Annotated in this window: 55 protein-coding genes (2 of these 55 cut by a window edge); 23 read left to right on the top strand and 32 right to left on the bottom strand. The window is 72.8% G+C overall.

Going from position 1 to position 55,185, the window contains the following annotated elements; translation table 11 throughout:
* Positions 1-1,367, top strand: partial view of a VWA domain-containing protein gene (locus IH25_RS0115805; protein WP_457852766.1) — the 3' portion only. The gene continues 526 nt to the left of window position 1, outside the view; the window shows 1,367 of its 1,893 coding nt (coding positions 527-1,893); its start codon lies beyond the left edge, outside the window; the stop codon is at positions 1,365-1,367.
* A 133-nt stretch (positions 1,368-1,500) separates the two neighbouring features.
* Positions 1,501-3,216 carry a methionine--tRNA ligase gene (gene metG, locus IH25_RS0115800; protein WP_030609540.1) on the top strand — a complete coding sequence of 572 codons (1,716 nt, stop codon included), beginning with the start codon at positions 1,501-1,503 and terminating at the stop codon, positions 3,214-3,216.
* A gap of 72 nt (positions 3,217-3,288) precedes the next feature.
* Here metG and IH25_RS0115795 read toward each other — a convergent pair whose 3' ends face one another.
* Positions 3,289-4,632: a pectate lyase family protein gene (locus IH25_RS0115795; protein WP_030609538.1), complete on the bottom strand. Its 1,344-nt coding sequence runs from the start codon at positions 4,630-4,632 to the stop codon at positions 3,289-3,291.
* A gap of 146 nt (positions 4,633-4,778) precedes the next feature.
* On the opposite strand from IH25_RS0115795, the gene IH25_RS0115790 reads away from it, so the two are divergent.
* Positions 4,779-5,471 carry a nucleotidyl transferase AbiEii/AbiGii toxin family protein gene (locus IH25_RS0115790; RefSeq protein WP_030609537.1) on the top strand — a complete coding sequence of 231 codons (693 nt, stop codon included), beginning with the start codon at positions 4,779-4,781 and terminating at the stop codon, positions 5,469-5,471.
* Positions 5,472-5,488: 17 nt separating this feature from the next.
* Here the strand turns inward: IH25_RS0115790 and aspS are convergent, their stop codons facing one another.
* Positions 5,489-7,252, bottom strand: a complete 1,764-nt coding sequence (gene aspS, locus IH25_RS0115785) for an aspartate--tRNA ligase (protein ID WP_030609535.1) — start codon at positions 7,250-7,252, stop codon at positions 5,489-5,491.
* Positions 7,253-7,405: 153 nt separating this feature from the next.
* On the opposite strand from aspS, the gene IH25_RS0115780 reads away from it, so the two are divergent.
* A complete protein-coding gene (locus tag IH25_RS0115780) occupies positions 7,406-9,583 on the top strand; it encodes a SpoIIE family protein phosphatase (RefSeq protein ID WP_030609533.1) in 2,178 nt (725 codons plus the stop codon).
* A 6-nt stretch (positions 9,584-9,589) separates the two neighbouring features.
* Here the strand turns inward: IH25_RS0115780 and IH25_RS0115775 are convergent, their stop codons facing one another.
* From IH25_RS0115775 to IH25_RS0115765, 3 genes are all read right to left on the bottom strand, one after another.
* Positions 9,590-10,633 (bottom strand): AI-2E family transporter, encoded by a 1,044-nt coding sequence (locus tag IH25_RS0115775; RefSeq protein ID WP_030609532.1) that lies wholly within the window; start codon positions 10,631-10,633, stop codon positions 9,590-9,592.
* A 139-nt stretch (positions 10,634-10,772) separates the two neighbouring features.
* On the bottom strand, positions 10,773-11,432 hold the full coding sequence (locus tag IH25_RS0115770) for a hypothetical protein (RefSeq protein WP_051753947.1): 660 nt from the start codon (positions 11,430-11,432) through the stop codon (positions 10,773-10,775).
* A complete protein-coding gene (locus IH25_RS0115765; protein ID WP_051753946.1) occupies positions 11,423-12,013 on the bottom strand; it encodes an RNA polymerase sigma factor in 591 nt (196 codons plus the stop codon). Before IH25_RS0115765 ends, IH25_RS0115770 begins: the two co-directional genes overlap by 10 nt.
* A 159-nt stretch (positions 12,014-12,172) precedes the next feature.
* Between IH25_RS0115765 and IH25_RS0115760 the strand changes: the two genes are divergently transcribed.
* The 6 genes from IH25_RS0115760 to IH25_RS41640 all read left to right on the top strand — a co-directional run bounded on the left by IH25_RS0115760 (position 12,173) and on the right by IH25_RS41640 (position 14,877).
* Positions 12,173-12,658, top strand: coding sequence for an Asp23/Gls24 family envelope stress response protein (locus tag IH25_RS0115760; protein ID WP_030609525.1), 486 nt, complete (start codon positions 12,173-12,175; stop codon positions 12,656-12,658).
* Between the two features lie 7 nt (positions 12,659-12,665).
* Complete coding sequence (locus IH25_RS41645) at positions 12,666-12,833, top strand: hypothetical protein (RefSeq protein ID WP_030609522.1); 168 nt, start codon at positions 12,666-12,668, stop codon at positions 12,831-12,833.
* Positions 12,830-13,234, top strand: coding sequence for an Asp23/Gls24 family envelope stress response protein (locus IH25_RS0115750; RefSeq protein WP_030609519.1), 405 nt, complete (start codon positions 12,830-12,832; stop codon positions 13,232-13,234). Before IH25_RS41645 ends, IH25_RS0115750 begins: the two co-directional genes overlap by 4 nt.
* 55 nt (positions 13,235-13,289) lie before the next feature.
* Positions 13,290-13,952 (top strand): DUF6286 domain-containing protein, encoded by a 663-nt coding sequence (locus IH25_RS0115745; RefSeq protein WP_063755151.1) that lies wholly within the window; start codon positions 13,290-13,292, stop codon positions 13,950-13,952.
* Between the two features lie 26 nt (positions 13,953-13,978).
* On the top strand, positions 13,979-14,587 hold the full coding sequence (locus IH25_RS0115740) for a hypothetical protein (protein WP_030609513.1): 609 nt from the start codon (positions 13,979-13,981) through the stop codon (positions 14,585-14,587).
* Positions 14,588-14,721: 134 nt separating this feature from the next.
* Positions 14,722-14,877, top strand: a complete 156-nt coding sequence (locus tag IH25_RS41640; protein ID WP_167345733.1) for a DUF6131 family protein — start codon at positions 14,722-14,724, stop codon at positions 14,875-14,877.
* Here IH25_RS41640 and IH25_RS0115730 read toward each other — a convergent pair.
* The 7 genes from IH25_RS0115730 to IH25_RS0115700 all read right to left on the bottom strand — a co-directional run bounded on the left by IH25_RS0115730 (position 14,868) and on the right by IH25_RS0115700 (position 18,685).
* Complete coding sequence (locus IH25_RS0115730; protein ID WP_051753945.1) at positions 14,868-15,419, bottom strand: DUF5994 family protein; 552 nt, start codon at positions 15,417-15,419, stop codon at positions 14,868-14,870. The genes IH25_RS41640 and IH25_RS0115730 overlap by 10 nt on opposite strands.
* Positions 15,416-15,715, bottom strand: coding sequence for a hypothetical protein (locus tag IH25_RS0115725; RefSeq protein ID WP_387878431.1), 300 nt, complete (start codon positions 15,713-15,715; stop codon positions 15,416-15,418). The genes IH25_RS0115730 and IH25_RS0115725 overlap by 4 nt, the downstream gene beginning before the upstream one ends.
* Positions 15,712-15,966 (bottom strand): hypothetical protein, encoded by a 255-nt coding sequence (locus IH25_RS37555; RefSeq protein ID WP_037655006.1) that lies wholly within the window; start codon positions 15,964-15,966, stop codon positions 15,712-15,714. Before IH25_RS37555 ends, IH25_RS0115725 begins: the two co-directional genes overlap by 4 nt.
* Entirely contained in the window at positions 15,963-16,499 is a 537-nt protein-coding gene (locus IH25_RS0115715) for a DUF5994 family protein (protein WP_342447359.1), read from the bottom strand. Before IH25_RS0115715 ends, IH25_RS37555 begins: the two co-directional genes overlap by 4 nt.
* A 280-nt stretch (positions 16,500-16,779) precedes the next feature.
* Positions 16,780-17,751, bottom strand: a complete 972-nt coding sequence (locus tag IH25_RS0115710; RefSeq protein WP_030609499.1) for a pirin family protein — start codon at positions 17,749-17,751, stop codon at positions 16,780-16,782.
* A gap of 112 nt (positions 17,752-17,863) precedes the next feature.
* Positions 17,864-18,343 (bottom strand): SseB family protein, encoded by a 480-nt coding sequence (locus IH25_RS0115705; protein ID WP_030609496.1) that lies wholly within the window; start codon positions 18,341-18,343, stop codon positions 17,864-17,866.
* 39 nt (positions 18,344-18,382) lie between these two features.
* A complete protein-coding gene (locus IH25_RS0115700; RefSeq protein ID WP_078844265.1) occupies positions 18,383-18,685 on the bottom strand; it encodes a BP74-related protein in 303 nt (100 codons plus the stop codon).
* 165 nt (positions 18,686-18,850) lie between these two features.
* Here IH25_RS0115700 and IH25_RS0115695 point away from each other — a divergent pair, with 165 nt between their 5' ends.
* From IH25_RS0115695 to IH25_RS0115685, 3 genes are all read left to right on the top strand, one after another.
* Positions 18,851-20,677, top strand: a complete 1,827-nt coding sequence (locus IH25_RS0115695) for an acyl-CoA dehydrogenase (RefSeq protein WP_030609490.1) — start codon at positions 18,851-18,853, stop codon at positions 20,675-20,677.
* Positions 20,678-20,792: 115 nt separating this feature from the next.
* On the top strand, positions 20,793-22,142 hold the full coding sequence (locus IH25_RS0115690) for a M18 family aminopeptidase (protein WP_078844264.1): 1,350 nt from the start codon (positions 20,793-20,795) through the stop codon (positions 22,140-22,142).
* A 118-nt stretch (positions 22,143-22,260) separates the two neighbouring features.
* Positions 22,261-22,515 carry a hypothetical protein gene (locus IH25_RS0115685; protein WP_030609484.1) on the top strand — a complete coding sequence of 85 codons (255 nt, stop codon included), beginning with the start codon at positions 22,261-22,263 and terminating at the stop codon, positions 22,513-22,515.
* 12 nt (positions 22,516-22,527) lie between these two features.
* On the opposite strand, the gene IH25_RS0115680 is transcribed toward IH25_RS0115685, so the two are convergent.
* The 3 genes from IH25_RS0115680 to IH25_RS0115670 form a co-directional block, all read right to left on the bottom strand.
* Positions 22,528-24,348: a thioredoxin-like domain-containing protein gene (locus tag IH25_RS0115680; protein WP_030609481.1), complete on the bottom strand. Its 1,821-nt coding sequence runs from the start codon at positions 24,346-24,348 to the stop codon at positions 22,528-22,530.
* Between the two features lie 93 nt (positions 24,349-24,441).
* On the bottom strand, positions 24,442-25,302 hold the full coding sequence (locus IH25_RS0115675) for a calcium-binding protein (RefSeq protein WP_030609477.1): 861 nt from the start codon (positions 25,300-25,302) through the stop codon (positions 24,442-24,444).
* Positions 25,303-25,447: 145 nt separating this feature from the next.
* On the bottom strand, positions 25,448-25,852 hold the full coding sequence (locus IH25_RS0115670; protein WP_030609475.1) for a cupin domain-containing protein: 405 nt from the start codon (positions 25,850-25,852) through the stop codon (positions 25,448-25,450).
* 51 nt (positions 25,853-25,903) lie between these two features.
* On the opposite strand from IH25_RS0115670, the gene IH25_RS0115665 reads away from it, so the two are divergent.
* Complete coding sequence (locus IH25_RS0115665; protein ID WP_051753943.1) at positions 25,904-26,920, top strand: helix-turn-helix domain-containing protein; 1,017 nt, start codon at positions 25,904-25,906, stop codon at positions 26,918-26,920.
* 43 nt (positions 26,921-26,963) lie between these two features.
* Complete coding sequence (locus IH25_RS0115660) at positions 26,964-27,458, top strand: LURP-one-related/scramblase family protein (protein ID WP_030609468.1); 495 nt, start codon at positions 26,964-26,966, stop codon at positions 27,456-27,458.
* Positions 27,459-27,478: 20 nt separating this feature from the next.
* Here IH25_RS0115660 and IH25_RS0115655 read toward each other — a convergent pair whose 3' ends face one another.
* Positions 27,479-28,279: a carbon-nitrogen family hydrolase gene (locus tag IH25_RS0115655; RefSeq protein WP_030609466.1), complete on the bottom strand. Its 801-nt coding sequence runs from the start codon at positions 28,277-28,279 to the stop codon at positions 27,479-27,481.
* 184 nt (positions 28,280-28,463) lie between these two features.
* Between IH25_RS0115655 and IH25_RS0115650 the strand changes: the two genes are divergently transcribed.
* The gene (locus tag IH25_RS0115650) at positions 28,464-29,288 is read left to right on the top strand and encodes a maleylpyruvate isomerase family mycothiol-dependent enzyme (protein WP_030609465.1); all 825 of its coding nucleotides are present in this window, start codon (positions 28,464-28,466) and stop codon (positions 29,286-29,288) included.
* Positions 29,289-29,323: 35 nt separating this feature from the next.
* On the opposite strand, the gene IH25_RS0115645 is transcribed toward IH25_RS0115650, so the two are convergent.
* Positions 29,324-30,631, bottom strand: coding sequence for an MFS transporter (locus tag IH25_RS0115645; protein ID WP_030609463.1), 1,308 nt, complete (start codon positions 30,629-30,631; stop codon positions 29,324-29,326).
* Positions 30,628-31,302 carry a GntR family transcriptional regulator gene (locus IH25_RS0115640; RefSeq protein WP_030609461.1) on the bottom strand — a complete coding sequence of 225 codons (675 nt, stop codon included), beginning with the start codon at positions 31,300-31,302 and terminating at the stop codon, positions 30,628-30,630. Before IH25_RS0115640 ends, IH25_RS0115645 begins: the two co-directional genes overlap by 4 nt.
* Positions 31,303-31,514: 212 nt before the next feature.
* On the opposite strand from IH25_RS0115640, the gene IH25_RS0115635 reads away from it, so the two are divergent.
* The 3 genes from IH25_RS0115635 to IH25_RS0115625 all read left to right on the top strand — a co-directional run bounded on the left by IH25_RS0115635 (position 31,515) and on the right by IH25_RS0115625 (position 33,855).
* Positions 31,515-32,402, top strand: coding sequence for a D-alanyl-D-alanine carboxypeptidase family protein (locus IH25_RS0115635; RefSeq protein ID WP_394298433.1), 888 nt, complete (start codon positions 31,515-31,517; stop codon positions 32,400-32,402).
* 131 nt (positions 32,403-32,533) lie between these two features.
* The gene (locus IH25_RS0115630; RefSeq protein ID WP_030609456.1) at positions 32,534-32,881 is read left to right on the top strand and encodes a GntR family transcriptional regulator; all 348 of its coding nucleotides are present in this window, start codon (positions 32,534-32,536) and stop codon (positions 32,879-32,881) included.
* A gap of 56 nt (positions 32,882-32,937) precedes the next feature.
* Positions 32,938-33,855, top strand: a complete 918-nt coding sequence (locus tag IH25_RS0115625; protein WP_051753942.1) for an SdpI family protein — start codon at positions 32,938-32,940, stop codon at positions 33,853-33,855.
* Between the two features lie 99 nt (positions 33,856-33,954).
* Here the strand turns inward: IH25_RS0115625 and IH25_RS0115620 are convergent, their stop codons facing one another.
* Genes IH25_RS0115620 through pdhA (IH25_RS0115610) form a run of 3 tightly spaced genes read right to left on the bottom strand, consistent with a single transcriptional unit; the run spans position 33,955 to position 37,586 of the window.
* Complete coding sequence (locus IH25_RS0115620; RefSeq protein ID WP_030609452.1) at positions 33,955-35,379, bottom strand: dihydrolipoamide acetyltransferase family protein; 1,425 nt, start codon at positions 35,377-35,379, stop codon at positions 33,955-33,957.
* 10 nt (positions 35,380-35,389) lie between these two features.
* A complete protein-coding gene (locus IH25_RS0115615; protein WP_030609450.1) occupies positions 35,390-36,367 on the bottom strand; it encodes an alpha-ketoacid dehydrogenase subunit beta in 978 nt (325 codons plus the stop codon).
* 1 nt (position 36,368) lies between these two features.
* Positions 36,369-37,586, bottom strand: coding sequence for a pyruvate dehydrogenase (acetyl-transferring) E1 component subunit alpha (gene pdhA, locus IH25_RS0115610; RefSeq protein ID WP_030609447.1), 1,218 nt, complete (start codon positions 37,584-37,586; stop codon positions 36,369-36,371).
* A 542-nt stretch (positions 37,587-38,128) separates the two neighbouring features.
* Here pdhA (IH25_RS0115610) and IH25_RS0115605 point away from each other — a divergent pair.
* A complete protein-coding gene (locus IH25_RS0115605) occupies positions 38,129-39,145 on the top strand; it encodes a phosphotransferase (protein WP_030609445.1) in 1,017 nt (338 codons plus the stop codon).
* A gap of 136 nt (positions 39,146-39,281) precedes the next feature.
* On the opposite strand, the gene IH25_RS0115600 is transcribed toward IH25_RS0115605, so the two are convergent.
* Complete coding sequence (locus tag IH25_RS0115600; protein ID WP_030609443.1) at positions 39,282-40,928, bottom strand: protein kinase domain-containing protein; 1,647 nt, start codon at positions 40,926-40,928, stop codon at positions 39,282-39,284.
* A 343-nt stretch (positions 40,929-41,271) separates the two neighbouring features.
* Here IH25_RS0115600 and IH25_RS0115595 point away from each other — a divergent pair, with 343 nt between their 5' ends.
* Positions 41,272-42,918, top strand: a complete 1,647-nt coding sequence (locus IH25_RS0115595) for a protein kinase domain-containing protein (RefSeq protein ID WP_030609441.1) — start codon at positions 41,272-41,274, stop codon at positions 42,916-42,918.
* 258 nt (positions 42,919-43,176) lie between these two features.
* Here the strand turns inward: IH25_RS0115595 and IH25_RS0115590 are convergent, their stop codons facing one another.
* Positions 43,177-43,716, bottom strand: coding sequence for a bacterial proteasome activator family protein (locus IH25_RS0115590; protein ID WP_030609438.1), 540 nt, complete (start codon positions 43,714-43,716; stop codon positions 43,177-43,179).
* A 174-nt stretch (positions 43,717-43,890) separates the two neighbouring features.
* Here IH25_RS0115590 and IH25_RS0115585 point away from each other — a divergent pair, with 174 nt between their 5' ends.
* Positions 43,891-44,766 (top strand): hypothetical protein, encoded by an 876-nt coding sequence (locus IH25_RS0115585; RefSeq protein ID WP_030609435.1) that lies wholly within the window; start codon positions 43,891-43,893, stop codon positions 44,764-44,766.
* 70 nt (positions 44,767-44,836) lie between these two features.
* On the opposite strand, the gene IH25_RS0115580 is transcribed toward IH25_RS0115585, so the two are convergent.
* The 7 genes from IH25_RS0115580 to pdhA (IH25_RS0115550) form a co-directional block, all read right to left on the bottom strand.
* Positions 44,837-45,817 (bottom strand): NAD(P)H-quinone oxidoreductase, encoded by a 981-nt coding sequence (locus IH25_RS0115580; protein ID WP_030609432.1) that lies wholly within the window; start codon positions 45,815-45,817, stop codon positions 44,837-44,839.
* A 29-nt stretch (positions 45,818-45,846) separates the two neighbouring features.
* The gene (locus IH25_RS0115575) at positions 45,847-46,944 is read right to left on the bottom strand and encodes a potassium channel family protein (RefSeq protein ID WP_030609428.1); all 1,098 of its coding nucleotides are present in this window, start codon (positions 46,942-46,944) and stop codon (positions 45,847-45,849) included.
* The gene (locus IH25_RS0115570) at positions 46,941-48,368 is read right to left on the bottom strand and encodes a molybdopterin molybdotransferase MoeA (RefSeq protein ID WP_030609425.1); all 1,428 of its coding nucleotides are present in this window, start codon (positions 48,366-48,368) and stop codon (positions 46,941-46,943) included. Before IH25_RS0115570 ends, IH25_RS0115575 begins: the two co-directional genes overlap by 4 nt.
* The gene (locus IH25_RS0115565; RefSeq protein WP_030609421.1) at positions 48,365-49,279 is read right to left on the bottom strand and encodes an NTP transferase domain-containing protein; all 915 of its coding nucleotides are present in this window, start codon (positions 49,277-49,279) and stop codon (positions 48,365-48,367) included. The genes IH25_RS0115570 and IH25_RS0115565 overlap by 4 nt, the downstream gene beginning before the upstream one ends.
* 126 nt (positions 49,280-49,405) lie before the next feature.
* Positions 49,406-50,776, bottom strand: coding sequence for a dihydrolipoamide acetyltransferase family protein (locus IH25_RS0115560; protein WP_030609418.1), 1,371 nt, complete (start codon positions 50,774-50,776; stop codon positions 49,406-49,408).
* Positions 50,776-51,780, bottom strand: a complete 1,005-nt coding sequence (locus IH25_RS0115555) for an alpha-ketoacid dehydrogenase subunit beta (RefSeq protein ID WP_030609415.1) — start codon at positions 51,778-51,780, stop codon at positions 50,776-50,778. The genes IH25_RS0115560 and IH25_RS0115555 overlap by 1 nt, the downstream gene beginning before the upstream one ends.
* Entirely contained in the window at positions 51,777-52,952 is a 1,176-nt protein-coding gene (gene pdhA, locus IH25_RS0115550; RefSeq protein ID WP_030609412.1) for a pyruvate dehydrogenase (acetyl-transferring) E1 component subunit alpha, read from the bottom strand. The genes IH25_RS0115555 and pdhA (IH25_RS0115550) overlap by 4 nt, the downstream gene beginning before the upstream one ends.
* A 174-nt stretch (positions 52,953-53,126) precedes the next feature.
* Here pdhA (IH25_RS0115550) and IH25_RS0115545 point away from each other — a divergent pair, with 174 nt between their 5' ends.
* Complete coding sequence (locus tag IH25_RS0115545) at positions 53,127-53,627, top strand: Lrp/AsnC family transcriptional regulator (protein WP_245172800.1); 501 nt, start codon at positions 53,127-53,129, stop codon at positions 53,625-53,627.
* A 2-nt stretch (positions 53,628-53,629) separates the two neighbouring features.
* Here the strand turns inward: IH25_RS0115545 and IH25_RS0115540 are convergent, their stop codons facing one another.
* Positions 53,630-54,217, bottom strand: a complete 588-nt coding sequence (locus IH25_RS0115540) for a TetR/AcrR family transcriptional regulator (protein WP_030609407.1) — start codon at positions 54,215-54,217, stop codon at positions 53,630-53,632.
* Positions 54,214-55,185, bottom strand: the 3' portion of a protein-coding gene (locus IH25_RS0115535; protein ID WP_030609404.1) for a 3-hydroxyacyl-CoA dehydrogenase. The gene runs 543 nt beyond the window's last position; 972 of the gene's 1,515 nt are visible here — the last part of the coding sequence; its start codon lies off the right edge, out of view; it ends in the stop codon at positions 54,214-54,216. Before IH25_RS0115535 ends, IH25_RS0115540 begins: the two co-directional genes overlap by 4 nt.

Genomic DNA, 55,185 nt, shown 5'->3' with positions numbered 1-55,185 from the left:
CGGAGCCGGAGGCGACGGCCGAGCCGGGGGTCGACGAGCCGAGGGCGACTGCCGAGACGGCCCCGCATCCGGAAGAGGCACCGGAGAAGGCGCCGGAGGCAACGGCCCCGACCGAACCGGCGCCGGAATCCGTGACGGAGACCGGCCGCGAGCCGGAAGCAGCAGCGGAGACGGCAGCCGCAGCCGAACCGGAGCCGAGGGCGACAGCCGAGTCAGAGTCCGTGCCGGAAGCAACGGCCGAACCCGAGCCGGAGCCGAAGGCGACCGCCGAGCCGGAGCCGAAGGCGACCGCCGAGACGGAACCCGTGGCGGCAGCAGCAGCCGGGTCCGAGCCCGAACCGGAGCCGGAAGCCGACCCCACGCCGAAGCCGGAGGCGGCGGCCCCCGCGGACCCGGAGCCCGAACCGCCGGCGGAGACGGACCCGCAGGCCGCCGACGGCGGGGACGCCCCGCAGGGGCCACCCGCACCCGACGACGAAACCCGCACGGGTGGTGCGGGTGGGAACACGACCGCCGAAGGCGAAGCCGAGGCGCCGGCGCACACCACCCCGCAGGCCGCCGACGGCGGGGACGCCCCGCAGGGGCCACCCGCACCCGACGACGAAACCCGCACGGGCGGTGCGGGTGGGAACACGACCACGACCGCCGAAGGCGAAACCCACACCCCACCCAAGCCCAAACCCGCCACCCCCCTCGCCAAGGTCAAGTCCCGCACCCCCGCCCTCACCACCGCCTACAAGGCCGCCACCACCACCCTCCGCAAAACGAACCTCACCGGCACCCGAGCGAAGCTCTACCTCGTGCTGGACCGCTCCGCGAGCATGCGCCCGTACTACAAGGACGGTTCCGCCCAGTCCCTCGCCGACCAGACCCTCGCCCTCGCCGCCCACCTCGACCCCGCCCCCGACCCCTCGGTCCACGTCGTCTTCTTCTCCACGGAGGTCGACGGCACCACCGACCTCACCCTCACTCCCGATCACGACACGAAGATCGACGACACGCACGCCGGCCTCGGCCGCATGGGCCGCACCAGCTACCACGCCGCCGTGGCCGCCGTACTCGACCACTACGACAGGCACGTCGACAAGGACGTCGACAAGGACCCGGTCCCCGCCCTCGTCGTCTTCCAGACCGACGGCGCCCCCGACGCCAAGACCCCCGCCACCCAGGCCCTCACCGAGGCCGCGGAGACCCACCCGGGCGTCTTCTTCTCCTTCGTCGCCTTCGGTGACCACGACAACAAGGCCTTCGACTACCTCCGCAGGCTGAAGACCCCCAACGCGTCCTTCTTCCACGCGGGCCCCACCCCCCGCGAGCTGACGGACACCGAGCTGTACGAGGGCGTCCTCACCGACTGGCGCCCGTAACGCTTCGTAACGCTGGGTAGCGCCCTGGCCGCCCCTTCCCGGTCCGCGAAACGGGAAGCGGGCGGCCCACCCGTGTCGGCTACGATTTGAAGGTTCGAAACCGCAGAAAAGCAGCGACCTGGGAGCAGCCACGATGGCTCGACACCTCATCACCAGCGCCCTTCCGTACATCAACGGGATCAAGCACCTGGGCAACATGGTGGGGTCCATGCTCCCGGCGGACGTCTACTCCCGCTATCTGCGCCAGCGCGGCCACGACGTCCTCTACATCTGCGCGACCGACGAGCACGGCACCCCCGCCGAGCTGGCCGCCAAGGAGCAGGGCCTGCCCGTGGCGGACTTCTGCGCCCGCGCGCACGACGCGCAGAAGGCGGTCTACGACGGCTTCGCGCTCGCCTTCGACTACTTCGGCCGCAGCTCCAGCCCGGAGAACGTCGAGATCACCCAGCACTTCGCCCGCAAGCTGAACGAGAACGGCTTCATCGAGGAGCGGGCGATCCGCCAGGTCTACAGCCCGGCCGACGGCCGCTTCCTGCCGGACCGCTACGTCGAGGGCACCTGCCCGCACTGCGGCTACGACAAGGCCCGCGGCGACCAGTGCGAGAACTGCACCCGCGTGCTGGACCCGACCGACCTGATCGACCCGCGCTCGGCGATCTCCGGCTCCACCGAGCTGGAGGTCCGCGAGACCAAGCACCTCTTCCTGCTCCAGTCCAAGCTCCAGCACGAGGTCGAGGCGTGGGTCGCCCGGCACGAGGACGACTGGCCGCAGCTCGCCTCCTCCATCGCCCGCAAGTGGCTGAACGAGGGCCTGCACGACCGCGCGATCACCCGCGACCTGGACTGGGGCGTCCCGGTCCCGGCGGACACCTGGCCGGAGCTGGCGGCCGAGGGCAAGGTCTTCTACGTCTGGTTCGACGCCCCGATCGAGTACATCGGCGCGACGAAGGAGTGGGCGGACCAGGACCCGGAGAACCGGGACTGGAAGGCGTGGTGGTACGAGGCCGACGACACCGTCCGCTACACCGAGTTCATGGCCAAGGACAACGTCCCCTTCCACACGGTGATGTTCCCGGCCACCGAGCTGGGCGTGCGCGAGCCGTGGAAGAAGGTCGACTACGTCAAGGCGTTCAACTGGCTGACGTACTACGGCGGCAAGTTCTCCACCTCGCAGAAGCGCGGCGTCTTCACCGACCAGGCCCTGGACATCCTGCCCGCCGACTACTGGCGCTACTTCCTGATCGCCAACGCCCCGGAGTCGGACGACTCGTCGTTCACCTGGGAGCACTTCACCGCCACGGTGAACAAGGACCTGGCCGACACCCTCGGCAACTTCGTCAACCGCGTGCTGTCCTTCAGCAAGAAGCGGTTCGGCGAGGAGGTCCCGGCCGGCGGCGAGCCCGGCGAGGCGGAGGCGCGGCTCGGCGAGGAGATCGCCCGGCTGCTCGCCGAGTACGAGGAGCAGATGGAGGCCCTCCAGTTCCGCAAGGCCGCCGCCGCGCTGCGCGCCCTGTGGTCGGCCGGCAACTCCTACCTGGAGGAGAAGGCCCCCTGGCTGGAGATCAAGACCGACAAGGAGGGCGCGGCCCTCACCCTGCGTACGGCGATGAACCTGATCCACCTGTACGCGGTGGTCTCCGAGCCGCTGATCCCGGCCACCTCGGCGGCGATGCGCGGCGCCTTCGCCCTGCCGGACGACACCGCCACCTGGGTCGGCGCCGAGGAGGCCAGGGCGCTGGCCGCCGTCCCGGCCGGCACCCCGTTCACGGTGCCGCCGGTGCTGTTCGCCAAGCTGACGGACGACGACCTGGCCGCGTACAAGGAGCGCTTCGGCGGCGAGGAGGGCTGATCCCCCCGCTCCCGTCCGCGTGAGGAGGGCGCCGGGCCGTCGCGGCCCGGCGCCCTTTCGCGTACGGCGGGGTTACTTCAGCACGCCCGCGCCGGTGGTGTCCGCCAGCTCCGCCGGCAGGTTCTTCGCCGAGGTCTGGAGGCCCGCGGTGAGCGCCGGGGTCCAGTTCACGGCCGTCTTGATCTTCTTGGAGCTCGCGGCGTTGTACGCGGCGACCAGGTCGGTGACGGTGCCGTTGACCAGGTTGCCGCTGCCCGCGACCGAGCCGGTGCCGTCACCGCTGAGCAGCTTGGCGACCTTGCCGCCGCTCGGCACCGTCCAGTAGTTGGCCTGCGCGACGACCTGGGCCTTGGCGCGCGAGTTGATGCTGTACTGGGGCGCGTAGCCGTTGACGGTCGTCGTGTCGTACAGGTTGTTGTAGAGGTGGATCTGGCCGAGGCGGGCCAGCGGGGCCCGCTGCACGATGCCCTTCCACACGTTGTGGTGAATCGTCACGCGCAGCTTGCCGGTGCTGTCCTTGTCGCTGGAGCCGATCAGCATCGTCTTGTCGTGGTCGGTGAACCGGTTGCGCTCGACGGTCACCAGGTCGGAGCCCTTGGTGATGTCCAGGGCCCCGTCGTGGATCTGGTACTCGCGGCCGAAGTACTTCGGGTTGGCCTTGTCGAAGTGGGGCGCGTCGGTGAACGTGTTGTGGTCCGCCCAGACGTGGGTCGCGCCGCGCAGGCTGACCGAGTCGTAGTTCGAGTTCCAGTTGCCGTCGTCGCCGTCGGTCGGGTCCCACTGCGGGAAGCAGTCCTCGGTGGCGGAGAAGGCCAGATTGCGGACGATGACGTTGTCGACGTTCTGGATCTGGAGCATGCCGCCGGTGATCCCGGCGCCGGTGCCGGGCACGCCCACGATCGTGGTGTTGGCCGGCACCTTGAAGACGACGTTCTTCGCCTGCTTGTCCTGGGCGGCGGCGCGGGCCTTCTCCTGGGTGCCCGAGGGCAGCTTGGAGCGGCCGTAGACGGCCGGGTCGTAGGCCTTGAGGTAGGCGGACAGCGAGTAGCCGGTGTCGGCCGCGTAGTCGGCGCAGGTCAGCTTCCTGCCGCTGTCGTCGGTGTTCGCGTCGATCGTGCCCTTGACCTTGATGATGCGGGGCGTGGTGTCCGAGGCCGAGCCGAGCGCCTTCACGAGCTGGGCGCGGGTGGAGACGGTGAAGGTGTGCGCGGAGTCGGCCTTCGCTCCGCCGGTGGTCCCCGTGCCGGAGGCGGCCCAGCCGTCCTTGGCGGGGAGGGTCTGGTGGTACAGGTCGACGCCGTCGGCGTTCGCGTTGAGCACGAACACCCCGGCTCCGACGCCCGCGGCCACGACGGCGGCGGACACGGCGAGGACGCGCCGCTTGCGGAGGGACCGGCGGTGGGAGGGAGCTGCCACGGAAGGAGTCCTTAAGGTCTGTCGTACATGCCTTACGTCTCCTCAGTTGCCGCCCGCCGCCGGGAGGTTGCCGTCGTCGCGGGAATTTTCCGTACGGCCCGGCCGGGCGTCGCGCCCCGGGCCCGGCAGACCGGAGAATCGGTGCCGTGGACATTCCCGAACCCCATCGCCGGCTCCTCGAGGACGCCGTACGGGCGGGTGCCCCGTACGGTCTGGTGCTGGCCGGCGGCTACGCCCTCCAGGCGCACGGTCTGCTGACCCGCCCGCACGCCGATGTCGACCTGGCCACCGAGAGCGCCGAGAGCATGGAGCGGATCGCCGCCGCCGTCGGCGCGGCCCTTGAGGAGCGGGGGTCGCGGGTGGCGGCCGGCGCGGTGACGGCGCTGACCGCGCGGCTGACGGTGACCGACCCGCCCACCGGCGAGCCGTGCGCGCTGACACTGCACAAGGAGACGTTCTGGCAGCCGCCGGAGCCGACCGGCTACGGCCCGGCGCTCTGCCTCGCGGACGCCGTGGGGACGAAGATCCGGGCGCTGTACGACCGGGGCGCGGCCGTCGATCTCGTCGACGCCCGCGCCTGCGCGGCCCGGTTCTCGCTGCCGGACCTGGAGGAACTGGGCCGCCGGCACGCGCACGACCCGTTCGACCTGCCCACCCTCCAGTCACGGCTGACGGGCACGGACTTCTACGCCGACCGGGACTTCCTCCGCTGCGGCCTGGCCGAGGACGGCATCGCCGCCCTGCGGGCCTGGGCGCAGGCCTGGTCCGACGACATCGCCGAACGGCTGCTGGAGGACGGCGCGTCCCCGGACGCGCCGTCCGACGACCAGGGCGGCTGAGGCCCCGGCGCCTTGCCCTACTTCGGCTGCGGCTTGCGGATGTCCAGGTGCAGCTCGCGCAGGCGGGACTCCTCCAGCTCGGTCGGAGCGCCCATCATCAGGTCCTGGGCGTTGCCGTTGAGCGGGAAGGCGATCGTCTCGCGGATGTTGGGCTCGTCCGCGAGGAGCATGACGATACGGTCCACGCCCGGGGCGATGCCGCCGTGCGGCGGGGCGCCGAAGCGGAACGCGCGGAGCATGCCCGCGAACTCGCGCTCGGTGGTCTCGCGGTCGTAGCCCGCGATCTCAAACGCCTTCAGCATGATGTCCGGCTCGTGGTTCCGGATCGCGCCGGAGGACAGCTCCACACCGTTGCAGACGATGTCGTACTGCCAGGCCAGGATGTCCAGCGGGTCCTGCGTCTCCAGCGCCTCCATGCCGCCCTGCGGCATCGAGAACGGGTTGTGCGAGAAGTCGATCTTCCCGGTGTCCTCGTCCTTCTCGAACATCGGGAAGTCGACGATCCAGCAGAACCGGAAGACGTTCTCCTCGAAGTGGCCGGCGCGCTTGGCGGCCTCAACGCGGACCGCGCCCATGATCTTGGAGACCTCGTCGAACTCGCCCGCGCCGAAGAAGACGGCGTGGCCGGGGGCCAGCGACAGGCGCTTGGTCAGCTCGGCGACGTTCTCCTCGGTGAGGAACTTCGCGATCGGGCCGGACAGCGTGCCGTCCTCGCCGACGCGGACCCAGGCCAGGCCCTTGGCACCCAGCGACACGGCGAAGTCGCCGAGCTGGTCGAAGAACTTGCGCGGCTGGTCCTGGACGGCCGGCACGGGCAGGGCGCGCACGTGCTTGCCGGCGAACGCCTTGAACTCCGAGCCCTCGAAGACGTCGGTGATGTCCACCAGCTCCAGCTTGGCGCGCAGGTCCGGCTTGTCGGAGCCGTACTTGAGCATCGCCTCGCGGAACGGGATCCGCGGGAACGGGGAGGTGACGTGGCGGCCGCCGCCGAACTCCTCGAACAGCTCGGTCATGAGCTGCTCGATGGGCTGGAAGACGTCCTCCTGCTCGACGAAGCTCATCTCGACGTCGAGCTGGTAGAACTCGCCCGGCGAGCGGTCGGCGCGGGCGTCCTCGTCGCGGAAGCAGGGCGCGATCTGGAAGTAGCGGTCGAAGCCGGAGATCATCAGCAGCTGCTTGAACTGCTGCGGGGCCTGCGGCAGGGCGTAGAACCGGCCCGGGTGCAGCCGGGAGGGGACCACGAAGTCACGGGCACCCTCGGGGGAGGTCGCCGTCAGGATGGGGGTGGCCATCTCGTTGAAGCCGAGCGCCGTCATCTTCTGACGGATGGCGCCGATGACCGCCGTGCGCAGCATGATGTTGCGGTGCATGCGCTCGCGGCGCAGGTCCAGGAAGCGGTACTCCAGGCGCCGCTCCTCGTTGACCCCGTCCTCGGTGTTGATCGTGAAGGGCAGCGGCTGGGCCGCGCCGAGCAGCTCGACCTCGGCGACCTCGACCTCGATCTCACCGGTGGGCAGGTCGGGGTTCACGTTCTCGGTTCCACGTGAGACAACGCGGCCGTCGACGCGGACCGTGGACTCCTTGGAGATCGTGTCCAGGGCCTCGTACGCGGGGGTGCCGGGGCGGGCGACCAGCTGCGTGATGCCGTAGTGGTCGCGCAGATCGATGAAGAGGATGCCGCCCAGGTCGCGCCGATTGTGCAGCCAGCCACTCAGCCGGACGTCGGTGCCGACGTCAGAGGCGCGGAGCTGGCCGCAGGTGTGGGACCTGTACCGATGCATCGTCGTTCATCCAGTCTGTGCGGATCGGGTGTCGCCAGGCGGGTACGGCCTAGGCCATCCCAAGGGTACCGGGCACCCCAAGAACGGCTCCCCGTGATTCCCGTCCGCCCGCCTAGGTGGCACCTGTCGGTCACCTCTCCATAAAGTGGGGCAATGCGCACAGGCGAGCCCCTGCCGTCCGTCGGGGAGGTCCTCGCCGCCCTCGCGACCGGGCTGTGGCACTGGGACACGGCCGCCGGGCGGGTCACCCTGGACGCGGAGGCGGCGCGGCTGCTCGGGCTGCCCGCGCGGCCGGTCACCCTCACCGAGGCCCAGACCCGGGCCCGGCTGCACCCCGTCGACTGGAACGAGGTCGCCGGGGTGGTGCGGCTGGCCGCCGCCGAGGGCACCCTCGCCGAGGTCCGCATCCGCGTCGTGGACGCCGGCGGCCACGTCCTGCGGGTCGTCCGCAGCCGCTCCAAGCCGGCCTTCGACCCCGAGCGGCACACCTACGAACTGATCGGCACCCTCCAGGAGGTGACCGAGCCCGCCCCGGGCACGGCCGCCGCCCGCAACGCGGTCACCGGCGACTGGCGGCGCTCCCGGGAGGCGTTCCTGCTGGACGCGGGCCGGGCACTGGCGGAGGCGCGGTCCACGGCCGAGGTGCTGCGGGTGGCGGGGGGCCTGTCGATGCCGGGTTTCTCCCCGGACGGGCTCGTGGTCTACGGCGTGGAGGGCGACCGGCTGACGATCACCGGGCAGCACGGACACCATCCCGGCGACATGAACCCCTTCTCCCACATGCCACTGGACACCGACTACCCGGCCGCCGAGGTGGTCCGCACCGGGCGGGCCGTGTACCTGTCCTCCCCGGAGGAGTACCGGGAGCGCTACCCGGCCACCTGGCCGCTCGCCCGGCGCTTCGGCCGCCACTCGTGGGCGTTCCTGCCGCTGACGGCCGCCGGACGCACGAGGGGCGCGTGGATGGCCGCGTTCACCTACCCGGTGGCGTTCACCCCCGACGAACGCGCGGTGCTGACCACGGTCGCCCGGATGCTCGCCCAGGCGCTGTCCCGGGCCGGCGCCGCCGAGTCGGAGCGGGAGCTGACGGAGGGCCTGCAACGCTCCATGCTGCCGTCGCTGGGCCCTGAGGTCCCGGGGCTGCGGATCGCCGCCCGGTACATCCCGACCGGCGGCGGACTCCAGGTCGGCGGCGACTGGTACGACGTGATCCCGCTGCCCTCCGGCCGGTTCGCGCTGGTCATCGGGGACGTCCAGGGCCACGATGTGCGCGCCGCCGGGATCATGGGCCAGCTGCGGATCGCGCTGCGCGCCTACGCCGCCGAGGGACACCGCCCGGACGCCGTGCTCTCCCGCGCCTCCCGCTTCCTGCACGGGATCACCGACGGCTCCGGGCCGGACGCCCTGGCCGACCCGCGGTTCGCGACCTGCCTGTATGTGGAGGCCGACCCGGCGACCGGCCTGCTGGAGGTCGCCCGGGCCGGCCACCCGGACCCGGTGATCCGGATGGCGGACGGCACGGTGATGATGCGGCCGACGGCGGGCGGGCTGCCGCTGGGCGTCGACCCGGACGCCGACTACCCGACGACCCGGTTCACCCTGGAACCCGACGAGACGCTGATGCTGTGCACCGACGGCCTGATCGAGACCGGCGGGCACGACCTGGAGAGCGGCTGGCGCAGGCTGCGGGTACTGCTGGAGGACCACCGGGCGGGCGAGTACCGCCAGGAGGACCTGGAGGCGCTGGCCGACGCGCTGGTGCAGGCGGTGCACGGGCCGTCCTCGCACCACACCACCGGACCGCTGGCCGACCGCCGCGAGGACGACATCGCGCTGGTGCTGCTGTGCCGGCCCGCCGCGGCCCGCGGGCGCGACGGCACCGCCACGGCGGGGCCCCCGGTGCGGCGCACCCTGCTGTCGGTGGCCCAGGACGAGCCGGACCGGATCGCCGAGGCCCGCCAGCACCTGCGCGAGCTGCTGCACGACTGGGCCTCGCCCGACCAGGTGGACTCGGCGGTGCTGCTGGTCTCCGAGATGGTCACCAACGTGCTGGTGCACACCGACGCCGACGCGCTGCTGCTCGCCGAGGTCCTGTGCGGGGAGGGCGGACGGCGGCTGCGGGTGGAGGTCTTCGACACCGGCGACGACCTGCCCCACAAGCGCCGCCCCGGCGAACTGGCCTCCTCCGGCCGCGGCCTGATGCTGATCGAACTCCTCGCGGACGCGTGGGGGGTGGCCCCCCGGGGCGAGGGCAAGAGCATCTGGTTCGAACTGAGGGAACGGACGGGGGCGGGCACGCCGGGAACCCCGCCGGAGTCGTACGTCCCGTAGGCGGCGCTAGCGGGCGGCCGGCGGTTCCTCGCGGCGCTCCCGCAGTTCCGCCCAGACCCCGAGGGCCGCCGCGGTCACCGGTACCGCGAGGAGCATGCCGAGGATGCCCGCGACGGAGGCACCCGCGGTGAGCGCCACCAGCACCGCGGCCGGGTGCATCCGCACGGTCCGGCTCTGGATCACCGGTTGCAGCACATGCCCCTCCAGCACCTGCACCGCGAGCACCACCCCGAGCACCCACAGCGCGATCACGAGGCCCCGGTCGGCGAGGGCGACCAGCACGGACACCGCGCCGGAGAGGAAGGCGCCGAGGTAGGGGATGTAGGCGCCGACGAAGACGAGCGCGCCGAGTCCGAGCGCGCCGGGCACCCGGAGGACCAGCAGGCCGACGGTGATGCACAGGGCGTCGATGAGCGCGATGAGGGTCGTGCCGCGCATGAACCCCTCCACCGCGGCGAAGGCCCGCCGGGCGATGGCCTCCAGGACGTCGGCGCTGTCGCCGGGCGCGAGGGTGCGCAGGGCCGCGAGGGCGCGGTGGGAGTCGCGCAGGAAGAAGAAGACGAGCAGCAGCGCGAGGACGGCCATGGCGATGCTCTCGGCGACCAGGCCGACCCCGCTGACGACGTTGGACGCGGCCGTCCCGCCGAACCTGCGCAGCAGCTCGGGCACCTTGGCGGCGAGATCGTCCAGCCCGGTCCCCGCGGCCCCGAAGTGCCGGGCGACCCCCTGGGCGGCGTCCCGCAGCGAGGCGAGGATCTCCGCGCCGCTGTCGACGAGCGCGGCGACGACGATGTACACGGCGCCGCCGACGACGGCCACGACGGCGGCACAGGTGAGCCCGGCCGCCAGCGACGCCTGTACCCCCGCCCGCACCAGCCACCGGTACAGCGGTCCGAGCAGCGCGGTGCCGAGCAGGGCGAGCAGCACCGGCGTGACGGCCGTGCGCAGCTCACCGCACAGCCGTACGCCGACCCAGCCCACCCCGGCGACGAGCAGCAGCACGGCACACCAGGCGGCCAGCCGGCGCACGGATTCGGGCAGCGGTAGCACGGTCCCAGCCGATCACGCGCGCGGCCCGCCGTCCCGCCGCGCGGGTCCGGACGGGTGAGGCGCGCCGGTCCGGACCCGCAGGCCCTCGGCTCCCGGACCGGCCGGCCGCCGAGGAGTCCGGTCGTGCGGACGGCGGTCGTCACGTACCGCGGCCGTCCGGGAGGCCGGGACGGCGGAACGGCTCCGGCTCCGGCTCCGGCTCCGGCTCCAGGACGTCGACCACGGCGATGTCGACGGCCGTGACCGCCATGCCCAGGTCCTGTCCGGCCGAGTGGAGGACCGTTCGGCGTACCTGGCGGACCCGCTCGGGCAGCGGCTGGTCGAGAGCGGCGGCCAGCGTCATGGTCACCCGCACGCCGGTGCCTGCGCCCACGGGGACGAGCCGGCAGGTCGCGGCCCAGGCACCGGGGACCGTGTCGGCGGCCCGCCGGAGCACCTTCGCCGCGGCGCTCTCCGCGATGCGCGGTTTCCGGCCGGGGCCGGACAGGGGCAGCAGCCGTCCGCGCCGTACCTCCGCCCTGACGATGTCCATGACGCGTGCGGCGAGCGCGAGGAGGCCGGGTGCGGTCTCAGCGCGCAGTGCCCGGGCGGCCGCGCTCACCGCGGCCAGTCCCTCGGCGGCCTCGCGGCAGTGTGGGCAGGAGAGGGCGTGCGGGTCGGCGGCCGGCACCGCGTCCCGGGCCTGTTCCCAGGCCCGGCTGAGCAGCCGGCCGCAGGAGAGCACCTGGTCGCCCTCGAACGGAGGACCGTCGGCGGCGGGCGGTTCGGAAGGCCGCGTCCGCGGGCCGTCTAGCGCCATGGGCTCATCGCCTCCTGGAGGGACCGGCGTGCCCTGAACAGTCTGCCGCGCACCGTCTGTTCGCTGCTCCGGGTCACATGGGAGATCTCCTTGTAGGACAGGCCCTGCACCTCCCGCAGGATCCAGCAGATCCGCTGCCCGGCGTCCAGACCGTCGAGCGCGCGCGACAGGGCGGCGGTGGCCGCGTCCTGCTCGGCGGACCGGGCGGGCTGGCTCCAGGCGTCTTTCGCCGCGCGCTCGGCGACGGCGTCCAGCGGCAGGGGTGGCGGCCGGTGACGGCGCATGGTCAGGCAGCGGTTGACGGTGATCCGGTGCATCCAGGTGCGGAACTCCGCGCCGTGGCGGTATTCGGGAAGTCGCCGCCAGGCGCTGACGAAGGCGTCCTGGACCGCCTCCTCGGCGTCCTGCGGGTCGCCGAGCATGCAGCGGGCCAGGGCCAGGAGGGGTCGGCCGTGCCGCTGGACGAGCACGGCGAAGGAGTCCTCGTCCCCCTCGGCCGCCCGTGCGGCCAGCAACCCGTCCGGCAGGTCGCGCCCCGGGAGGCCGGGTTCCGGCGGTGTTGGGACAGTGCGTTCGAACATGACGCCCCCGCACGAGACTCGGGACCGTCCGTGTACCCAGAAGTGATATGTGATGCACATCACACTCCACTCGCGTGAGAGATGCGCCGCCCGATGTGTCCAACTTTGCGAGGGGCGCCGCACCGGTGTCCGACCGAGCGACCGATCGAGGCGACCGCCATGACGGAGAACATCACCAGCGTCGGCGGGGGCGGCAGGCCCGACGCGGGCGTGAGCGCGCTCAAGGGGCGTACCGGGGCCGGGGCTCCGGCCGAGACACGGGGGAAGACCACCATCGCGGACGGCGTGGTGGCCAAGATCGCGGGCATGGCCGCCCGCGAGGTGCCGGGCATCTACAGCCTGGGAGCGGGGATGGCCCGCGCCTTCGGCGCCATGCGGGAACGCGTTCCCGGAGGCGGCGGCGGAGCCGTCACGCGAGGAGTGAAGGTCGAGGTCGGCGAGCGTCAGGCCGCGGTGGACCTGGACGTCGTCGTCGAGTACGGCGTCTCCATCGTCGACGTCGCCGGCGGCGTCCGCACCAATGTCATCGGCGCCGTGGAGCGGATGACGGGCCTGGAGGTCGTCGAGGTGAACGTCGCCGTGGACGACGTCCACCTGCCCGACGACGAGGAAGAGGCCGAACCGGACGAAGGCCGCGTGAGGTGAGTACACGATGAACGCAGCGACAACGGGCCTCGTGGCCGGCATGGCCCTGGGCTTCGCCGGATACTTCGGTGGCTTCTGGGCATTCCTGCTGGTGCTGGTCCTGGGGGCGGTGGGGCTGGTGGTCGGTCTCGCCGTGCAGGGCGACCTCGACCTCCGGTCGCGGAGGCAGCGGTGAAGAGCCGGCCCGGATCCCCCGGCAAGGCGCCGGGTCCGCCGGCGGGCGCCGGTCTGCCGCCCCCGGCCGAGCGGGGCGCCACCGTCATCCCGGACCGGGTGGTCGCCCGTATCGCGACCCAGGCCGCGCGCACGGCCCAGTCCCGGCGCGCCGCCGTACCGCCGGACCGGGGCGGGCCGACGTCACCCAGCGCCACCGCCGCCGTCCGTACCGGATCGGTGCGCCTGCATCTGGCCCTGGATCTGCCCTATCCCACCGACATCCCCCATGTCTGTGAGCGGATCCGGCGGGACGTCGCCGAACGGGTGGCCCAGCTGACCGGTTTGCGGGTGGGAGAGGTCACCCTCACCGTCCGGCGGCTGGTGACCGCCGCCGAAGCGGGCCGGGGGCGGGTCCGGTGACCGGCCGCACGGCGGTGTCGGCCACCGGGCACGCCACGTGGGAAGGGGCATCCCGATGACACCCGACCCCGGTCCTCCCGGCCGCGGCTCCGCGCGGCGTGCCACGGTGCCGCTGACGAAGGAGCCCGGTCCGCCGGAACGCGACGTGCCGGCCGGCGAGCGCGACAGCGGGCACCGAACCCGCCGGCCGTGGTCCGCGCGCCGCGTCCCGGCCGCGCTGGTCGCCGCGGTGATCCTCGTCGCGGCGGTCGCGGCACTGGCCGACGTCATCGCCGTACGGGCCGGACGCCCGGCGGCGGAGTGGCGACGGCGGCTGACCGACGCGCTGGCCACCCGCTCCGTGGACGACGTGTGGATGCTCACGGGCGCCGCCGTGGCCGCCGCCGTCGGCGTCTGGCTGATCATCTTGGCCCTCACCCCCGGTCTACGCCGCTGGCTGCCCCTGCGCCGCCCCGCGGACTGCCCCCGGTTGCGGGCCTCCCTGGACCGGGACGGGGCCGCCGCCCTGCTGCGCGACGCCGCGACGCGGGTCCCCGGAGTCGGCGCGGCGCACGTCCGGGTACGCCGCCACCGCGTCAAAGCGCGCGTGCACGTCCGCTTCCGTGACCCCCGGCAGGTGAAGGAGGACCTCGTCGCCGCCCTCGACGAGGAGTGCGACCGGCTGGCCCTCGCCCGTCATCCCCGCGTCGCCGTACGCACGCGGCGACACACCGACTGACCGACCTCGCAGCACCGGAGCCCGCCATGACGCCGCGATCCACACTCAACCGCAGTCTGCTGGGCCTCGCCGGACTGGTTCTGCTCGGCGGCGGACTGCTGATCCTCTTCGCCGGACTGGACCTCTACCGGCGGCGCGAGCTGGTCCCGCCCGACGGCTGGCCCCTGACCGCCCCGGCCGACGTCCTGCTCGGCTCCGCCGACCGGACCCGCTGGAGCGGCCAGGGCTGGTGGTGGTGGCCCGCGGTCATCGCCGCACTCGCCCTCGTCGCCCTGCTCGCCCTGTGGTGGCTGCTCGCCCAACTGCGCCGGCACCACCCCGGCTCACTGCCCGTCGGCGGCACACCTCCGCAGGAGGGTGTCGAACTGCGCGACCGCGCGCTCAGCGACGCGATCGAGACCGAGGCCGGGGCCCTCCCGGGGGTCGACCACGCGACCGTACGCATCACCGGCCGCCCCACCCGCCACCACACCCGCGTCGGGCTCACCCTCACCCCCGAGGCCGCGCCGGGCGCCACCCTCGGTGCCCTCTGCGAAGGCCCGCTCCGCACCGCTCGCCGGTCCACCGGCCTGCCTGACCTGCCCACCGAGGTCCGTCTCCACGTCACCCGCCACAAGCCCCACCGCGCGGAGTAGGAAGGAAGGAAAGGGAGGAAGAGAAAGGAGGCCGACCGTCCCCGTTCGACTTCAGCGCCCCCGTGGTCGTCCGCGGCACGCGGGGGAACCGGCACTGCTCCCCTGAACCGGCACTACTCCCCTAGGGAGAGATCATGATCGTCCTGGGCATCATCCTGCTCGTCATCGGCTTCCTCACCGGGATATCCATCCTGTGGACCATCGGGATCATCCTGGCGGTCGTGGGAGTCATCCTGTGGATCCTCGGCGCGATGGGGCACGCCGTCGCCGGTCGACGCCACTACTGGTGACCGGGGGCGACGTCCCTGCGGGTTTCCGCGGCCGGGCCCGGCGCGCGCCGGGCCGACGGCCGGGGGACCGGGCGGTCGACGCCGGCGGTGTCGATGAGGATCTGTTCCGCCCCGGAGGTGTTGTCGGCCCGGACGGCCCTGGCCATCGCGGCGCGCGCGGCGTCGGGCGCCGTGCCCGGCGGGACCACCAGCAGGGAGAAGTGGTCCTGGTCGCCTCGGGTGACGAGGACGGTGCCGTCGCCGACCGGGAAGGAGTCGAGGTGCACGACCCGGCCGTCCACCGTCAGCCGTGCCGGCAGTCCGTCCCAGGCACCGCTGTCCAGACCGACGCGGGTGACGGGTCCCAGGTACTCGGTCAGCGCGCTGATCAGCGGGGGCAGTTCGGCACCGATGTCCCGGGACCGCGGCCACCAGGCACCGTCCAGGATCCCCTCGCGTGCGTGGGTCGTCTCCAGCCGCAGCAAGGCCGTGCCGGGACGCATCGCCGTGTGGACGGCGTCCGGCAGCGGCCGGGGAGCGCCAGGGGTGCCGGGGCCGGTCATGGTGTCGCCCGTCCTTCCGGGGAAGCGGCGCTTTCCTCGTCCGTCTCCATCCGCCGGATCCCCCGGTGTGTCAGCGTGATCATCTCCGGGGTGTTGTCCCTCCCCCAGTCGACGACGACCCAGCCTTCGCCCGCCAGGTACGAGCAGGCGGCGGCCAGATCCGGTGCGGGGATACCGAGGTCGTCGCGGAGCTTCGCCCCCTCGACACCCAGGAGGCGATTGTCCTCGGCGGCTTGGTACAGAGCCCGCATGATCTTCTCGCGGTACCCCTTCCGCTCGCGCAGCATGGCCATCATGTGCTCCCTCCGTCCCTCTCGTCCGGGCCGGAGTCGCCGTCCTCCGCGGGCGCCGTCGCGGTGGGGCCCGGCGGAACGGCCGGGTCCACCGCCGGCCGGCGGTGCCTCCGTGGCCGGCGGCCGATCCCCGGCAGGGCGTCGCTGTAGTGGAAGCCGGCGATCCGCTCGTCGTGCTGGGCATTGAGCCGGTGGATCAGAACGGCTCCCACGGCGATCAGCACGAGCAGCACGGCTACGACGATGACCGTCATGTCCCTTCACCTCCGTCGCTGCTCCACCGGAGCCCCGGCGGGCCGATGGGCGCGGGCCGGGACGGCGGCGGACCCGCTCCGCCCTCGGTGTCCCACGCCTCCTCGCTCCCACGGGCATCGGCCCTGTCGGCGGGGCTCTCCTGGGCCCGGGCATCGATGCCGTCGCCGGCCATCAGCCGGGCGGCGGCGTCCGCACCGGTTTCCGGCGGGATCACCAGCAGGTCCCGGCGGCCGTCGGCGGAGAAGAGAGTGAGCCGGTGCGGATCCTGCTCCTCGGTGGACCAGCTCACCCGCACGGTGCGCCCGGAGTCCGACACCCGGTGCGGGAGGACGGGCCAGTGGGCAGGGTTCACGGTGACATCAGTGACACGGCAACCCCAGAGAGCGCCCAACGCGGCCGTCAAGAACGGCAGTTCACGGGTGAGGTCCCGAGAACGGGGCCACCACACGCCGTCCAGGCCGCCCGGCGCGGGCGTCAGGGACAGCCGGGCCGGTGGCGCGGCCGTGCGCCCGCCGGCTGTCGTACGGTCCATGGTCACGGTCATGGTGCGGACCCGTCCCCGGGCCCGTGGTGCGGCCCGGCGCTGTCGATCACCGGAAACGGCACCCGCGGCTGAGCCGGTGCGCGGAGAACTCCCGGTGTCTTCACCGTACTCCGCCCACGGCCCGAAAAGCCGGGTATGACCAGCTATTTCCCCGCCATCGGCACCCCGCCGCGGGCGCCCGTCACCAGGGGAGGGGAAGACGGCCGGCGCGAAGCCCACGCACCCGTGGATTCCGCGCCGACTCGCCCCCACGGGGTCCCGGCGGACCCTACATTCCGCGCTCCGTCATCCCGTGCACGGCCGGAACGGTCCCCAGGCGGCCCTTCTGGAAGTCCTCGAACGCCTGCTGGAGCTCCTCGCGGGTGTTCATGACGAACGGGCCGTAGTGGGCCATCGGCTCACGGATCGGGCGGCCGCCGAGGAGGACGACCTCCAGGTCCGGGGTGTGCGAGTCCTGTCGCTCGTCCGCGCGCACGGTCAGCGAGCCTCCGGCGCCGAAGACCGCCGTCTGACCGAGATGGACCGGCCGGCGCTCCCTGCCCACGCTGCCGCGGCCCGCGAGGACGTACGCCAGCCCGTTGAAGTCCTCCCGCCACGGCAACGTGACCTCCGCACCCGGCGCCACCGTCGCGTGGACCATCGTGATCGGCGTGTGCGTGATGCCGGGCCCGGCGTGCCCGTCCAGCTCGCCGGCGATCACGCGCAGCAGCGCGCCACCGTCGGGCGTGGTCAGCAACTGGACGGTGCCGCCGCGGATGTCCTGGTAGCGCGGCGCCATCATCTTGTCCTTGGCGGGGAGGTTCACCCACAGCTGGAGGCCGTGGAAGAGGCCGCCGGACACCACCAGGGACTCCGGCGGGGCCTCGATGTGCAGCAGGCCCGAGCCGGCCGTCATCCACTGGGTGTCGCCGTTGGTGATGGTGCCCCCGCCGCCGTGCGAGTCCTGGTGGTCGAAGACGCCGTCGATGATGTAGGTGACGGTCTCGAAGCCGCGGTGCGGGTGCCAGGGGGTGCCCTTGGGCTCGCCCGGCGCGTACTCCACCTCCCCCATCTGGTCCATCATGATGAACGGGTCGAGGTGGCGGTAGTTGATCCCCGCGAACGCCCGGCGCACCGGGAATCCCTCGCCCTCGAAACCGCTCGGGGCGGTCGTGACGGCGAGCACGGGACGTGCCACGGCATCGGCGGGAGCGGTCACACGGGGCAGCGTCAACGGGTTCTCGACGGTCACTGCGGGCATGGCGGGTACCTCCTTGGTACGCCCACTTTAGTTGAGCGTTGAACTTCTCGCCACCGACAACAGAAGAGGCCCGGAGGGAATTCCCTCCGGGCCCGCGTTCACGGGTGCCCGCTCAGCCGCCGCCGTACATGCGCCGCATCGCGAAGTCGACCATCTGCTCGACCGCCTTGGCGTCGAACACGATCCGGTGCTCGCCCTCCATGTCCAGGACGAAGCCGTAGCCGGTGGGCAGCAGGTCGATCACCTCGGCGCCGGTGATGACGAAGTACTTGGACTCCTTGCCCGCGTACCGGCGCAGCTCCTTCAGCGAGGTGAACATCGGGATCACCGGCTGCTGGGTGTTGTGCAGGGCGAGGAAGCCCGGGGTGTCGCCGCGCGGGCAGTACACCTTGGAGGTGGCGAAGATCTGCTGGAAGTCCTCGGCGGCCATCTGCCCGGTGGTGAAGGCGCGCACCGCGTCCGCGAGCGAGGGCGGGGACGGCTCCGGATAGAGCGGCGGCTGCTGGCCGTACCCGCCGACACCGCCCGGCATCTGCTGCTGCGGCGGGGCGTACTGCTGCTGAGCGCCCACGTTCTGGTCGTAGCCGTACATGGGGAGAAGCGTACCGAGCCGGCCCTTCACCCGGACGGGTTACGGCGCCGGAACCTCGCGCGTCAGCTTCGAGGACCAGGGGCACCAGTAGGCGCCGGGCAGGAAGGCGCCGCCCGCCTCGTCCAGGTGGTCCTCGACGTAGGGGAGGGTGGCGTCGCAGACCTCGATGGCCACGTCGAAGAAGCCGACGGTCGCCGGGTCGTAGTGGAAGGACCAGCGCGGGCTGTACGGGGCCCACCGTAGGGATCTTGTTACGCGGCACCCGTGGGCCGGAGGCGCCGATTCACCCGGATGGCCGGAGCGCGCGGAAGTGTTCGCGGGGCGCCCGGAAGGGGCATGCACCTGGCATGTACAAGGCGCCCGCCACGGCACTTGAGACGCGTCACAGATGCCCGGCTCGGGGTTGCGTCTTATTACCGGCGGGTAGCATCATCGTAGCTACTTGTTGGTACGTGAACTAGGTGCGAGGAGTCAGTGCCTCGCCGATCCCTCTACGGAGCCGTCGCCATGGGGCACTACAAGTCGAATCTGCGCGACATCGAGTTCAACCTCTTCGAAGTACTCGGGCGCGACAAGGTGTACGGCACCGGCCCGTTCGAGGAGATGGACGTCGACACCGCCAAGAGCATCCTGGAGGAGATGACCCGCCTCTCGGAGAACGAGCTGGCCGAGTCCTTCACCGACGCCGACCGCAACCCGCCGGTCTTCGACCCGGAGACCAACACCGCGCCGGTCCCGGCGTCCTTCAAGAAGAGCTACCAGGCCTTCATGGACTCCGAGTACTGGCGGCTCGGCCTGCCCGAGGAGATCGGCGGCACCACCTCGCCGCGCTCCCTGATCTGGGCCTACGCCGAGCTGATCCTGGGCGCCAACCCGGCCGTGTGGATGTACTCCTCGGGCCCCGCGTTCGCCGGCATCCTCTTCGAGGAGGGCAACGAGGTCCAGAAGCACATCGCGAAGATCGCCACCGAGAAGCAGTGGGGCTCCACCATGGTCCTCACCGAGCCCGACGCGGGCTCCGACGTGGGCGCCGGCCGCACCAAGGCGATCCAGCAGGAGGACGGCTCCTGGCACATCGAGGGCGTGAAGCGCTTCATCACCTCCGGTGAGCACGACATGTCGGAGAACATCCTCCACTACGTGCTCGCGCGTCCCGAGGGCGCCGGCCCCGGCACCAAGGGCCTGTCCCTCTTCCTCGTGCCGAAGTACCTGTTCGACTTCGAGACCGGCGAGCTGGGCGAGCGCAACGGCGTCTACGCCACCAACGTCGAGCACAAGATGGGCCTGAAGGCCTCCAACACGTGCGAGATGACCTTCGGCGACAAGCACCCCGCCAAGGGCTGGCTGATCGGCGACAAGCACGACGGCATCCGCCAGATGTTCCGCATCATCGAGTTCGCCCGCATGATGGTCGGCACGAAGGCGATCTCCACGCTCTCCACCGGCTACCTGAACGCGCTGGAGTACGCCAAGGAGCGCGTGCAGGGCCCGGACCTGGCGAACTTCATGGACAAGACCGCGCCCAAGGTCACCATCACCCACCACCCCGACGTGCGCCGCTCGCTGATGACGCAGAAGGCGTACGCGGAGGGCATGCGCGCCCTGGTGCTGTACACCGCCTCGGTCCAGGACGCCATCCAGATCAAGGAGGCGAACGGCGAGGACGCCTCCGCCGAGCACGCGCTGAACGACCTGCTGCTGCCGATCGTCAAGGGCTACGGCTCCGAGAAGGGCTACGAGCAGCTGGCCCAGTCGCTGCAGACCTTCGGCGGCTCCGGCTTCCTCCAGGAGTACCCGATCGAGCAGTACATCCGGGACTCCAAGATCGACACCCTGTACGAGGGCACCACGGCGATCCAGGGCCAGGACTTCTTCTTCCGGAAGATCGTCCGCAACCAGGGCGCCGCGCTGAACTCCCTCGCCGAGGACATCAAGAAGTTCCTGGCGCTCGGCACCGGCGGCGAGGAGCTGGCCGGCGCCCGCGAGCAGCTCGCCAAGGCGGCCGTAGAGCTGGAGGCGATCGTCGGCGTGATGCTGACCGACCTGGCCGCCACCGAGCAGGACACCAAGAACATCTACAAGGTCGGCCTGAACACCACCCGCCTGCTCATGGCCTCCGGTGACGTGGTCGTCGGCTACCTCCTCCTCAAGGGCGCCGCGGTCGCCGCCGAGAAGCTGGCCACCGCCTCGGCCAAGGACCAGGCCTTCTACACCGGCAAGATCGCCGCGGCGAAGTTCTTCGCGGCGAACGTCCTGCCGGGCGTCACCCTCGCCCGCAAGGTCGCCGGCAACGTGGAGCTGGATCTGATGGAGCTGGACGAGGCCGCCTTCTAGGTCCGGGCGTTCCGGGCGTCCGGTTTTCCGACGTTCCGGACGTCCCCGTCGATTCCTCGCGCGGGCCCGCTCTCTTTCCGGGAGCGGGCCCGTGCACGTCGTTAAGGTGAATCCCATGAGCGCACCATCCCGCCCGTCACCCGCCGCCGCCCCTTCAGCGAGCGCTGCGCGCGCCCCTCTCACCTTCGACCGCGGCCACACCGACGACCTGATGTCCTTCCTGGCGGCGAGCCCGTCGCCGTACCACGCCGTTGCGAACACCGCCGAGCGGCTGGAGAAGGCGGGCTTCCGGCAGGTGGCGGAGACGGACGCCTGGGACGGGACGCACGGCGGCAAGTACGTGCTGCGCGGCGGCGCGATCGTGGCCTGGTACGTGCCCGAGGGCGCCGAGGCGCACACCCCCTTCCACATCATCGGCGCGCACACCGACTCCCCGAGCCTCAGGGTCAAGCCGCGCCCGGACAGCGGGGCGCACGGCTGGCGCCAGGTCGCCGTGGAGATCTACGGCGGTCCGCTGCTCAACTCCTGGCTGGACCGGGACCTCGGCCTGGCCGGCCGGCTGACCCTGCGCGACGGCTCCTTCGTCCTGGTCAACGTGGACCGGCCGCTGCTGCGGGTGCCGCAGCTCGCCATCCACCTGGACCGCTCGGTCGGCTCCGAGGGACTCAAGCTCGACAAGCAGCGGCACCTCCAGCCGGTGTGGGGCCTCGGCGACCAGGTGCGCGACGGCGACCTCATCGCCTTCCTGGAGCAGGAGGCCGGGCTGACCGCGGGCTCGGTGACCGGCTGGGACCTGATGACCCATCCCGTGGAGCCGCCGGCCTACCTCGGCCGGGACCGCGAGCTGGTCGCCGGCCCGCGCATGGACAACCTGCTGTCCGTGCACGCCGGTGCCGCCGCCCTCACCGCCGTCGCGGCCTCCGGTGCCCCGCTCACCCGCATCCCGGTGCTGGCCGCCTTCGACCACGAGGAGAACGGATCCCAGTCGGACACCGGCGCGGACGGCCCGCTGCTCGGCTCCGTCCTGGAGCGCTCGGTGCTCGCCCGCGGCGGGACGTTCGAGGACCGGGCCCGCGCCTTCGCCGCCTCGGTCTGCCTGTCCTCCGACACCGGTCACGCCGTGCACCCCAACTACGCCGAGCGGCACGACCCGACGCACCACCCGCGGGTCAACGGCGGCCCGATCCTCAAGGTCAACGTCAACAACCGCTACGCGACCGACGGTTCGGGCCGCGCGGTGTTCGCCGCAGCCTGCGAGAAGGCGGGCGTGCCCTTCCAGAGCTTCGTGTCGAACAACTCCATGCCGTGCGGCACCACCATCGGCCCGATCACCGCGGCCCGGCACGGCATCCGCACGGTCGACATCGGCGTGGCGATCCTGTCCATGCACAGCGTGCGCGAACTGTGCGGCGCGGACGACCCGTTCCTCCTCGCGAACGCCCTGACGGCCTTCCTGGAGGGCTAGGGCCCGCCCTCGAACTCCCGCCGTGCGCCCCGGATTCGGCGGCGGGGCCTAGCCGCGACCCCGCCGGGTACCCGGACGACACCGGAGATTCCGGAACCGGAAGGGGAGGCGAGGTCTCATGGGTCTCGGCGGATGCATCATCCTCATCGGCGTGGGGGCCATTCTGACGTTCGCGACCGACTGGCACATGAAGGGCGTCAACGTCACCGTCGTCGGCCTGATCCTGATGGCCGTCGGCCTGATCGGCGTCGCGACGTTCAGCGGCATAGCCCGCCGCCGCCGCGTGGTCGTCCCGCCGACGACACCGGTGGTGGAGGAGGAGCCCCACCGCCACCACCGCGTCGACGGCTACTCGGACGGCTACGGCGTCTGACGCGCCGTCCGTCTACTGCTCGTCCATGCCCGCCAGGACGAGCGGCAGACGGTCCGTCCCGCCCGCTGTGAGACGCAGCGGGACGCCCCAGTCCTGCTGGTGCACATGGCAGGCGGGGTACTCGTTGGCCGGGTCGTCGTCGCAGCTGGCGGCCATCGCGGAGACGTGCAGGACGCCCTCGGGCACGGCGGGGTTCAGCTCCAGCTCGCGGGACAGGTCCGTGTCCGCTCCTTCGCCCTTGAGCAGCAGCTCGGGCGGGGTGGCGGAGACCAGCAGCCGGGTCGAGGGGCCGTAGCGGGTGTCGAGCTTCTGGCCGGCCGGGGCCTGGAAGATCACGTCCAGGCGGAGGCGGCCGGGGGCGACCTCGGTGGCCGCCCGCCGGGTGCGGTGGGCGACCGACTCCACCCGCACCGCCTCCTCCGGCAGCCGCAGCCGGGTCAGCCGGTGCCGGGCCGACTCCACCACCACGATGTCCTCGCCGGCGAGGACGGCGTCGCTGGGCTCGCGCAGATCGGTGGCGAGCGTGGTGACCTCGCCGGTGGCCGGGTCGTAGCGGCGCAGGGCGTGGTTGTAGGTGTCGGCGACGGCGACCGAGCCGTCCGGCAGCGCGGTGACGCCCAGCGGGTGCTGGAAGAGCGCCTGGCCGGCGGCGCCGTCCCGGTGGCCGAAGTCGAACAGCCCGGTGCCCACGGCGGTGTGCACATGTCCGTCGGTGTCCACCCAGCGCAGGGCGCTCGTCTCGGAGTCGGCGAGCCACAGCCGGTCGGCGGTGGCGGCGAGGCCGGAGGGCTGGGCGAACCATGCCTCGGCACCGGGGCCGTCCACCAGGCCCTCGTTGGTGGTGCCGGCCGCCACGGCCACCGTCCCGTCGGCCGGGTCGTAGGTCCACAGCTGATGGACGCCCGCCATCGCGATCCACACCTTGCCGCCGAAGACCGCCACGTCCCACGGGGAGGAGAGGTCCACCTCGCGGGCCGGGCCGGAGGTGGCCGAGCCCTGCCACCACTGCCTGCCGGTGCCCGCCAGGGTGGTCACCTCGCCGGTGGCGAGGTCCAGGCGGCGCAGGGCGTGGTTCACCGTGTCGGCGACCACCACCGAGCCGTCGTCCAGCAGGGCGAGGCCCTGCGGCTCGTTGAAGGACGCCTGGTCCGGGCCGCCGTCGGCGAAGCCGCGCGTGCCGGTGCCGAGCCGCCGCAGAGCCGTCTCGGCGTCCTCGGCCAGCTCCACCAGCTGGTGCCGGGTGGTGTCGCTGACCAGGAAGTTCCCCGACGGCAGCAGCAGCGCCTTGCCGGGGAAGCGCAGCGTCGTCGGCTCGGGCTCCGGCGGCACGTACGGGCCGTCGCCGCGGCGCAGGGTGCCCTTCGTCTCGTGCTCGGCCTCCAGCTCCTCGACCAGCCGCTCGATGGCGTGCGCGTGGCCCTCCCCGGCGTGCTGGGCGACGACGTAGCCCTCGGGGTCGATCACCACGAGGGTGGGCCAGGCGCGCACCGCGTACTGCTTCCAGGTGGCCAGCTCGGGGTCGTCCAGGACCGGGTGCGCCACGCCGTAGCGCTCGACGGCGTCCATGACCGCCTGGTGCTCGGCCTCGTGCACGAACTTCGGCGAGTGCACCCCGATCACCACGAGTGTGTCCCGGTGCTTCTCCTCCAGCTCGCGCAGCTCGTCCAGGACGTGCAGGCAGTTGATGCAGCAGAAGGTCCAGAAGTCCAGGACGACTATGCGTCCGCGCAGGTCGGCGAGGGTGTACTGCTGGCCTCCCGTGTTCAGCCAGCCGCCCTTGCCGATCAGCTCGGGGGCACGTACTCGGGCGCGTCGGGGTGCGGAGTCGGTCATGGATCCAGGGTGCCACCTCGTGCCGACGGACGTTTCGGCGCCTGTGGACAACCCTCCCGGCCCGACCCGGCTGTGGATAACTTCCCGGTGCCCTCAGTCCTGGCGGACCACGTTCCTGCCGGGGCCGCCGGAGAGGGTGTCGCGGCCCGGGCCGCCGTAGAGCCGGTCGTTCCCGCTGTTGCCCCAGAGCTTGTCGTCGCCGCCGTTGCCGTACAGGACGTCGTCGCCCTTGCCGCCGTACAGCTCGTCGGCGCCGGCCCCGCCGGTGATCGTGTCCCTGCCGTCGTCTCCGGCCAGCGACTGGGACCCGGCACCGCCGTGCAGCGTGTCGTCGCCCTTGCCGCCCTGCGCGATGTTGCCGCCACCGGCCGCGGTGATCGTGTCGTTGCCGTCACCGCCCCAGGCCAGGCCCTCCTTGCCGACCGTGAGGGTGTCGTCGCCCGCGTCGCCCGAGACGTAGGCGCCGTCGAGGCGGCCGGAGCCGGTCGCCTTGTCGTTGCCGGCGCCCAGCGAGATCTGGGCGTAGGAGAAGATCTGGTCGGTGGCGTTCTTGCAGGCGACCGTGTCATTGCGGTCGCCGAGGTCCATGACCAGGGCGGCGTAAGGGTCCTGGCTGTCCACGACGGTGACCGTGCAGGCGACCTTGGTGGGGTCCGCGGCGACGGGGCGGGCGCAGCCGTGGCCCGCCTCGATCCGCACCACGTCGTCGATGAGATAGGTGATGCCCGTGCGGTCGGCGGTGAGCGTGGCGGTGACGGTGGCCTTGTTGGCCTGGCCGGCGGCGGCCTTGTAGGTGAGCTGCCAGTCGTACCCGTTGACCTCGGCGGTGGCCGGCGCCGTGGCGGCACCGGCCGGGCCGGCCAGGGTGAGCGGTACGGCGAGCGCCGTACCGAGGAGGAGGGCCGTCGCCGGGACGGCGTGGAGCACCCTGCGGCGGGCGGGGCGAGCGAGCATGGCAAACCTCCGAGAGGACGTGCGCGGCCGTGCGCCTTACACACCTTCCGACTCGGGCTGCTCCCGTTCGGTTGGGCAACTGACCCGAGAGAGCGGAAAGTTCACCGTCCGGCCGCCTCACCGCCGGGTGGATTCCACCGTCCGGTCAGCGGAGGGCGTGGCCCGTGGTGGCGTCCACGTGCTCCGGCACCTCCTCGTGCCGGTCGCCCACCGTGAGGGTGCCGGTGGGCTCGAAGAGCATGATCTCGGTGGGCACGCGCGCGTACGGCTTGTGCTCGGTGCCGCGCGGGACGGTGAACACCGAGCCCCTGGGCAGCACCACCGTGCGCTCGCCGGCCGGCTCGCGCAGACCTATGTGCAGCTCCCCGGTCAGGACCAGGAAGAACTCGTCGGTGTTCTCGTGCACGTGCCAGAGGTGCTCGCCCTCCACCTTCGCCACGCGCACGTCGTAGTCGTTGACCGTGGTGACGATGCGGGGGCTCCACTGCTCGGTGAAGGAGGCGAGGGCCTGCTCGAGGGAGACCGGTGCGGTGTGTTCCGTGTGTGCCATGTGCTCATCGTGCGGGTGGCCGGGCCGCCGTACGAGTGCTAGGAATCGCACATGCCGCAAGAATCCTCTCAAGCCCCGCACCGGGTGGCGGTGCTCGTGGACGCGGGCACCAACCCCTTTGAGGTCGGTGTCGCCACCGAGATGTTCGGGCTGCCCCGCCCGGAACTGGGCCTGGACGGTGCGCTCTACGAGGTGACGCTGTGCGCGCCCGGTCCCGGGATCCGGATGAACCACGGCTTCTTCACCATGAGCGGGCTGCCCGGCCTGGAAGCCGTGGACACGGCCGACACCCTGATCGTGCCCGGCCGCCCGGACAACGTCGTGCCGCGCGGGCCGGACGTCCTGGCCGCGATCCGCCACGCGCACGCGCGGGGCGCCCGCGTCGTCAGCTTCTGCACCGGCAGCTTCGCGCTCGCCGAGGCCGGACTGCTGGACGGCCGCCGGGCCACCACCCACTGGATGTGGGCGCGGGCCTTCCGGGAGCTGCATCCCGCGGTGCGGCTGGAGCCCGATGTGCTGTTCGTCGACGAGGGCGACATCCTCACCGCGGCGGGCAGCGCCGCGGCGCTCGACCTCGGGCTGCACATCTGGCGCCGCGACCACGGGGCCGAGACGGCGAACGCGGTCTCCCGCCGCCTCGTCTTCGCCGCCCACCGCGACGGCGGGCAACGCCAGTTCGTGGAGCGCCCGGTGCCCGAGGTGCCCGACGACTCCCTCGGCCCGCTGCTGGCCTGGGCGCAGGAACGCCTGGGCGAGCCGCTGACCGTCGCCGATCTCGCCGCCCGCGCGGCCGTGTCGCCCGCCACCCTGCACCGCCGCTTCCGCAGCCGGCTCGGCACGACTCCGCTGGCCTGGCTCACCGGGGAACGCGTGGCGCTGGCCTGCCGGCTGATCGAGCGGGGCGAGGAGCGGCTGGACGTGGTGGCGGCGCGCAGCGGTCTGGGCACGGCGGCCAATCTGCGCGCCCGGCTGCGCCGGGAGACGGGCCTGAGCCCGTCGGCGTACCGCAAGCGGTTCGGCGGGGCGCCGGGAAACGGGACCCCGCCCGGATCACGGGTTGCCGTATGACGGGTTTGTGACGATCGCCCGGTCCCGGGGAAGCATGCTCCGTATGAGATTCCTCGTACGCGACCGGATCCTCGGCATCGGTGACGACTGGTGGATCGAGGACGAGCACGGCCGGAAGGTCTACCTCGTCGACGGCAAGGCCATGCGGCTGCGGGACACCTTCGAGCTGAAGGACGCCGGGGGGCGGGTCCTGATCGACATCCACCAGAAGATGTTCGCGCTGCGCGACACCATGGTGATCGAACGGGACGGCGAGGTCCTCGCCCGAATCCGGCGCAAGCGGCTGTCCCTGCTGCGCAACCACTATCGGGTGGCCCTGGTGGACGGCACCGAGCTGGACGTCAGCGGTAAGATCCTGGACCGCGAGTTCGCCGTCGAGTACGACGGCGAACTCCTGGCGGTGATCTCCCGTCGCTGGCTGACCGTCCGCGACACCTACGGCGTGGACGTCGTCCGCGAGGACGCCGATCCGGCGCTGCTGATCGCGGTGGCGGTGTGCGTGATCCACCTCGCCGAGAAGGAGGGCGAGGAGGACTGATCCCCTGCGGCGGGTGGTGCTCAGCCCCGGCGCCGGGGCGGCTCCAGGCCCAGCACGCGGTCCTTGAGGGCCGGGAACTGCTCGCGGGTCGCGGCCGGCTTCGCGGGGTCGATGTCGACCGTGAGGACCTCCTCGCCGGGGCCGGCCTCCGCGAGCACCTCGCCCCACGGGTCCACCACGATCGAGTGACCCGCCTGGGGAACTCCGGCGTGCGTCCCGGCCGTTCCGCACGCGAGCACGAACGCCTGGTTCTCCACCGCCCGCGCCCGGGCCAGCAGCGTCCAGTGCGCGCGCCGCCGCTCGGGCCAGCCCGCCGGGATCACCAGCGTCTCGGCGCCGGCGTCGGCCAGTGCGCGGAACAGTTCGGGGAAACGGAGGTCGTAGCAGGTGGCCACGCCGAGCGTGGTGTCCGGCAGCCGGACCGTCACCAGGTCCCGGCCCGCGCCCATCAGCACGGCCTCGCCCTTGTCGAAGCCGAAGCGGTGGATCTTGCGGTAGGCCGCGGCCAGCTCACCGGAGGGGGAGAAGACGAGCGAGGTGTTGTAGAGGGTGCCTTCGGGGTCGCGTTCCGGGATGGAGCCCGCGTGCAGCCACACGCCCGCGTCGCTCGCCGCCTTGGCCATCACCTCGTAGGTGGGCCCTTCCAGCGGCTCGGCCTCGCGGCCGAACTCCTCGTAGGCGAAGGCACCGGTGGTCCACAGCTCCGGCAGGACGACGAGGTCGGCGCCGCTCTGCTCACGCACCAGCGCGGCCAGACGCCGCCGCCGGGAGGCGACCGGTTCCCGCTCGTCCACGGCCACTTGGATCAGCGAGGCGCGCACACTACCACCGTCCTGGGATTGGAGTCGTCCATACGGGCCTACGATCGTCACACGAAAGCACTGCCGGGGTGCCTTTCCGCAGCGTAACTTAGCGTCTCAAGACACCCGCCGAAGTGCAGCCGCCGTCCGCCGGCAACGCCGCCGTCAACCCGCCCGTGTACCGACCGCCGAGGGGTCCCGTTCCGTGAGTCTGCATCCCACTCTCCAGCCCTACGCCGACGCCTGGACGCACTCCATCGAAGCGATATCCGAGATGGCGCAGTCACTCGTCGAGGGCGAGTGGAACCGGCGGACCCCGTGCCCCGGCTGGTCGGTGCGCGACATCGTGTCGCACGTCATCGGCATGGACTGCGAGATGCTCGGCGACCCGCGCCCCATCCACGCCCTGCCGCGCGACCTCTTCCACGTCGCCACCGATCACCAGCGCTACATGGAGATGCAGGTCGACGTCCGCCGGCACCACACCGCGCCGGAGATGACGGCCGAGCTGGAGTACACGGTCATCCGCCGCAACCGCCAGCTCCGGGGCGAGTCCCGGGACCCCGCCACCCTGGTGCGCGGCCCGCTCGGCAAGGAGATCACCCTGGAGCAGTCCTACCGCATGCGGGCGTTCGACGTGTGGGTGCACGAGCAGGACCTGCGCACCGCCCTCGGCCGCCCCGGCAGCCTGGACTCGCCGGGCGCGTACGTCACCCGGGACGTGCTGCTGGAGGCGCTGCCCAAGGTCGTGGCGCACGACGCCGGCGCCCCGCGCAGCTCGGCGATCGTCTTCGACGTGCACGGCCCGGTCGAGTTCCTGCGCACCGTCCGCGTCGACATCCAGGGCCGCGGCACCCTGGAGGCCGTCCCCGCCCTCGGCCCGGCCGCCACCCTGACCCTGAACTGGGAGACCTACGTCCGCCTGGCCTGCGGCCGGGTCTCCCCCGAGGCGGTGGCGGACCGGGTGAAGACGGAGGGCGACCAGGAGCTGGCGGCGGCCATCCTGCGCAACTTCGCGGTCACGCCGTAACGCGGGCTACGGGGAAGCGCGCTCCCGCCGCGGGGCTACGCGGGTACGTGCACCGTCTCTACGCGGCTGGAGATCAACCGCTCCCGCTCCCGCCGGGCCGCCCGCCCCCGCAGCCGGAGGATCTGGCTCACCCCGAGCGCCTGGAGCACGAACACGGAGCCGAACGCCACGGTGTAGTCGTCCCCGGTCGCGTCCAGCAGCACGCCGATCGCGAACAGCGTCGTCATGGAGGCGATGAAGCCGCCCATGTTGGTGATGCCGGACGCCGTGCCCTGCCGCTCGGGCGGATTGGCCGGCCGGGCGAAGTCGAAGCCGAGCATGGACGCCGGCCCGCACGCGCCGAGCACCGCGCACAGCACGACCAGCAGCCACATCGGCGCGTGCCGCCCGGGGTAGGCCAGGGTGGCCGCCCACAGCAGCGCGGTCGCGCCCACCGTGCCCAGCGCCAGCGGCAGCCGCGCCGCGTGGTGCCGGGCGACGATCTGGCCGTAGACCAGGCCGATCACCATGTTGGACAGCACGACGAGGGTGAGCAGCTCGCCGGCCGTGGCGCGGCTGAGCCCCTGCGCCTCGACGAGGAACGGCAGGCCCCACAGCAGCAGGAACACCATCGCCGGGAACTGGGTGGTGAAGTGCACCCACAGGCCCAGCCGGGTGCCCGGCTCCCGCCAGGCCGCGGCGATCTGCCCGCGGACGTAGGCGGCGCCCCGGTGCGGGGACGGCTCCGGCTCCATGCCTTCGGGGTGGTCCTTCAGGAACAGCAGGGTCAGCGCCAGGACGACCGCGCCCGCCAGCGCGCTGCCCGCGAACGCCGGGGTCCAGCCGATGCCGTGCAGCAGCCGGGCCAGCACCAGGGTGGAGACCAGGTTGCCCGCCATGCCGACCAGCCCGGCGAGCTGCGCGACCATCGGGCCGCGCCGGGCCGGGAACCAACGGGTGCCCAGCCGCAGCACGCTGATGAAGGTCATCGCGTCGCCGCAGCCCAGCAGCGCCCGGGAGGCGAGCGCGGTGCCGTAGGAAGGGGAGAAGGCGAAGCCCAGCTGTCCGACGGTGAACAGCAGCGCGCCGATGCTCAGCACCTTCTTGGTGCCGAGCCGGTCGACCAGCAGGCCGACGGGTATCTGCATGCCGGCGTAGACCAGCAGCTGGAGTATGGAGAAGGTGGACAGGGCGGAGGCGCCCACGTGGAAGCGGTCGGCCGCGTCGAGCCCGGCCACCCCCAGCGACGTACGGAAGATGACGGCCACGAAGTAGACCGCCACGCCTATGGACCAGACGACGACCGCCCGGCGGCCGCCCGGGGGATCGCCGGGCAGGGAGGCCTCGCGCACGGTGGCGCTCATCGGACCTCACCCCGCGCGAGGTGGGAGAACCAGCTCACATGCCGGTGCACGACCCCGACGGCCGCCTCCGCGTCCCCGGAGCGCAGCGCGTCCAGGATCTCCTCGTGCTCGGCGAGCGTCTTGGCGATCCGGTCGGGGTGGGAGTGCAGGACGGCGACGCCCATCCGCAACTGGCGGTCGCGCAGCTGGTCGTAGAGCCGGGAGAGGATCTCGTTGCCCCCGCTGCGCACGATCTCGGCGTGGAAGGAGCGGTCGGTGACCGCGGCGGCGGCCAGGTCACCGGCGGCGGCCTGCGCCTTCTGCCGCTCCAGCAGCTCGGCCAGCCGCTCCAGCAGGCCCGGCGGGGCGGGTACGGCCTTGCGGGCCGCGTGCTCCTCGACCAGCAGCCGGGTCTCCACCACGTCCGCGATCTCCTGCGCGGAGACCGGCAGGACCAGGGCGCCCTTCTTCGGGTACAGGCGGATCAGGCCCTCCACCTCCAGCCGCAGCAGCGCCTCCCGGACGGGCGTGCGCGAGACCCCGACGGCCTCGGCCAGCTCGCCCTCGGTGAGCAGGGTGCCGCCCTCGTAGCGGCGGTCGAGCACACCCTGCTTGACGTGGGTGTACACGCGGTCGGCGGCGGGTGGCTGTTTGAGGGACTGGGGCGCGGAGTGCTCGACGGCCGTTCTCATGCCCACAGGATAGATACAACACGTACGCAAGCGACGGACCGTCCGTCATACGGACCGTCGCGGCCGGGAAGCGCCCCTTGCCCGGCACCCGCACAACCTTCTGTGCTACTTACGTGTCACACACATGCGGCCCTCCTCTGCACCCACCTCAACTCGGCCGCACACCAGGGGCATTCAACACATTAGAGGTACATCAGTTGATTACCGGCATTATGGGCACCAGTGTTCGCAGGGCTGCCGTCGTCACCGTCACCGCCGGCGCGCTGGCCACCACCGGCGCCCTCACCGCGGCGCCCGCACAGGCCGTCACCGCGCCCTCGATCGTGGCCAAGGGCGGGTACCTCATGAACAACGCCAACAGCTCGTCGCTGTACACGAAGAAGGCGGACACCCGGCTCGCCACCGGCTCCACCACCAAGATCATGACCGCCAAGGTCGTGCTCGCCCAGTCGAACCTCAACCTCGACGCCAAGGTCACGATCCAGAAGGCGTACAGCGACTACGTCGTCAAGAACAACGCCTCCCAGGCCCACCTGATCGTCGGCGACCAGGTGACCGTCCGGCAGCTGCTGTACGGCCTGATGCTGCCGTCCGGCTGCGACGCCGCCTACGCGCTCGCCGACAAGTACGGCTCCGGCTCGACCCGGACGGCACGCGTGAAGAACTTCATCGGCAAGATGAACACCACCGCCAAGAACCTGGGCCTGAAGAACACCCACTTCGACTCCTTCGACGGCATCGGCAACGGCAGCAACTACTCGACACCGCGCGACCTGACGAAGATCGCCAGCAGCGCGATGAAGAACGCCACCTTCCGCACCATCGTCAAGACCAAGACGTACACCGCCAAGACCCGCACCAAGTCGGGCGGCACCCGCACGATGGCCCCCTGGAAGAACACCAACGGGCTGCTCAGCAGCTACAGCGGGACCATCGGCGTGAAGACCGGCTCCGGCCCGGAGGCCAAGTACTGCCTGGTCTTCGCCGCGACCCGGAAGAACAAGACGGTCATCGGCACCGTCCTCGCCTCCTCCTCCATCCCCAACCGCGAGGCGGACGCGAAGAAGCTCCTCAACTACGGCTTCGCCCGCCTGGGCTGACGCCAAGTCATTCCCCGAAAGGGGCCCGTCGTCCGCGGACGACGGGCCCCTTTCCGTTGCGCGCTCCGTTCCTCGTTTCGTTGCGCGCCCCATTCCTCGATGGAACGTATGGTGCTACTTTCATTGTCACCATGCTGCTGCGTCTGGACACGTCCGACACCCGCCCGCTGCACGAACAGGTCGCCGCGGCGGTCCGGCGGGCCATCGCCGAGGGCGAGTGCCGCGCGGGCGACCGGCTGCCCTCCGCCCGCGATCTCTCCGCCGCCCTGGACATCAACGTCAACACCGTGCTGCGCGGACTGCGCGAGCTGCGGGACGAGGGCCTGCTGGAGTTCCGGCGCGGCCGGGGCATCACGGTCGCCGAAGGGGCGTCCCGCCGCTCCGGTCTCCAGATCAGGGTGCGCGAGCTGGTCGCGGAGGCGTCCCGGCTGGGCTACAGCCGGACCGATGTCATCGACATGATCCGGGGGTTGACGTGACGGGTGCGGAAACAGGGCCGAAGCCCCGGGGCCGGTGGTGGCCGACCGGTGCGGCGGTGGGCGTCACGGCCGTGCTCGCCGGACTGCCCTGGGCCCTGCGGGACCGGCTGCCCGACCGGCCGGCGACCCACTGGAGCGGCGGCGGCACCCCCGACGGCTCCCTCCCCCTGTGGGCGGCCTGCCTGGTCCCGGCCGGCGTCTGGCTGCTGACCGTCCTCGCGACGAGCGTGCGCCCGCGCCGCTCCGGCGCCACCGCGCGCCCCTGGCGGCTGATGACGCTCGCGCCCACGGCGGCGGTGCTCGTCGGCGCCCAGGTGTCCGTCGTCCGGGCGAACCTGGACCACACCGACTGGCACCAGGCCCGCCAGCCGGTCCTCGGGGTGGTGCTGATCGGCGCGCTCGCGGCGGTCGCCGCGGTGGCCGCCTGGCGGTTCACCCCGCGGCCCGCCGCCGTCCCGGCCGCCGCGCCCACGCTGGAGGTGCCCGAGGGCGAACGCCTGGTGTGGTTCTCCCGCACCGCCAACCCCTGGCTCCTCCTGCTGGCGGCGATCGCCGGGCTGGTGGCCGTCGTCGCGCTGGCCGCCCTGGCCGTCGGCCTGGCCGACCCCGCCGGGCTGGGGACGGCGTGCGCGGCATCCGCCGTCGTCGCGCTCGGCTGTGCCTTGTTCTCCTCGGTCCAGGCGAAGGTGTCGGAGGCGGGCCTGGAGGTGTCGTTCGGCCCCCTCGGCTGGCCCGTCCGCCGCTGGTCCCCGGCCGCCATCGAGACCGCTCGCGCCGAGCGGCGGCTGCCGTCCCAGGTCGGCGGCTGGGGGTACCGGATCAGCGGCCTCGGCACGACGGTCATGCTCCGCGCCGGCGACTGTCTGGTGATACGGCCCCGGGGCCGCCGCGCCGACTTCGCGGTGAGCGTGGACGACGCGGAACGGGGCGCGGCCCTGCTCAACACCCTCCGCTCCCGGCCGTCCACCGACTGACCGAGCTACCTCGCCATCCCTGAATGACGAAGGGGGCGGTCGCAAGCAGAAATTGCGACCGTCCCCTTCACGTGTCAGAGGTGACCCACCTACGGGGCCTCAACCCCAGGTGATCAACCGCTTCGGCTGCTCGAGAATCGCCGCCACGTCCGCGAGCACCTTCGAGCCCAGTTCGCCGTCGACCAGACGGTGGTCGAAGGAGAGGGCCAGCGTGGTGACCTGGCGCGGCTTCACCTTGCCCTTGTGGACCCACGGCTGGAGCTTGATCGCGCCGACCGCGAGGATCGCGGACTCGCCGGGGTTCAGCAGGGGCGTGCCGGTATCGACGCCGAAGACACCGACGTTGGTGATGGTCACCGTGCCGCCCTGCATCGCCGCCGGTGAGGTCTTGCCCTCGCGGGCCGTCGTCACCAGTTCGCCGAGCGCCTCGGCCAGCTGCGGGAGCGTCTTGTCGTGCGCGTCCTTGATGTTCGGCACGATCAGCCCCCGGGGGGTGGCCGCCGCGATACCCAGGTTGACGTAGTGCTTGAGCACGATCTCCTGGTTGGCCTCGTCCCAGGAGGCGTTGATCTCCGGGTTGCGCTTGATGGCGACCAGCAGGGCCTTGGCGATCAGCAGGAGCGGGTTGACCCGCAGGCCCTGCATGTCCTTGTCCTGCTTCAGCTCCTCGACCAGCCGCATCGTGCGGGTCACGTCCACCGTCACGAACTCGGTGACGTGCGGTGCCGTGAACGCCGACCCGACCATCGCCTGCGCGGTGGCCTTGCGGACGCCCTTGACCGGTACGCGGGTCTCGCGCGCGGTGTCGTACGACGCCGCGGGCGCCGCGGCGGCGGGGGCGGCGGCCGGTGCGGCCGGGGCCGGTGCGGCGGTGGGGGCCTGGGCTGCCGGTTCGGCGGCGCTCGGGGCGGCCGCCGCGTGGACGTCCTCGCGGGTGATGACGCCGTCCGGGCCGGACGGGGTGACCGAGGCCAGGTCGACACCGAGGTCCTTGGCCAGCTTGCGCACCGGGGGCTTGGCCAGCGGACGGGGCTTCTCGGCGAGCGTGGCGCCGTGGCCGTTCAGCTCGGCCTGGATCGCCTGCGCCGGTCCCGGCACGTCGGCCTGGGGGCCCTTGCGGGGGCGGCGCTTGGTCGAGGAGGTGGCCACGCCGTAGCCGACCAGGACCGGCTGGCGGCCCTCCGGCTTCGGCTCCTCCGCGGCCGGGGCGGGCTCCGCCCGCTGCTGCTCGGCGGGCGCCTCGGGGGCCTCGGGCGCGGCGGCGCCGGCCACGGCGACCGTGATGATGGCCGTGCCCACGTCCACCGTGGTGCCCTCGGGGAAGCGCAGCTCGCGCACCACGCCGTCGTAGGGGATGGGCAGTTCGACGGCGGCCTTGGCCGTCTCGACCTCGCACACCACCTGGCCGTCGGTGACCGTGTCACCCGGCTGGACGTACCACTTGAGGATCTCGGCCTCGGTGAGGCCCTCGCCCACGTCGGGCATCTTGAACTCGCGTACGGACGCATCCGTCATCGTCGTCACGACCCCCTCCTCAGTACGCCAGCGAGCGGTCGACGGCGTCGAGCACGCGGTCCAGGTCGGGCAGGTACTCCTCCTCCAGACGGGCCGGCGGGTACGGGGCGTGGTAGCCGCCGACCCGGAGCACCGGTGCCTCCAGGTGGTAGAAGCAGCGCTCGGTGATCCGCGCGGCGATCTCCGCGCCGGAGCCGAAGAACACCGGCGCCTCGTGCACCACGACCAGGCGGCGGGTCTTCTCCACCGAGGCCTGGATCGCGTCGAAGTCCAGCGGGCTGACCGAGCGCAGGTCCAGCACCTCCAGGTGCTTGCCCTCCTCGGCCGCCGCGTCCGCGACCTCCTGGCACAGCTTCACCATCGGGCCGTAGGCCGCCAGGGTCAGGTCCGTGCCCTCGCGGACCACGCGCGCCTTGTGCAGCGGGGCCGGGATGGCCTCGGGGTCGACCTCGGCCTTGTCCCAGTAGCGCCGCTTGGGCTCGAAGAAGATCACCGGGTCGTCGCTCTGGATGGCCTGCTGCATCATCCAGTACGCGTCCGAGGCGTTCGACGGCGAGACCACCTTCAGGCCCGCCACGTGCGCGAACAGCGCCTCCGGCGACTCCGAGTGGTGCTCGACCGCGCCGATGCCGCCGCCGTAGGGAATGCGCACGACGACCGGCAGCTTGACCTTGCCCAGCGAGCGGGCGTGCATCTTCGCCAGCTGGGTGACGATCTGGTCGTAGGCCGGGAAGACGAAGCCGTCGAACTGGATCTCCACCACCGGGCGGTAGCCGCGCAGGGCCAGGCCGATCGCGGTGCCGACGATGCCGGACTCGGCCAGCGGGGTGTCGATGACCCGGCTCTCGCCGAAGTCCTTCTGCAGCCCGTCCGTCACCCGGAAGACACCGCCGAGCTTGCCGACGTCCTCACCCATGACCAGGACCTTGGGGTCGGCGTCCAGGGCGCGGCGCAGCGACTCGTTGATGGCCTTGGCCATCGCCATCTTCTCGGCCATCTCAGTGACCCCCTTCATCGGCGAACGACGCCTGGTAGGCGGCGAACTGGGCGCGCTCCTCGTCCACGAGCGCGTGTCCGTCCGCGTACACGTTCTCGAAGAGGGCGAACCGGTCCGGGTCGGGCATGGCGCGGACCGCTTCGCGCACTCGCTTGCCCAACGCCTCGGACTCGGCCTCGAGTTCCGCGAAGAATCCCTCGTCCGCGTGGTTCGAGGCCTCCAGGTAGCGGTGCAGGCGCAGGATCGGGTCCTTCGCCTCCCAGGCCAGCCGCTCCTCGTCGCCCCGGTAGCGGGTGGGGTCGTCGGAGGTGGTGTGGGCGCCCATGCGGTAGGTGTACGCCTCGACCAGGGTGGGGCCCTCGCCGTTGCGGGCGCGCTCCAGCGCCCACTTGGTGACCGCCAGGCAGGCCAGCACGTCGTTGCCGTCGACCCGGACGCCCGGGAAGCCGTAGCCCTGGGCGCGCTGGTACAGCGGGACGCGGGTCTGCTTCTCGGTCGGCTCGGAGATCGCCCACTGGTTGTTCTGGCAGAAGAACACGACGGGGGCGTTGTAGACCGCGGAGAAGGTGAAGGACTCGGCCACGTCGCCCTGGCTGGAGGCGCCGTCGCCGAAGTAGGCGATGACCGCCGAGTCCGCGCCGTCCTTGGCGATGCCCATCGCGTAGCCGGTGGCGTGCAGCGCCTGGGAGCCGATGACGATCGTGTACAGGTGGAAGTTGTTGCCGTTCGGGTCCCAGCCGCCGTTGTTCACGCCGCGGAACATGCCGAGCAGGTTCGTCGGGTCGACGCCGCGGCACCAGGCGACGCCGTGCTCGCGGTAGGTCGGGAACACGTAGTCGTCCGGACGGGTGGCGCGGCCCGAGCCGATCTGGGCGGCCTCCTGTCCCAGCAGGGAGGCCCACAGGCCCAGCTCGCCCTGGCGCTGCAGGGCGGTGGCCTCGGCGTCGAAGCGACGGGTGAGCACCATGTCGCGGTAGAGGCCGCGCAGTTCTTCGGGGGTGATGCCGGCGACGTAGGCGTCGTACTCGGCGTGCTCGACCCGCTTGCCCTCCGGCGTCAGGAGCTGCACGAGGTCGGGGTCGGTGCTCTTCTTCGCGGTACTGCGGGTGGTACGGGTGGTGCGCTTGGTGCCGGTGGTTCCGGTCTTGCCGCCGGTCGTGCCGGCTTTGCCTGCGGCGGTGCGTCGCGGCTTGCGCGCGGCACTGCTCTCCACGGTCACGTGTGCTCCTCCGTCGTTCCGGCCCCCGGGGTTGCCGGTAGGCCAGTGCGGCTCACCTGTTTCGACCACCGGGCACGGGGTGGGTGCCACTCGGCCGGGAACAGGCGTGACAGGTGCCCCGGCGAGCGCCCTGCAACCATCACGTTACCCAGTGCCCCACATTTCTGTGAAACCCCGTTTGACCTGCGATTTTGCTTGGATTTCCAAGTAAATCGAGGTGGTGGGAAAGCGCGCTGGTCACAGCCTTGCGACAGGCCCGAGCAAGCGCACGTTATCCCGCCGACCCAGGTCACGGGAAGAGTTCAATGTGAGACGGGACTCGTACGCGAAGCAGGAGAAATCCCGCTATTACCGCCCGGTTGCCCGAGTCCGGAATGCGAGGGCGTTACCGGCGGCCCCCGACTATCACCCGGATGTACGAGCACGCACCCACCCGATGACCGAATGCGACCAGCAACGACTGCCTGTGACAACACCCAGCTCACGGGCTCTCCACGTGCCCTAACATCTGGCGCGTGCCGCGCTCATGTGTACCACCCGTCGTGCCTCACGCGCCCCCTCTGGGCGCCCTGCTGCGCCTGTACGCCGCGGGTACCGCCCTCACCTGTGAGCCGGTCGACCAGGGGCTGCTCAACCGCGGCTACCGGCTGTGCACCACCCGCGGCCGTTACTTCCTCAAGCACCACTTCGATCCGGACACCGCCGACCCCGCCGCCATCGAGCGCCGGCACCGGGCCACCCAGCGCCTGGCCGACCTCGGCGTCCCGGTCGCCCCGCCGCTCGCGCACCGCGAGGGCCGCACGGTCGCGGTCGTCGGCGGCCACGCCTACGCCCTGCACCCCTGGATCGACGGCGGACACCGGCACGGCGGTCAGCTCACCCGCGCGGAGAGCGCCCGCCTCGGCGCACTCCTGGGCGCCGTCCACGCCTGTCTGGAGCGGGTGATGCCGCCCAAGGGCCGTACCCGCCCGGCGACGAGCCCGCACCCCGTGACGAGCGCCGACCCGGCCGACACCTTCGCCCTCATCGACGACCTGCTGGCGCACGTGCGCCGGCACCGGCCCGCCGACGCCTTCGACGAACTCGCCCGGCACCGGCTGCTGGAGCGCCGCGCCCTGCTGGAGCAGCACGCGGACCGGCGCCCGCCGCGCGGCGGCCCGGTGGGCTGGGTGCACGGCGACTTCCACCCGTTCAACCTGCTCTACAAGGACGACGCCCCGGCCGCGATCGTGGACTGGGACCGGCTCGGTGTGCAGCCGCGCGCGGAGGAGGCCGTCCGCGCCGCCGCCATCTTCTTCGTGCGGCCCTCCGGACGACTGCACCTGCCGAAGGTACGGGCCTACGCGCGCGCGTACCGGCGCGCGGCCGGTGCCACCCCCTCGGAGCTGGCGGCGGCCGTGCACCGCGTGTGGTGGGAGCGGCTGAACGACTTCTGGATGCTGCGCTGGCACTACGAACGCGGCGACACGCGCGCGGACTGCCAGTTCCCGGCCGCGTCGGCGCTCGCGGTGTGGTGGACGCGCGAGTACGACGCGGTGTGCGACGCGTTCGCGCGGTGAGCGGCCGGCCTCGGCCGCGTCCGGTGAGCGGCCGGCCTCAGCGCGTGCGGTGGGCGGCCGGCGCGGCCTCGATGCGTCCGGTGACCGGGCCGGCGTCGCCTCAGGGCGTCGCCGGCCCGGTCACCGGGGGTGCGCTTCAACCGGCGGTGTCGCCGGCGGTGGTGCCGACGGTCGTGGTCCCCTCGGCGGTGTTGCCCTCGGTGGTGGTGCCCTCGTCCGTGCTGCCGCCCTCGGTGGTGCCCTCGTCCGTGTTCCCCTCGGTGGTGCCGGCGTCGGTGCCGCCGTTCACCGGGTCCGTGGGCTGCGACGGCGTGGTCTGCGGGCTCGACGGCTGGTTGCTCGGGGGCGGGGAGGCCGACTGCGACTGGGGGTACGACGGCGTGGTCGCCGGCGCCCCGCCGGAGCCGCCGCCGCTCGTGTTCCACTCGCCGGTGCCCGCCGAGGTGTCCGACGGCTCGCCGCTGGTGGCCTCGTCGGACGGGGTCGGGGAGGGCGACTCCTTCTCGGTGCTCTTGGAGTGCGTCGCGGACGGCTTGGTGTCGCCGTCCTTGCCGCTGCCGCCGTTCGTGTTGTGCAGCGCCAGCGCCACGCCCGCGGAGATCGCGATGACCGCGAGCACGGCGAGGATCCACAGCTTGCCGCGCCCGCTGCCCCGGTTGCCGCGCCCCTCGAAGCCGCCGTCGTCGTCGCTGCCGTAGCCCGTGGGCAGGATCGGCTGCGGGATCTGGGCGGTGCCGCCCGCGTCCACCGGGTGCGGCATGACGGTCGTGCCCGCGAAGCCGGCCGACGGGGTGTGCCGGCCCTCGTGCGCCGCCACCGGGCCGGTGTTCCAGGTGCCGGTGTGGGCGCCCTGCTCGTACAGCATCTGCAGGCCGTACTGGACCAGGCCGCGCATCTCCTCGGCCGTCTGGAACCGGTCGTCGGGGTCCTTGGCGAGGGAGCGCATCACCAGGCCGTCCAGCTCCGGCGGGCAGGTGCCGTCGACGACCTGCGACGGCGGCACCGGCATGTCCTGGACGTGCTGGTAGACCACGGAGAGCGGCGTCTCACCGGTGAACGGCGGCCTCAGCGAGAGCAGTTCGTACAGCAGGCAGCCGGTCGCGTACAGGTCGGAGCGGTGGTCGACGGCCTTGCCCAGCGCCTGCTCCGGGGAGAGGTACTGCGGGGTGCCCATGACCATGCCGGTCTGCGTCATCGTCGTGGACGCGCCGTGCAGGGCGCGGGCGATGCCGAAGTCCATCACCTTGACGGCACCGCTGTGGGTGATGATGACGTTCGCCGGCTTGATGTCCCGGTGCACGATGCCGTGCTGGTGCGAGTAGGCGAGCGCCTCCAGCACCCCCGAGACGATGATCAGGGCCTGCTCGGGGCCCGGCGCCTCGGCGTTCATCAGCAGATCGCGGATGGTGCGGCCCTCGACCAGCTCCATGACGATGTACGGCACGGACTGGCCGCCCACCGTGTCCTCGCCGGAGTCGTACACGGCGACGATCGCATGGTGGTTCAGCCCCGCGACGGACTGCGCCTCGCGGGTGAACCGCGCCTTGGATACGGGGTCTTCGGCCAGGTCCGCGCGGAGCAGCTTGACCGCGACCGTGCGGCCCAGGCGGACGTCCTCGGCGGCGAACACCTCGGCCATGCCGCCCCGGCCGAGCCGGTGCGTGAGCCGGTACCGCCCGTCGCCGACGAGCCCGCCGTTGCCCCACAGCTCCGGCGCGTCCGACATGCCGCCGCCAGTCGCCTCGGGGTCGGACGGGCCCTGAGAGCGCTGCGTCTGTGCCATCAGTCCTCGCCGTCGTTTCTGCCCGCGGTGCGCGCGGTGTTGTTACGGTCTCCGTCGGCCACGCTACAGCCTCCGTGGGGGCCACCGGTCCGGAACCGCGACCGGGACGGACCCGAGACGGACCGGTCATGAAACCTCCAGCAGGCGCTGTCGTGCAAATTCTGTGCGCCGGTCGTACGTCCCCTGTAACGCTTGCGCGACGCTTCTTGCGCGTACGGTCACGGAACGGGCACCGAGCTTGACGTGTCGGTGCCCTCCGGCAGACTTGGCCGGGAATGAGACATTCGATCAAGGCCTGTTCGCTGGATCACGGCGCCGGACGGCCAGTGGGGGACGCGGAGAGATGAGCCAGCACGGCGCACCGGGCCGGTACGCGGGGCAGGCCCTGGCGCAGGGCCGCTACCAGCTGCGCGACCTGCTCGGCGAGGGCGGCATGGCCTCGGTGCACCTGGCGCACGACACGGTGCTGGACCGTCCGGTCGCGATCAAGACCCTGCACACCGAACTCGGCCGGGAACAGGCGTTCCGCGAGCGCTTCCGCCGCGAGGCGCAGGCCGTGGCCAAGCTCACCCACACCAACATCGTCTCCGTCTTCGACACCGGCGAGGACGAGCTGAACGGCATGGCCACGCCGTACATCGTCATGGAGTACGTCGAGGGCCGGCCGCTGGGTTCGGTCCTGGAGGCGGACATCCGGCAGTACGGCGCGATGCCCGCCGACAAGGCGCTGAAGATCACCGCCGATGTGCTCGCCGCCCTGGAGATCAGCCACGAGATGGGGCTGGTCCATCGCGACATCAAGCCGGGCAACGTGATGACGACCAAGCGCGGTGTGGTCAAGGTCATGGACTTCGGCATCGCCCGCGCCATGCAGTCCGGCGTCACCTCGATGACGCAGACCGGCATGGTCGTGGGCACCCCGCAGTACCTCTCCCCCGAGCAGGCCCTCGGCCGTGGCGTGGACGCCCGCTCCGACCTGTACTCGGTCGGCATCATGCTGTTCCAACTGGTCACCGGCCGGCTGCCGTTCGACGCGGACTCGCCGCTGGCGATCGCGTACGCGCATGTGCAGGAGGAGCCGGTGGCGCCCTCCTCGGTCAACCGCGCGCTGCCGCCCGCCGTGGACGCGCTGGTCGCCCGCGCGCTGAAGAAGAACCCGAACGAACGCTTCCCGACCGCCGAGGCCATGCGCGCCGAGTGCCTGCGCGTCGCGGCCTCCCTCCAGGCGGCGACGCCGAGCATCGTGCCGGACGCCGGGCCGCGGCAGAGCGGTTCGGGCGTCGGCGCCGCGGTGTTCCCGCCGGTCGACCGGGCGGCCTCGGCCCCGCAGGGGCAGCCGATGACGCCGTACCAGCCGGCTCCCGCCCCGGCACCGAACCCGTACGGCTCGCCGACGCCACCCGCCCCGGCCTACGGCTACCCGCCGCAGACCGGTTACCCCGCCCCGCCCGCCGCCTACGGCCCGCAGGGCGCCGCCCAGACCCCGCCGCCGTACACGATGTCGCCCCGGCCGGCCCAGTCGTCCCGGCCGTCCGGCGGTTCCGGGCGCGGCAGGCGGCCGGTGGTCATCGCCTCGGTCGCGGTGGCGGCCATCGTGGTCGCCGGGGTGACCGTCGCGCTGACGCTGAAGGACGGCGGCGAGGACGTCAAGGGCGGCGGCGCCGTCCCCTCGGCGTCCGCGTCCCACCGGGCGGGCTACCGCGGGCCGGACCACACGCGGCGGATCGACAAGAGCGAGTGCACCGACCCGCAGGAGTCGTGGCAGGACTCGGCCAAGATCGAGCTGCCCGACTTCCGGTACAAGGACATCGACTCCGTGAAGCAGTGCCTGCAGGCCGCGGGCTGGAAGTGGAAGATCAACCACGAGGACGACAACACCTGGGGCGAAGGGACCGTTCTGAAGCAGTTCCCCGCCCAGGGCACCGACGCCGACCCGGACGACGTGGGCACCATCGAGCTGAGCGTGTCGACGGGCAATCCCCCGGAGTAGCCGGCAGCCGGGCGCGCCGGTGCCGACAGCCCGTCCCGCGCCGGTGCCGACAGCCCGGACCGTCCCGCGCGGTGGCCTACGGCCCGGACCGTCCCCCGCGGTGACCGGCAGGCAGGACGCGGTCCCCGCGCGCACGCCCCACGGCCACGGAACAGGCCACGGAACAGGACAAGGGCCCGGCGGTCGTCCGCCGGGCCCTTCGGTGTCGTGTCGGATCGCGCGGGCCGCTCCGCGGGTGAGTGACGCGGATCGCGCGGGTTACAGGTACGGGCCGCCCGAACGGCCGCCCGCGTGGTGCTCGTCGCCGCCCTCGGGGCCGGCCACTCCCGGCGGGAGCGCGCGGCGCATCTGCTCCAGCTGGGCCCGCGCGGCCATCTGCTGGGCGAACAGCGTCGTCTGGATCCCGTGGAAGAGGCCCTCCAGCCAGCCCACCAACTGCGCCTGCGCGATCCGCAGTTCCGCATCGCTCGGGGTGGCGTCGTCGGTGAACGGCAGGGACAGCCGCTCCAGCTCCTCGACCAGCTCGGGGGCCAGGCCGTCCTCCAGCTCCTTCACGGAGCTGGCGTGGATCTCCTTCAGCCGCACCCGGCTGGCCTCGTCGAGGGGAGCCGCCCGCACCTCCTCCAGCAACTGCTTGATCATGCTGCCGATCCGCATGACCTTGGCCGGCTGCTCCACCTGCTCCGTCAGCGGGGTCTCACGGGAGTCCTCGTCCCCGCCGCCGAGTGCCATCCCGTCCTGACCCACGACGAGAATCTGGGGATTCTCCGGCGACCGTTCGTTCCTCGGCATCTCCATGCCGTCATTCTCTCGCACGCCCCCACCTCGTCACCGTGGTGCCCCCGCGTGGCGCGGATCCACCGGTTCCACCCGACGGCCCAATCCGGAATGCCCTCTTCGGGAGGGGATGTGAGGCTGGTTCCCGTCGGTTATCCATCGGTCACGACACCTGGGCTCCGGGAGGTCACCGACGTGACTCCACGCCTGCGACTCACGCTCCGCTGTCTGCGGCTGCCGGCCGTCCTCACGGCCGCGGCACTGCCGTGGTACGGCATCGCCGTCGTCCACGGCAGTCCGCCCGCGCACGCCGCCGAGGCGGACCCGGCCCCCGCGTCCGCCCCGGGCCACGGCGAGGGCCGGCCGGGACCCGCCCGGGACGCGCCGCCGGGCCGGTCGGTGCCGAAACACCCGTCCCCGGGCCACTCCGCCGGTGCCCACTCCGCCGGTGCCCACCCGGCCGGGGCGCGCCCGGACGCCCGGCATCCCGACGCGGACCACGGCACCCCGCAGCGGGAGCACCCGAAGCAGGACCACACGGACCCGGACGACGGCGAGCGGGACCACTCGGGCCAGAAACACCCAGGCCACGACCGGCCCGGCCGGGGGCCGGCCGCCTCCGCCGGCCATGCGCAGAAGGACCCCGAGGACCCGGCCACCCCCGTCCCCACGCCGTCCGACTCCGCCTCGGCCTCGGTCCATCCCTATCGCTCCCTCGCCTGGACCGAGCCCACCCGGGCGGGCAGCCGGGCCGGTGAGGGGCGGATGCGCCCCGGCCGGCCGGACCGGCCCGCGGCGGAGGACGAGGACGACTCCGCCACCGCCACCCCGGCCGTCCAACCGGCCGAGCCGGAGACCACGGACGTGCCCGCCGCATCCGAGGGGCCGGGCCGGGAAGCGGGCCCGGGCTCCGTCCCGCCCGCGCCACGGCCCGGCACCCGGCAGGCGAGCCGGCAGAGCGAGGCCGTGACGGAGCCGGGCCTGCGGTTCCTGCCGCTCGGCAGCGGCCTGGTGCTCATCGGCCTGGGGCTCGGCCTGGCCCTGCTGGGCCTGAGGCTGCGCAGGAGCTGACCGGACGGCCCCGCCGAGGCGGGGTCCGTCCGGCTGTGCCGAGGCGAGGTGCGTCCGGCTGTGCCGGCCGCTACGGCGCCACCAGCAGCACCTTGCCGATGTGACCGCTGGCCTCCACCAGCCGGTGCGCCTCGGCCGCCTCCGGCATCGGCAGCTCGCGGTCCACGATCGGCCGTACGTCCCCGGCGGCGAGCAGCGGCCACACATGCTCGCGGACGGCGGCGACGATGGCCGCCTTCTCGCCCAGCGGACGGCCGCGCAGCGAAGTCGCGCTGATGGCGCCCCGCTTGCCGAGCAGCGCGCCGATGTTCAGCTCGCCCTTCACCCCGCCCTGCATACCGATGATCGCCAGGCGCCCGTTGACGGCGAGGGCCTGGACGTTGCGGTCCAGGTACTTGGCCCCCATGTTGTCGAGGATGACGTCGGCGCCCGCGCCGTCGGTGGCCTGCTTGATCTCGGCGACGAAGTCCTGCTCGCGGTAGTTGATGAGCACGTCCGCGCCCAGCTCGGCGCAGCGCTCCAGCTTCTCCTGGGTGCCGGCGGTCACCGCGACCCTGGCACCGAGGGCCTTGGCCAGCTGGATCGCCATGGTGCCGATGCCGCTGGAACCGCCGTGCACCAGCAGCGTCTCCTCCGGCCGCAGATGGGCGACCATGAACACGTTGGACCAGACCGTGCAGACCGCCTCGGGCAGCGCCGCCGCCTGCCGGAGGGACAGGCCCTCGGGCACGGGCAGCAGCTGCCCGGCCGGTACGGCGACCTTCTCGGCGTAGCCACCGCCCGAGAGGAGCGCGCACACCTCGTCGCCGACGGCCCAGCCCGAGACGCCGGGGCCGAGCGCGGCGATCCGGCCGGAGCACTCCAGGCCGGGGTAGGGGGAGGCGCCGGGCGGAGGGGAGTAGGAGCCCTGGCGCTGGAGGATGTCGGCACGGTTGACGGCGCTGGCCGCCACCTCGACCAGCACCTCGCCCTCGCCGGGCACCGGGTCGGGGACGTCCGTCCACACCAGAGCCTCTGGACCACCGGGTTGGGGAATCGTGATCGCATGCATGCCGGTGACGCTACTCCCCACCGGGCCGGTCAGCCGTGTGGCAGGGGGCGGGTGTCCGGAGTGACCTGGTTGCCCGGAGTGGCCCGGACGATGGTGATGAGCCGGTCGGTCAGCTGGAGGGCGCCGACGGACGGGTCGTCGTAGCCCAGCACCCGGTGCCCGCGTACGACGCTCACCACCAGGTCGTCCGTCTCGCGCGGCGTCTTGCCCACCTCGCCGCGCACCACCGGACGTTCGACGAGGTCCAGCCCGCTGCCCTGCTGGATGAGGTCCTCCATCACCATGCCGGCGGCCGGGCTCAGCACGGACAGGCCGAGCAGCCGGCCGGCCGCGCCGGAGCTGGTGATGACGGCATCGGCGCCGGACTGCCGCAGCAGCGGGGCGTTCTCCTCCTCGCGGACGGCGGCCACGATCTTGGCGCCGCGGTTGAGCTGGCGGGCGGTCAGGGTGACGAGGACCGCGGTGTCGTCGCGCTGCGGGGCGATGATGATCTGCCGCGCCTTGTGCACCTCGGCCCGCTTGAGCACCTCACTGCGGGTGGCGTCGCCCACCACCCCGGCGAACCCCTCGGCGGTCGCCGCGTCGATCGCCTTGGAGCTGGGGTCGACCACGACGACCTGCTCCTTCTTCAGCCCGGTCGCGCAGACGGTCTGGATGGCCGACCGCCCCTTCGTGCCGAAGCCGACGACAACGGTGTGATCGCGCAAGACGGACCTCCAGCGGTTCAGGCGCCATTCCTCACGGGTGCGTTCGGTGAGGACTTCCAGCGTGGTGCCGACCAGGATGATCAGGAACAGCACGCGCAGGGGCGTGATGACGAAGATGTTGGTGAGCCGGGCGCCGTCGCTGACCGGGGTGATGTCGCCGTATCCCGTGGTGGAGAGGGTGACGGTCGCGTAGTAGAACGCGTCGAGCAGGTCCACGGAGCCGTCGGCGTTGTCGTGGTAGCCCTCGCGGTCGGCGTAGACGATCAGCGCGGTGGCCACCAGCACCGCCAGGGCCATGACCAGCCGCTTGACGACCTGACGGATCGGGCGCTCCACCACTTTTCTCGGCAGCTTCACCCGATGGGTCACCAGATGCTCGTCCGCTTGGCGGGCGATGGCGTCATGGCCCGGAAGTTTCACGTGAAACACACCCCGATTCCGGCGGTCGCCCATGGCAGGTCCAGCAGCTCCGCCTCCTCGCCCTGCCGGGCCCCGCCCGGCGGTACGACGGCCAGCGCGTCGGCGGCGGCGATGCCGCGCAGCATCGCCGGGCCGTTGTAGTGGAGCGGCACGGCGTGGTCCCCGCGCAGCACCACGGGGATGAGACGGGTGTCGTACGGGTGCCCCTGCACCGCCTCCTTCAGGGGCAGGGTGTACGGCTCGGGGGCGGGACGGGCGGCGAGGGTCCGCAGCAGCGGTTCCGCGAGTGTGAGCAGGCCGGAGACGGCCGCGAGAGGGTTGCCGGGCAGGCCGACGAGGTGCTGGTGCTCCTTGGTGCGGGCCAGCAGCATGGGGTGGCCCGGCCGCACCTTGACGCCGTGCACGAGGAGTTCGGCGCCCACGCGTTCCAGGACCGGGTGGACATGGTCGACGGGCCCGGCGGCGGTGCCGCCCGTGGTGATGACGAGGTCGGCCTGGGAGGCGGTGACCGCCTTGCGCAGCGCCCGGGCGTCGTCGCCGATCCGGCGTACGGCCACGACGTCGGCGCCGAGCGCGCGCAGCCAGGGCGGCAGCATGGGCCCGAGCGCGTCCCTGATCAGCCCGTCGTGCGGCAGGCCCGCGGTCAGCAACTCGTCGCCCAGGATCAGGACTTCGGCGCGGGGCCGGGGGACGACGGTGACCGTGTCGTAGCCGGCCGCCGCGGCGAGGCCGAGGACGGCGGGGGTGACGAGGGTGCCGACGGGCAGCAGCTGGTCGCCGGTGCGGCACTCCTGGCCCCTGGGCCGGATGTCCTGGCCGTGGAACATCTCGCGGGTGGGGTGCAGCCGGCCCTGGGTGTCGGTCCGGCCGTGCTCGGTGCGCAGGACCGCGGTGGTGTCGGCGGGAATCCGGGCGCCGGTGGCGATACGGACCGCCGTGCCGTCGGTGAGCGGCTCGGGCTGGGCGTGTCCGGCGAGTACCCCTTCCTCCCGTACCTGCCAGGGTCCGGGCCCGGCGACCGCCCATCCGTCCATCGCGGAGGTGTCGAAGGAGGGCAGGTCGGTGAGCGCGTCCAGAGGGGCGGCCAGCACCAGTCCGAGGGCGTCGCCGAGGGGCACGGAGACGGGGGCGCGCCGGTCACCGGCGGGGGTGTCCGCCGGGCCGTGCCGGCCGTGGGCGCGCGCGGTGCGGGCGGCGCGGGCGGCGATCTCGCGGGCGTGGGGCCAGGAGGTGGCCGTGTGGTGCTCGGCGGGCCGCTCACCGGGCTGCCGTACGGCCGGGCCGCCGGACGAGCGGGCGGGACCGTCGTCCTGGGGCTCGCTGTGGGGTTCCCTGTGGGGTTCCCGCACCAGCGCCAGGGCCTCCTCGACATCGAGGTCGTCGTCGGCGGCGGGTGCCCCGGCCGGGGTGCCGGGGGCGGTCATCCGGCGTCCGGGGCGCTCGGGCCCCCGCCGTTCGCGCTCTTCCCGGCCGCGTCGTTCTCCTCTTCCCAGCGCACCGCCAGCGCGGCGGCCTTGCGGGCGGCCTCGGCGACGGCCTCGGGGGTGCCCGCGCCCCGGGCCGCCGCGTAGCCGACGAGGAAGGTGGTCAGCGGGGCGGCGGGGCGGGCCACGCCGTGGGCGGCGTCACGGGCCAGGTCGAGCAGGACGCCGGTGTCGACGTCCAGGTCGATGCCCAACTCGTCCTTGACTGCGGAGATCCATTCATCCAACACGTGCCCATGCTCCCTGATGCGTGCCCTGGCGTCGGCGATGTCGTCCCAGGTGTCGCAGTCGAACGACGCGAGCGGGTCCGGGACCCGGGTGAGGTGGAGGGTTCCGGTCAGCCGGCGCAGGGGCAGCCCGGTGAGGGTGCCGTGGGCGGCGGCGAGGGCGGCCAGCTCGCGGCGCAGGGCGGCGGTGCGGTAGGCGGCCACGAGCGGCTGGTCGCGGCCGCCCGCGTCGGTGAGCAGCGCGCCGTCGGCACCGGTGTCCCGAAGGACGGTGAGGAGCCGCCGGAGCGTACCGGGGCGGAGGAAGGGCAGGTCGGCGGAGAGGACGACGGTGTGCCCGGCGGTGGTGTGCCGCAGTCCGGCCGCCAGCGCGGCGAGCGGTCCGCCGCCGGGCGGCTCCTCGCGGGTCCAGCGCACCGGGCGGGCGGTGGGCCGGGGCGCGGCCACGACGACGGTGGTCCGGGCGTCCGCGCAGGCCGCGAGCACCCGGTCGAGCAGCGCCCGGCCGCCGACCCGGACGCCGGGTTTGTCGGCCCCGCCGAGCCGCCGGGCGGCACCGCCGGCCAGTACGACGGCGTCGTACGGGGCGGATGTCCCGGGGGCGGCGGGTGCGGCGTCGGTCACCCCACGAGTATGTCCCGCCAGGGCCTGGATCCGGACCGGGCGCGGGTCACAGGATGCGCACGCTCTTCTCCCGCAGGGGGCGCGCGCTCCTTTCGTCAGGTGTCTCCTTTCGTGAGGTGTCTGCTGTCACAAGGTGCGCAGCAGCACCGCCGGCTGTTCCACGCAGTCCGCCACGTAGCGCAGGAAGCCGCCCGCCGTGCCGCCGTCGCACACCCGGTGGTCGAAGGTGAGCGAGAGCTGCACGACCTGCCGGACGGCCAGCTCCCCCTCGTGCACCCACGGCTTGGGCACGATGCGGCCGACGCCGAGCATGGCCGCCTCGGGGTGGTTGACGATCGGTGTGGAGCCGTCGACGCCGAAGACTCCGTAGTTGTTCAGCGTGAAGGTGCCGCCGGTGAGTTCCCCGGGGGTCAGCGTCCCGGCGCGGGCGGCCTCGGTGAGCCGGGCGAACTCGGCGGTCAGGGACTCGGCGTCGCGCGTGTGGGCGTCCCGGACGACCGGCACGACCAGCCCGCGGTCGGTCTGGGCGGCGAACCCGAGGTGGACGCGGTCGAGCCGGACGATCTCGCGGGCCTCGGTGTCGACGGTGGAGTTCAGCTCGGGGAACCGGGCCAGCGCGGCGGTGCAGATCCGGGCGAGCAGCGCGAGGACGGAGATCTTCGCGCCCGGGGTGGCGTTCATGGCGGCCCGCGCGCGCATGAGTTCGGTCGCGTCGGCGTCGACCCAGCAGGTCGCGTCCGGGATCTCCCGGCGGCTGCGCGAGAGCTTGTCGGCGACGGCGCCGCGGACGCCCTTGAGCGGGATCCGCACCCCGTCCTCGGCTCGGGGGGCCGCCGGGGCCGCTGCGGCCCGTTCACCGGCCGTAGGGGCGGGAGTCGGTACGGCGTGATCGGCGACCGTGGCCGCGCGGGCGGCCTGGGTGCGCAGGGCGTTCTCGACGTCCGCGCGCAGGATGAGTCCGTCCGGGCCGGAGCCGGTCAGCCGCCTGAGGTCGACGTCGTTGTCCCGGGCGAGCTTGCGCACGAGCGGGGAGATCACGGGGACCGGCCCCTCGACGGGGGCGGGGGCGGCTGCCGGCGGGGGCGCCGGCGAGGCCACGCGCGCGTGGAGGGCGGCATCGGCGGTTCCCGGCCGCCGGACCTGTCCGTCGGCGGCGGCCGTGCCCGCCCGGACCCGGCGCCGGCGGGCCGCCGGCGCCTGGGTGCCGTAGCCCACCAGGACGTTGCCCGAGCCCTCCGGACTGTCCTCCGGTGCGCCGACGGCGACCGTCAGGAGCGGGGCGCCGACGGGCAGTTCGCTGCCCTCCTCACCGAAGCGGGCGGTGACCACGCCACCGTAGGGGCAGGGCACCTCGACCATCGCCTTGGCCGTCTCCACCTCGACCACCGGCTGGTCGACGGCGACCACGTCACCGACCTGGACCAGCCAGCGGACGATCTCCGCCTCGGTGAGCCCCTCGCCGAGGTCGGGCAGCTTGAACTCCAGCACCTGAGCCATCAGCCCTCGGCCTCCCACTGCAGCCGGGCCACGGCGTCCAGGATGCGGTCGACGCCGGGCAGATGGTGCCGCTCCAGCATGGGCGGCGGGTAGGGGATGTCGAAGCCGGCCACGCGCAGCACCGGCGCCTCCAGGTGGTGGAAGCAGCGCTCGGTGATCCGGGCCGCGATCTCGCCGCCGGGCCCGCCGAAGCCGGTGGACTCGTGCACGACGACCGCGCGGCCGGTGCGCCGGACGGCCGCGCAGACCGTCTCGTCGTCGAAGGGCACCAGGGAGCGCAGGTCGATCACCTCCAGGTCCCAGCCCTCGGCCCGGGCGGCCTCGGCGGCCTCCAGGCAGACCGGCAGGGAGGGGCCGTAGGTGATCAGGGTGGCGCTGCTGCCGGGGCGGCGCACCACCGCGCGTCCGATGGGCGCCACGTCCGTGGGCTGCTCGGGGTTCCAGGTGTCCTTCGACCAGTACAGCCGCTTGGGCTCCAGGAAGACCACCGGGTCGTCGGAGGCGATGGCCCGGCGCAGCAGTCCGTAGGCGTCGGCGACGGTGGCCGGGGTGACGACGTGCAGGCCCGGGGTGGCCATGTAGTAGGCCTCGGAGGAGTCGCTGTGGTGCTCGACGCCGCCGATGCCGCCGCCGTAGGGGACGCGGACGGTGATCGGCAGGGGCATCCGGCCGCGGGTGCGGTTGCGCATCCGGGAGACGTGGCTGACCAGTTGCTCGAACGCCGGATAGGCGAAGGCGTCGAACTGCATCTCCACGACCGGGCGCAGGCCGTACATCGCCATGCCGACGGCGGTGCCGAGGATGCCGGCCTCGGCGAGCGGGGTGTCGGTACAGCGGTCCTCGCCGAACTCCTTGGCGAGCCCGTCGGTGACGCGGAAGACGCCGCCCAAGGTGCCGACGTCCTCCCCGAGCACGTGCACGGTGGGATCGGCGGCCATGGCGTCGCGCATCGCGCGCGTGAGCGCCTGGGCCAGGGTGGCGGGCTTGACGGCGACGGTGGTCATCGGGCGCCGCCTTCCCGCGCGCCGGGCTCCTCGCCTGCCCCGCCGGCCTGCTCCTGCTCGGCTTCCAGCTCGGCCCGCAACAGGGCCCGCTGTTCGCGCAGCTGGTCGGTCGTCTCGGCGTAGACGTGGTCGAACAGGTCCATGGGGTCGAGTTCGGGATCCCGGTTCATGTGTTCCCGCAAGGAGGCGGCCATGGTCTCGGCGTCCTGCCGGGCGGCCTCGATGCCGGCCTCGTCCAGCAGCCCGCGCTCGGTCAGCTCGCGTTCCAGCAGCTCGACCGGGTCGTGCGCGCGCCAGGCCGCGACCTCGGTGTCCTGCCGGTAGCGGGTGGCGTCGTCGGCGTTGGTGTGGGCGTCCAGGCGGTACGTCACCGCCTCCACGAGGGTCGGGCCGCCGCCCGCGCGTGCGTGCCGTACGGCTTCGGCGAGGACTTCGTGCACGGCGGCGGCGTCGTTGCCGTCGACCAGCCGGCCCGGCATGCCGTACCCGACGGCCTTGTGGGCCAGGGAGGGCGCGGCGGTCTGCTTGGCGAGCGGGACGGAGATGGCGAAGCCGTTGTTCTGGACCAGGAAGACGACCGGGGCCTGCCACACGGCGGCGAAGTTCAGCGCCTCGTGGAAGTCGCCCTCGCTGGTGCCGCCGTCGCCGACCATGGCCAGCGCCACCACGTCGTCGCCCTTGAGGCGGGCGGCGTGGGCGAGTCCGACGGCGTGCGGCAGCTGGGTGGCCAGCGGAGTGCTGAGGGGGGCCACCCGGTGGGCGTACGGGTCGTAGCCGTTGTGCCAGTCGCCGCGCAGCAGGGTGAGCGCCTGGACCGGGTCGACGCCCCGGGCGACGACGGCGAGCGTGTCGCGGTAGCTGGGGAAGAGCCAGTCACGGTCCTCCAGGGCCAGGGCGGCGCCGATCTGGCAGGCCTCCTGGCCGGTGCTGGACGGGTAGACGGCGAGCCGGCCCTGCTTGGTCAGGGCGGTGGCCTGCGCGTTGTAGCGGCGACCGCGCACCAGCTGGGCGTAGAGCCTCAGCAGCAGGCCGGGGTCGGTCGTGGCGGCCGACTCGGTGCCGAGGACGCGGTAGGGCTCGGCGTCGGGCAGCAGCGGCGCGGGGTCCGTACGGGGCTGCCAGGCGGGCGGCGGCGAGGGCCGGTACGCGCCCCGCTGCTCCAGAACCGTCATGACGGCACCTCCTCGTGGGAGCGGCTAAGGAGACGGGGCGGCTGTGACCCGTCTCACCTACCGATTGTTCGGTTGACGGCGCATTTTGGCTACAGGCGGCCCAGGGCTGTGGACAAACGGTTCTCCACAGCCTGGAATGAACGCAGGCCGTCCACGGCGAGGAAGCGGGGGAACATGGCGCCTGAACAAATGGCCTACGGACCACAGGAGGGTGGCGCGCTGCCGCCCCCGCGCCCGCTGGACGCCATCGACCAGGCCATCCTGCGGATCCTCCAGGGGGACGGCCGCGCCTCGATACGGTCCGTCGCCGAGCGCGTCCACGTCTCGCGCGCCAACGCCTACGCGCGGATCAACCGGCTCGTCGAGGACGGGGTGATCCGGGGTTTCAGTGCCCGGGTGGATCACGAACGGGCAGGTCACGGTACGTCCGCGTACATCACGTTGAAGATCGTCCAGAACAGCTGGCGCACGGTCCGCGAGCAGCTCCGGCAGCTGCCCGGCGCCTCCCACATCGCCCTGGTGGGCGGTGACTTCGACGTGCTGCTGCTGGTGCACACGCCCGACAACCGGACGCTGCGCGAGCTGGTGCTGACACGGCTCCAGGCGATTCCCGAGGTGCTCAGCACCCGCACGCTGCTGGTGTTCGAGGAGGAGGACCTGGAGCCGGACGGCTGAGGTCAGCCCCGGCGCAGCCCCGAGAAGACCAGCCGGACGACGGCGTCGGCCATCTCCGGGCCGCCGGCGCCGCGCGCCTCCGGCCGGTACCACTCCACGATGGAGTTGATCATTCCGAAGACCAGCCGGGTGGCCAGCCGCACCTCCACGTCGCCGCGTATGTCCCCGTCGGCCGCCGCCGCCTTCATCAGCCCGGCGACCCTGTGGTCGAAGTCGCGGCGCCGCTCCAGCGCCCACCGCTCGGTCTCGGTGTTGCCGCGCACGCGCAGCAGCAACGTCACATAGGGCAGTTCGGCGGTGAGGACCTCGACCATGCGGCGCACGACGTGCTCCAGCCGGTCGGCGGCGCGCCCCACGCGCGCGGGCTCCTCGTCCAGGATGGCGAACAGGCCGTCCAGGGCGCGGCTGACGGCCCGGCGCAGCAGCTCCTCCTTGCCGCTGACGTGGTGGTAGATCGACGACTTGGAGATGCCGGCCGCCTTGGACAGGTGCTCCATGGAGGTGCCGTCGTAGCCGCGCTCGTTGAAGACCCGCACGGCGACGGAGAGCAGCGTCTCGGGGGTGTAGGTGTCGCGTCTGGGCGTGGTCATGAGGTGCTCTCCCGCCGGTCGTTGGCATAGGCGTGACGGTAGAGCGCGAGGGAGGGCGCGTAGCGTCCGGAAGGGTCGCGCTCGTGCATCTCGTCCAGGATGTCGAAGGCGAAGTCGCGGCCGAGCCTGCGGCCCCACTCGAAGGGCCCGAGCGGGTAGTTGACGCCCAGGCGCATCGCGGTGTCGATGTCCTCCTCGGTGGCCACGCCCTTGGCGACGGCGTCATGGGCGAGGTCGATGATCCGGGCGACGGTGCGCGCGACGATCATGCCGGGGACGTCGCCGATGACGCTGACGTCCTTGCCGAGCGCCTGGAAGAGTCCGGTGGCCTCGGCGAGGGTCCGCGGCGAGGTGTCCTGGGAGGCGGACAGGGCGATCCGGGTGGCCGCGCGGTAGTCCAGGGCGAGGTCGAAGTAGACGACGTCCCGGAACTCCGCGGAGGTCTGGCCGTCGGCCAGGACCAGGTCGCCGCCGCCGGGCAGCACCAGACGGGTGCCCTGGTCCTCGTCCTCCTCGCGGACCTCGATGCCCGCCTCGCGGATCAGCGTGAGCAGCTCGGCCGCCGGGCCCAGGCCGCCCTCGGCGACGACGTGGGCGGGCGGCCGCTCCTTGTCGGCGGTGTGCGGCTCGGGCCGCTCGGCGCCCTCGGCGTAGTCGTACCAGCCGCGTCCGCTCTTGCGGCCGAGCCGTCCGGACTCCACCAGCCGGCGCTGGGCCAGGGAGGGGGTGAAGCGCACGTCCTGGAAGAAGGACTGCCACACCGAGTGGGTGACGGATTCGTTGACGTCCTGGCCGATCAGGTCGGTCAGTTCGAAGGCGCCCATCCTGAAGCCGCCCGACTCGCGCAGGACCGCGTCGATGGTCGCGGGGTCGGCGGCCTGGGCCTCGTAGACGGCGAACGCCTCGGCGTAGAAGGGCCGGGCGATGCGGTTGACGATGAAGCCGGGTGTGTCGGCGCAGGCCACCGG

The sequence above is a fragment of the Streptomyces achromogenes subsp. achromogenes genome (assembly GCF_000720835.1).
Lineage (GTDB): Bacteria > Actinomycetota > Actinomycetes > Streptomycetales > Streptomycetaceae > Streptomyces > Streptomyces achromogenes.
The sequence above is the reverse complement of the archived record's forward strand: the minus strand, read 5'-3'. Positions and strand labels throughout refer to the sequence as shown.

Bases quoted from the DNA above. Each gene is read 5' to 3' on its own strand.
- metG (WP_030609540.1), top strand. From the start codon at position 1,501: ATGGCTCGACACCTCATCACCAGCGCCCTTCCGTACATCAACGGGATC.
- aspS (WP_030609535.1), bottom strand. From the start codon at position 7,252: ATGCATCGGTACAGGTCCCACACCTGCGGCCAGCTCCGCGCCTCTGAC.
- IH25_RS0115780 (WP_030609533.1), top strand. From the start codon at position 7,406: ATGCGCACAGGCGAGCCCCTGCCGTCCGTCGGGGAGGTCCTCGCCGCC.
- IH25_RS0115770 (WP_051753947.1), bottom strand. From the start codon at position 11,432: ATGGCGCTAGACGGCCCGCGGACGCGGCCTTCCGAACCGCCCGCCGCC.
- IH25_RS0115765 (WP_051753946.1), bottom strand. From the start codon at position 12,013: ATGTTCGAACGCACTGTCCCAACACCGCCGGAACCCGGCCTCCCGGGG.
- IH25_RS0115760 (WP_030609525.1), top strand. From the start codon at position 12,173: ATGACGGAGAACATCACCAGCGTCGGCGGGGGCGGCAGGCCCGACGCG.
- IH25_RS41645 (WP_030609522.1), top strand. From the start codon at position 12,666: ATGAACGCAGCGACAACGGGCCTCGTGGCCGGCATGGCCCTGGGCTTC.
- IH25_RS0115745 (WP_063755151.1), top strand. From the start codon at position 13,290: ATGACACCCGACCCCGGTCCTCCCGGCCGCGGCTCCGCGCGGCGTGCC.
- IH25_RS0115740 (WP_030609513.1), top strand. From the start codon at position 13,979: ATGACGCCGCGATCCACACTCAACCGCAGTCTGCTGGGCCTCGCCGGA.
- IH25_RS41640 (WP_167345733.1), top strand. From the start codon at position 14,722: ATGATCGTCCTGGGCATCATCCTGCTCGTCATCGGCTTCCTCACCGGG.
- IH25_RS0115730 (WP_051753945.1), bottom strand. From the start codon at position 15,419: ATGACCGGCCCCGGCACCCCTGGCGCTCCCCGGCCGCTGCCGGACGCC.
- IH25_RS0115725 (WP_387878431.1), bottom strand. From the start codon at position 15,715: ATGATGGCCATGCTGCGCGAGCGGAAGGGGTACCGCGAGAAGATCATG.
- IH25_RS37555 (WP_037655006.1), bottom strand. From the start codon at position 15,966: ATGACGGTCATCGTCGTAGCCGTGCTGCTCGTGCTGATCGCCGTGGGA.
- IH25_RS0115715 (WP_342447359.1), bottom strand. From the start codon at position 16,499: ATGGACCGTACGACAGCCGGCGGGCGCACGGCCGCGCCACCGGCCCGG.
- IH25_RS0115710 (WP_030609499.1), bottom strand. From the start codon at position 17,751: ATGCCCGCAGTGACCGTCGAGAACCCGTTGACGCTGCCCCGTGTGACC.
- IH25_RS0115705 (WP_030609496.1), bottom strand. From the start codon at position 18,343: ATGTACGGCTACGACCAGAACGTGGGCGCTCAGCAGCAGTACGCCCCG.
- IH25_RS0115695 (WP_030609490.1), top strand. From the start codon at position 18,851: ATGGGGCACTACAAGTCGAATCTGCGCGACATCGAGTTCAACCTCTTC.
- IH25_RS0115690 (WP_078844264.1), top strand. From the start codon at position 20,793: ATGAGCGCACCATCCCGCCCGTCACCCGCCGCCGCCCCTTCAGCGAGC.
- IH25_RS0115685 (WP_030609484.1), top strand. From the start codon at position 22,261: ATGGGTCTCGGCGGATGCATCATCCTCATCGGCGTGGGGGCCATTCTG.
- IH25_RS0115680 (WP_030609481.1), bottom strand. From the start codon at position 24,348: ATGACCGACTCCGCACCCCGACGCGCCCGAGTACGTGCCCCCGAGCTG.
- IH25_RS0115675 (WP_030609477.1), bottom strand. From the start codon at position 25,302: ATGCTCGCTCGCCCCGCCCGCCGCAGGGTGCTCCACGCCGTCCCGGCG.
- IH25_RS0115670 (WP_030609475.1), bottom strand. From the start codon at position 25,852: ATGGCACACACGGAACACACCGCACCGGTCTCCCTCGAGCAGGCCCTC.
- IH25_RS0115665 (WP_051753943.1), top strand. From the start codon at position 25,904: ATGCCGCAAGAATCCTCTCAAGCCCCGCACCGGGTGGCGGTGCTCGTG.
- IH25_RS0115660 (WP_030609468.1), top strand. From the start codon at position 26,964: ATGAGATTCCTCGTACGCGACCGGATCCTCGGCATCGGTGACGACTGG.
- IH25_RS0115645 (WP_030609463.1), bottom strand. From the start codon at position 30,631: ATGAGCGCCACCGTGCGCGAGGCCTCCCTGCCCGGCGATCCCCCGGGC.
- IH25_RS0115640 (WP_030609461.1), bottom strand. From the start codon at position 31,302: ATGAGAACGGCCGTCGAGCACTCCGCGCCCCAGTCCCTCAAACAGCCA.
- IH25_RS0115635 (WP_394298433.1), top strand. From the start codon at position 31,515: ATGGGCACCAGTGTTCGCAGGGCTGCCGTCGTCACCGTCACCGCCGGC.
- IH25_RS0115630 (WP_030609456.1), top strand. From the start codon at position 32,534: ATGCTGCTGCGTCTGGACACGTCCGACACCCGCCCGCTGCACGAACAG.
- IH25_RS0115615 (WP_030609450.1), bottom strand. From the start codon at position 36,367: ATGGCCGAGAAGATGGCGATGGCCAAGGCCATCAACGAGTCGCTGCGC.
- IH25_RS0115600 (WP_030609443.1), bottom strand. From the start codon at position 40,928: ATGGCACAGACGCAGCGCTCTCAGGGCCCGTCCGACCCCGAGGCGACT.
- IH25_RS0115595 (WP_030609441.1), top strand. From the start codon at position 41,272: ATGAGCCAGCACGGCGCACCGGGCCGGTACGCGGGGCAGGCCCTGGCG.
- IH25_RS0115590 (WP_030609438.1), bottom strand. From the start codon at position 43,716: ATGGAGATGCCGAGGAACGAACGGTCGCCGGAGAATCCCCAGATTCTC.
- IH25_RS0115580 (WP_030609432.1), bottom strand. From the start codon at position 45,817: ATGCATGCGATCACGATTCCCCAACCCGGTGGTCCAGAGGCTCTGGTG.
- IH25_RS0115570 (WP_030609425.1), bottom strand. From the start codon at position 48,368: ATGACCGCCCCCGGCACCCCGGCCGGGGCACCCGCCGCCGACGACGAC.
- IH25_RS0115560 (WP_030609418.1), bottom strand. From the start codon at position 50,776: ATGGCTCAGGTGCTGGAGTTCAAGCTGCCCGACCTCGGCGAGGGGCTC.
- IH25_RS0115555 (WP_030609415.1), bottom strand. From the start codon at position 51,780: ATGACCACCGTCGCCGTCAAGCCCGCCACCCTGGCCCAGGCGCTCACG.
- pdhA (WP_030609412.1), bottom strand. From the start codon at position 52,952: ATGACGGTTCTGGAGCAGCGGGGCGCGTACCGGCCCTCGCCGCCGCCC.
- IH25_RS0115545 (WP_245172800.1), top strand. From the start codon at position 53,127: ATGGCGCCTGAACAAATGGCCTACGGACCACAGGAGGGTGGCGCGCTG.
- IH25_RS0115540 (WP_030609407.1), bottom strand. From the start codon at position 54,217: ATGACCACGCCCAGACGCGACACCTACACCCCCGAGACGCTGCTCTCC.